Here is a 41,232-nt window from a genome sequence, read left to right as displayed (position 1 = left end):
AATCTCTTGCTTAATTTACAATTGGTTATCTGCATTTTCGTAGCCTAGCATAACTGCTAATCTACGTCAGCCCCAAAAATTATCGTACTTCATCATTATTTCTCCTTATCAACGAGTTGGTATCACAATATCACTTAAGAAAATTGAATGGAATGCCCTATCAATAAAAAGACTTAATAAAAATCTACCTTCCTGAAAATGTGTCCCCGTATCCATTGCCATTCTTATTATGATAAAGAATTGATTGAACCGTCGTAGGATGTTCCTTAAGGTATTGCCTCAATATATGCCGATTTTGGCGGAGTAATACCCTTTCTGTCGTTTTCAGACGGCCTTTTCACTTCAACAAGCGTTTCAACATACCTTCATACACTGCCGACAGCTTCGGAATATCTTCCAAACGTACGTTTTCGTTGATTTGGTGGATGGTCGCGTTGGACGGGCCTAATTCGATGAGTTCTTTGGCAATGGCTTTGATGAAACGCCCGTCCGAAGTACCGCCGGTAGTGGACAATTCGGCCTCAACGCCACAAATCTCAGCAATGGCTTCGCGTGCCACGTCGGTCAGTTTGCCCGCGTGGGTTAGGAAAGGTTGGCCTGAACAAGACCACTGCAAATCGTATTGCACACCGTGTTTGTCCAAAATGGCGTGGACGCGTTGTTTCAGTCCTTCTTCGGTGGACTCGGTAGAGAAACGGAAATTGAATTTGACGTTCAGCTCGCCCGGAATAACGTTGGTCGCGCCTGTACCACCGTTGATATTGGAAATTTGGAAACTGGTCGGCGGGAAGTATTCGTTGCCCTCGTCCCAAACTTCCTGCGTCAGCTCCAGCAAGGCCGGGGCAAAAGTATGCACGGGATTGATGGCCAAATGCGGATAGGCAATATGGCCTTGCTTGCCTTTGACGGTCAGATTGCCCGACAACGAACCACGCCGTCCGTTTTTCAACATATCGCCCAATTTATCCACGGCAGTCGGTTCGCCAACGATGCAGTAATCAATCAACTCGCCGCGCGCTTTCAACACATCGACGACTTTGGTCGTGCCGTCCAGCGCATCGCCCTCTTCGTCCGAAGTAATCAGGAGCGCAATGCTGCCTTGATGATCGGGATGTTCGGCAACGAAACGCTCACAGGCGGTAACGAAACAGGCAATGCTGGTTTTCATGTCCGCCGCACCACGGCCATACAGACGGCCTTCACGCTCGGTCGGTTCAAACGGTGGCGAATCCCATTTTTCAACAGGGCCTGTCGGCACGACGTCGGTATGTCCGGCAAAGCAGAACACCGGAGCCTGTGTACCGCGGCGCAACCAAACATTTTTGGTGTCGCCAAAATGAAGCTCTTCTACGGCAAAACCGATTTTTTGCAGGCGTTCGGCCAGCAGTTGTTGGCAATTTTGGTCATCCGGCGTAACGGACGGGCGGAAAATCAGCGCTTTGGCAAGCTCTAGGGATTGGGGTTCGGTCATATTTGTTCACTTTGAGAAACAGGCCGTCTGAAACGTTCTGAATATGATTTTCAGACGGACTTGAGTTTATTTGAAGATACTGAATGGGCAGTTTGTCTTTCTGCGTCCTGAGTTATTTTCCATGGCAAGCTTCATACAGCGGCAGTAAGTCTTCCACTGTTTCCACTATCCATTTCGCAACATCCTGCTTGCCCAAATCATCGCGTTCGATGTGTTTGCCGATGCAGAAGAAATCTTTATCGTCTCGAAGCTTTCTATCGCCGTCGCTTTGTTGGGCGACGGTGCGGTAGTCGTCATATTCGCTTTCCGCACCGTGCCACATATCGAATGAAGCGTATTTTTCGGTATCAAAATTATCCAGCCAGCGGTTGTAATCGGGCAACGCAATGGGGGAAATATCGGCTTTATAGCAGTGCCAATCCAAGCTGACGCTCAAACGGCGGCGGTTGAGCAAAATCGACAAAATTGCTGCGGAATTTTTATATTGTTCGTATTTGAAATAGGCAAAGAAATGGGCGCGAACCTGCCAGCCGTTACACCAGCGTTCGATATGCGGCGGCGCAAACGGCGCACCCAATTCGGTGGCAACCTGCTGGATCAGCTGCTGCCATACCTGCCAGTTTTCTTTATAGTCGGCTTTGATTTGCGGAATACTTTCAGGCTGGTATTTTTTAAGCTGGGAAAATTGGAAAAAGGGAATATTGAACAAATCGCAACTTTTTGGGGTCAGCATAATATATCCTTGAGACGATTGTTTCAGACGGCCTTATTTGCGGCGGCGTGCAGCCATAATTTCGCCGATTTCGGTCAGTTTTTCTTTGGGGATAAAGGTTTTGCCCATATCAAACAGCGGCTCTTCAATCGCCAGATGAACATCATATCCTGCGACAAAGCGTTTGAACGCTTCCGCATCGGGGACATAGGCGTTGTCTGCTTCGAGTTTGATGAATTCGGCGGATACTGCCGCCCAGTTGTTGTGCAGGCTGATATGTTGGCGCAAAAGCTCGTCAACGCTTTCTTGAGCTTGCGGCGCATATTGCAATAGAAGCGGGAAGAAATTTTCTTCTTCATCTTCATGGTGCAACGGCGCGGCAACATTAAAATACTGGGCAATCTGGCGGATGGTTTGCAAAACGATTTGATTGCAGCCGTTTTCGGCAATATAGTCCGACAACATGGCAACCTGGCTGCAGAAACGGCGCACTTTGCCATGACAGGCGTACAGCATTTCAATGGGTTCGGCAAAAGTAACGCTTTTGGTTTCAAACGGATTCATGGTTTTGAGGTTTTATTTTTAAATTAATGTTTCCAGATTATAACAAAACAGCCTGCGCAAGGCAGGCTGTCTGTTTTTAAGCTTAAAGCGGATTAGTCAACCAAAGTAACTTTACCGTTCATCAAAGCACCGTGACCTGGGAAGGTACAAGCGAATTTGTATTCGCCGCCGGCCAATTTAGCAGGATCCAGAGTCAAGGAAGATTCTTCGCCGCCGCCAACCAGTTTGGTGTGGGCAACAACGCGTGCGTCGTCAGGTTTAACGTAGTCAGTTGCAGCGGCACCGGCACCGTCTTTGAAAATACCGTCCATGTCTTCGGCTTTACCGATGACGATGTTGTGACCCATGCTTTCTTTAGGTTGGGTACCGGTGTGTTTCAAAGTGATGGTGAATTCTTTACAAGCTTTGCTTACTTGGATTTCTTTAGTGTTGAACTGCATAGCGTCGTTGGCTTCAACAGTAGTTGCGCAGTTGCCGGCAGCAGGAGCGGCGGCAGCATCGGCCGGAGCAGCTTCAGATGCAGGAGCGGCATCGGCAGGTGCAGTAGTTTCTGCAGGAGCAGCTTCAGAAGCAGCGGAAGCAGCAGGTGCTTCAGCAGGTTTTGCAGCTTCTTGAGAGCATGCAGCCAAGCCGATAACGGCAGCGGAAATCAGAGCCAGATAAGCTTTCATTGATGTATCTCCTAATGATGAGAGTCTTGTTAAGTTCTATTAATAGAACCCGCGCGAATATATTAACAAAGGCAAATGCCAAACTTAAACTTATTCACGCAGAGCGATAAGAAATTCAGGCGTTATTTTGCTACAAACTTCGCACGAAATCAAAGTTTCAGGCCAAGTTTACATCAGTTTACCTAAAAGAAAACAGTTACTGTTTAGGTCGTATTTCTTTAGTATTAGATGCTATCAGTCAAATGAAATAAGTTTTAACATTTATTAACCATAATCTCATTCGGCATGATTTTAGCGGCCGTGCTTGCGTACCAATTCTGCCAATGCCGCTGCCAATTCGGGATGCCTGCCTTCCAATTTGGCCGCAGCCGCATCGAAGCTGTCCAAAGCGGCCTCGCTCAATCGCAAGCTGTTGGTTTTCGGCTGGGACAGAGGTTTGGGGACCACCCTGACCGCCACTTCCCGTATTCCGTCGTGCAACGCTTGCAACTTGGGCAACATGGCAGGCAGGATCATTTTCAAACGCGAAGCAGCCATATTGTTGGCGGCCAGCAAAACCAATCTTCCATCTTCAACACAGGCCGTCTGAAAATGCGGATGCAGGTTGACCGGCAAAACCGTTTTGATTTTTGCATCCAATTTCCGCCATTGTTGCGATTGTTGCAACAAGCCCGCCAATAAGCGGTCGCGCTTGCCCAATTGTGCTAAATCCATATATTTCAGACGGCCTTTCAGTAAATTAACCAAACAATTACAATTGAAATACAGCAAAACCGCCTTTATTTCAAACAGCATTACCGCGTTATACAAGCGCTTGTGTTAAAATCCCAATTTCGCCCACTATTATATCAAGGCGCAGGAATTATTCATGCTGACAAACATTGCTAAGAAAATCTTCGGCAGCCGCAACGACCGCCTGCTGAAACAATATCGTAAATCCGTTTCTAAAATCAATGCACTCGAAGAACAGATGAAAGCGTTGAGCGACGCGGATTTACAGGCCAAAACCGCCGAGTTCAAACAACGCCTCGCTGACGGACAAACGCTAGATGATATTTTGGTTGAAGCCTTTGCCGTCTGCCGCGAGGCATCCCGCCGCGTATTGGGCATGCGCCACTTCGATGTACAGCTGATCGGCGGTATGGTCCTGCACCATGGCAAAATCGCCGAAATGCGTACCGGTGAAGGTAAAACTCTGGTGGCTACCCTTGCCGTTTACCTGAATGCATTGTCAGGAAAAGGCGTACACGTCGTTACCGTCAACGACTACCTTGCCTCCCGTGACGCAGGCATTATGGAGCCGTTGTACAATTTCTTAGGCTTGAGCGTCGGCGTGATCGTAGCCGATTTGCAACCTTTCGAACGCCAAACCGCTTACGGTGCCGACATTACTTACGGTACAAACAACGAATTCGGCTTCGACTACCTGCGCGACAATATGGTGACCGACCAATACGACAAAGTTCAGCGCGAATTGAACTTTGCCGTTGTCGACGAAGTGGACTCCATTTTGATCGACGAAGCGCGTACGCCGCTGATTATTTCCGGCCAGGCAGATGACAACATCCAGCTCTACCGCGTGATGGATGCCGTTCCGGCCCACCTTATCCGCCAAGAAACCGAAGAAGGCGAAGGCGATTACTGGGTAGATGAAAAAGCACACCAAGTTATTCTGAGCGAAGCCGGTCACGAACACGCCGAGCAAATCCTGACCCAAATGGGCTTATTACAGGAAAACGACTCGCTCTACTCTGCCGCCAATATTTCCCTGATGCACCACCTCATGGCGGCATTGCGTGCGCACACCCTGTTCCACAAAGACCAACACTACGTCATTCAAGACGGCGAAATCGTGATTGTGGACGAGTTCACAGGCCGTCTGATGGCCGGCCGCCGTTGGTCCGAAGGCTTGCACCAAGCCGTTGAAGCCAAAGAAGGCGTAGAAATCAAACGCGAAAACCAAACGCTTGCCTCCATTACCTTCCAAAACTACTTCCGCCTGTACAGCAAACTGTCCGGCATGACCGGTACGGCCGACACCGAAGCCTTCGAGTTCCAAAGCATTTACAACCTCGAAACCGTCATCATCCCGACCAACCGTCCGGTACAACGTAAAGACTTCAACGACCAAATCTTCCGCTCGGCCGAAGAAAAATTTGAAGCCGTTGTCAAAGACATCGCCGAATGTCACAAAAACGGCCAACCGGTTTTGGTCGGTACCACCAGCATCGAAAACTCCGAACTGGTTTCCCGTTTGTTACACGAAGCCGGTCTGCCGCATAACGTCCTCAACGCCAAAGAACACGAGCGCGAGGCATTGATTGTGGCCCAAGCCGGTAAAGTCGGCGCAATTACCGTTGCCACCAACATGGCCGGCCGCGGTACCGATATTGTCTTGGGCGGCAACCTCAAACATCAAATCGAAGCCATCCACGCCGATGAAACCCTGAGCGAACAGCAAAAACAAGCGCAAATTTCCGCCCTTGAAAGCGGTTGGCAAACCGAACACGACCAAGTTGTGGCCGCAGGCGGTTTGCACATTATCGGTACGGAACGCCACGAAAGCCGCCGTATCGACAACCAATTGCGCGGTCGTGCAGGCCGTCAGGGCGACCCCGGCTCCAGCCGTTTCTATCTGTCGTTTGAAGACCCATTGCTGCGCCTCTTCGCTCTCGACCGTGCCGCCGCCATCCTCAACCGTCTGGCACCCGAGCGCGGCGTTGCCATCGAACACGGCCTGCTGACCCGTCAAATCGAAGGCGCGCAACGTAAAGTCGAAGGTCGCAACTTCGATATGCGTAAACAGGTTTTGGAATACGATGACGTTGCCAACGACCAACGTAAAGTGATTTACCATCAACGCAACGAAATCCTGACGACTAAAGACGTCAGCGATTTGACTCGCGAAATCCGCGCCGACGTTATCAGCGACTTGGTTGATTACCACATTCCGCCTGACAGCATGGAAGAGCAATGGGACATTCCGGCACTTGAGCACCAACTTGCCGCTGATTTCCGCCTGCATGTCGATATTAAAGGCTGGTTGAAAGAAGACAGCACTTTGGACAACCAAGACATTAAAGAGCGCCTTATCAAACGCATCGAAGACGAATATGCTGAGAAAGTCGAATTGGTCGGCAAACAAGCCATGTCGGATTTCGAACGCAACGTTATGCTGCAAGTTATCGACAACCAATGGCGCGAACACCTCGCCGCCATGGACTACCTGCGCCAAGGCATCCATCTGCGCAGCTATGCTCAGAAAAATCCGAAACAAGAATACAAACGTGAAGCTTTCATCATGTTTGAAAACCTGTGGCGCAGCATCAAACAAAACATTGCCGCTTTGCTGACTGCTGTTCAAATCGAGCGCAACAGCGAATACGACCACACTGCTGCACAAAGCGTCAGCGATGTTCAAACCGTCCACTCCGATGCGCCTGATATGGAAGAATTACTCGGTCAATCGCAAACCGACTTGGTTACCGAAGCATTTGATCCTGACGGCACAGACTTCAGCCCTGAAGCACTTGCCCAAAACGGCCTGATTGTTCACCGCAACGATCCTTGCCCTTGCGGCAGCGGCCTGAAATACAAACAGTGCCACGGTAAATTGAACTAAGCAGTCATCTCAAAAGGCCGTCTGAACGGTGAAACGAGAATCTTTGATTTCGTTCTCACATCTGTTCAGACGGCCTGAGAATTATCCAAACAAGCAAAAAATTTCCAAACCCAATTTCAAAAGAGTATCCCTATGGCAGGCAACACCTTCGGACAAATCTTTACCGTTACCACTTTCGGCGAAAGCCACGGCGCAGGCTTGGGCTGCATCATTGATGGCTGCCCGCCCGGATTAGAATTGAGCGAAGCGGATATCCAATATGACCTTGACCGTCGCAAACCCGGCACCAGCCGCCACGTTACCCAGCGCCGCGAAGCCGACCAAGTCGAAATCCTCTCCGGCGTATTCGAAGGCAAAACCACCGGTACACCCATCGCCCTCCTGATCCGCAATACCGACCAACGCAGCAAAGACTATGGCAATATCGCCACCAGCTTCCGCCCTGGTCACGCCGATTACACCTACTGGCACAAATACGGTACACGCGACTATCGCGGCGGCGGTAGAAGTTCCGCCCGCGAAACCGCTGCCCGCGTTGCCGCCGGAGCAGTTGCAAAAAAATGGCTGAAAGAAAAATTCGGCACTGAAATTACCGCCTATGTTACCCAAGTAGGCGAAAAAAAAATCCAGTTTGAAGGCTACGAATATATTTCCCAAAATCCTTTTTTTGCCGCAAACCAAAGCCAAATTGAGGACTTGGAAAACTATATGGACAGCGTGCGCAAATCATTGGATTCTGTCGGCGCAAAACTTCATATCGAAGCAGCCAACGTCCCTGTCGGCTTAGGCGAACCAGTTTTTGACCGCCTCGATGCAGAAATTGCCTATGCCATGATGGGCATCAATGCCGTCAAAGGCATGGAAATCGGCGCAGGTTTTGATAGCGTAACTCAACGCGGCAGCGAGCACGGCGACGAGCTCACGCCTCAAGGCTTTCTATCCAACCACTCAGGCGGCATCTTGGGTGGCATCAGCACCGGACAAGACATTCATGTGAATATTGCCATTAAACCGACCAGTTCCATCGCCACACCGCGCCGCAGTATTGATATAGAGGGCAACCCTGTCGAACTTGCCACACACGGCCGCCACGACCCCTGCGTCGGATTACGCGCCGCTCCGATTGCAGAAGCCATGCTGGCATTGGTCTTGATCGACCACGCCTTACGCCATCGTGCACAAAATGCCGATGTACAGGTCAATACACCGGACATCACTAAATTGGAAAAATAACCGTTTATTTCTGAATATTCTCAGAAAAATTTAGCCAAATCACAGTCTTTATACTACAATAGCACCTTATTGCCGTATGACGAAAATACGGATTTATATTAGAGGAATACAACCGCAATGGCACAAGAAACCGCTTTGGGCGCTGCGCTGAAATCTGCCGTCCAAACTATGAGCAAGAAAAAACAGACAGACATGATTGCCGACCACATTTACGGCAAATATGATGTATTCAAACGATTCAAACCGTTGGCCGTCGGTATCGACCAAGACTTGGTTGCCGCCCTGCCCCAATACGACCCTGCACTGATTGCACGCGTACTGGCTAACCACTGCCGCCGTCCGCGCTATCTGAAAGCCCTGGCTCGCGGCGGCAAACGTTTTGACTTGAATAACCGCTTCAAAGGCGAAGTCAGCGCAGAAGAACAAACCATCGCCCAACAGCACCCAGCCGTTCAACAGGCATTGGCTGCACAAGCCGAACGTCAAGCCGCTAAGGCTACTACAGAAGCAGAAGTAGCTCCTACTCAAGCCGAGACCAACGAAGCTTCTGAATAATGTTCAGACGGCCTGATAAGGCTTGCACTAAATAAATAGAGCCCCAATTTAATACGACATCTTTAACGTCGATGAATTGGGGCTTTTTATTGCCTTAACCTTATAGTGGCTGATTAAAAATAGCCTTGTTTACCCCCACCAAGCCAAGTTTTGAAACCAAAATCTTTTCTAAGCTATTCCCAATAAGGTATTTCTTTATTACGCTGATTATTCTTGTATCAATTTAAACATTGAACAACATTATTTGTTCGACATTAAAGCAATCTAAAATCTACTCTTATGAACATAAGTAAAGGCCGTCTGAAATATCTTTCAGACGGCCTTTTTAAATCAAACAGTCAGTTAAAACACGGCTTGCAAAACCAAATAGCTGACAACAGACAAAACGGCAGCAGCAGGCAAGGTAATAACCCAAGCAAGGCCGATCGGTTTCATCAATTTCCAGTTGGCATTGCGGTTAACCAAGCCGATACCCAAAACTGCACCTACCAAGATATGGGTACTGGAAACAGGCAAGCCCATAAATGATGCGGCCATCACGACGGCGGCGGCAGAAAGCTCTGCTGAGAAGCCTGACGCGGGGTGCATTTCTGCTAAGCTGGTGCCTACGGTTTTAATCACTTCTTTACCGACAAACCATAAGCCGACGATCAAAGCGATACCGAAAGTCAACATGGCAATTGGCGGCACGGCGTTTTGAGAAGTAATGCTGTTGGTACGCAGCACATCCATAATCGCGGCAAACGGACCAATCGCATTGGCAATATCGTTTGCACCATGGCTGAATGCGAAACCGCAAGCAGTAAATACCTGCATCCATGAGAACATTTGGAAAGTCGATTTATCCAAATCTTTGCGTTTCAAACTTTTGGCGAATACAAACGTACCCATCCAAATAGCTGCGCCGATCATGAAAATGGTCAGGAAGCTGTTGACGTTGCTCATGCCCAAATGCAGATTTTTCAGACCTTTAAAAATCAACATGGCCGCAATCATCATGCCGCCGACAGAAGCAATAAACGGCACCCAGGAATGCAGTGCTTTGTAAGAATCTACTTCGCCCTTACGGCTGTCAAAGCGGTGCAGACCGCGATAATACTCAGACTGCAATTCTTCAGGATCAAAGTCCGGCTCATCATAAATTTGGGCATCGTGCGCCATTTTGGTGGCGTATTCGACTTTTTCAGATTCACTCAAGGCATCAAAAAACAGGCGGTGCTCTTCTTTATAGGCTTTCTTCTCCAACTTGATGCCTTTGAGCGTATTATCGGCCCAAGAGTTGTAGTCCAAAACGTTTTTCTTAATTCGTGAAAACAATAGATAGGAAACGATGCCACCTAATACCGGAGACAAAATCCAAGACAAGGCAATTTCGCCCAACTTGTCCCATTGAATCAGCGCAATGGAATCCACACCGTTCAATGCCGCCATACACAAGGCACTACCGACGATACCGCCGATAATGGCGTGTGTCGTAGAAACCGGCAGACCTTTGCGCGATGCAAAAAGCAGCCACAATGCCGCAGCCAAAAGCGCAGACATCATAATAAAAACAAACTGCATCGGATCCAGATGCATGCCATTCAAATCGACAATACCCTTACGGATGGTATCTGTTACCTCGCCGCCGGCAATCACTGCGCCGCTGACTTCAAATACTGCCGCAATCAGCAAAGCTTGCGGAATAGTCAATGTGCCGGAGCCGACACTTGTACCGAAAGAGTTAGCAATATCGTTACCACCCACATTAAACGCCATGAAGACGCCGAAAAAGGTAGCAAGGATAAACAGGCCGGAGTGGTTGTAGTGGGTATAACCCAGGCCCCAATAAATAAAATAGCCGACCATGCTCACAAGCATAGCGGCAAAAACCGTATTAATCAGCTTCAAGTTCGCACTCGACTGAGTTTGAGCCATGGAAAGTTTCCTTTTGGAAAACATGTTGAGTCACGTTATTTTAACCTCTTTGTAATCTTTCTTGCACCAACTATTTACATTAAATGCCGAAATTCCCGTAAAAACGTCAAAAGGCGTTAAAATGTCGCTTTACCTTCTCTTTCTGTAACCGAAATGCAACCCCAATACTATATCGGCATCATGTCCGGAACCAGCATGGACGGTGCCGATGCCGTACTGATTCAAATGCAGGGCAAGCAATGGCAACGAGCCGTTGCCCACAGCTTTCTACCCTATTCAGACGGCCTGCGCCAAGAATTGTTGGCACTACAAGACATAGGCGAAAATGAATTGCACAGAAGCAATATCCTGGCGCAAACACTCAGCCGCCTATACACCCAAACCGTCCAACAACTATTGGCAGAACAAAACCTGTCGGCCAAAGACATTGCCGCAATCGGCTGCCACGGACAAACCATCCGCCATGCGCCTGAATACGGTTACAGCATTCAACTGGTTAACCTCTCCCTGTTAGCTGAACTGACCGGCATTTTCACTGTCGGCGACTTTCGCAGCCGCGACCTTGCCTGCAACGGTCAAGGTGCACCCCTCGTCCCAGCCTTTCACGAAGCGCTGTTTCGAGATGCGAATGAAACCCGAGCCGTACTCAACATTGGAGGCATTTCCAATATCAGCATCCTCCCGCCCGACAGCCCTTCTTTCGGCTTCGATACCGGCCCCGGCAATATGCTGATGGATGCATGGATGCAACATATCTGGCAGCAGCCTTACGACAAAAACGGGGAAAAAGCCGCACAAGGCAAAATCCTCCCCGACCTGCTCGCTTCCCTGCTCGACCATCCTTATTTCAGCCGCCCTTATCCCAAAAGTACAGGCCGAGAGTTGTTTTCCCTAAGCTGGCTTCAAGGCCGTCTGAAAGGTAATGAAAAGCCGGAAGATGTGATACGCACATTGGTCTTTTATACCGCACAAACCATTTTTGACGCGACCAAACAAGCTGCTCCGGCGATTCATAATCTTTACATCTGCGGCGGCGGCATCCGCAATCCGGTTTTGATGCAAGACTTGGAAACCCTGTTTTCTCCCGACACCAAATTGCACAGCACAGCCAAGCTCCATCTTGACCCGCAATGGGTCGAAGCTGCCGCTTTTGCCTGGCTTGCAGCCTGTTGGTGCAATCAAGTTCCGAGCAATCCCTACCATGCAACCGGCGCACATTCACACCGAATTTTAGGCTCGGGACATTACGGTAACTAAAGTCGGATAAATAAGGGTAAGCGGATTAAATGGTTGATCTTACCTTTGCATGAGAGTGAGACAGACTAGCATCTCATCGGATTATCTGGTTGATGCTTCACCTACTGCTGGTGCATGTTTCCTTCGCTAATTCCAGCAAGAACCCCACACGCCTCAACTTCCCGGTCATCGTTGCAACTCGCTCTCAGTGAAACGAGTTGTTTCTCAAGCGCTTGCAGAGCGGTTATCTGCGACCGCACATGAGAGATGTGATCATCGAGCAAGGCGTTGACGGCGGTACAAGGCTGATGAGGGTCGTCCTGATAGCTCTGTAGTTCGTGAATCTCAGCCAGTGACAGGCCCAGGATTCTGCAGCGACGGATGAAAGCCAGCCCCTCACCATGCTTCTCGGTATAGACACGGTAACCGTTGTCCTGCCGATCAGGCGGCGGCAATAAGCCCTGCTGTTCATAGAAGCGGATCGTCTGTGTTTCGACCCCTACCAACTGCGCCAACTGACCAATGCGCATCAGCCTCCTCCCCAACGGATTCTTTACTCTATTGACCTTATAGTAGCTTTATAGTTTAAAATGGTACCACAACATTGTTCAAGTGGAGTCATATTATGAGCAAATCCTGTGGTGGCGCCTGTGGCGGTGATGCAACGTCCGCAGCGGATACCGATATACAGGCCTCCTCCGAGGCGACAGGGAGATGGGTCAGTGTTTATGCAGTGCCGAAGATGGACTGTCCATCAGAAGAACGAATGATTCGCCTAGCCCTGAACGGCTTTGAGGAGATTCGGGCGCTGTCCTTCGACTTGTCGAACCGCCGGCTGAAGGTCGTGCATGACGGCGAGATCGAGCCCGTCACCTCGAAACTGAAGACCTTGGGGCTAGGCGCCTCGCTTCAGGAAACCGTCGCTGCAAATCCAGAGACCATCAAGGCCGCCGAGTTTTCGGCAGCTTCTGCTAAGCAAGAATCCTGGACCCTGCGCTGGTTGCTCGGCATCAATGCACTTCTGTTCGTAGTGGAAATGACTGCCGGTCTGATCGCCCAGTCCACCGGCCTGATTGGAGAATCCCTGGACAATTTTTCCGATGCGGCGGTGTACGGGCTTGCCCTTTATGCGGTTGGACATAGCGTGAAAATGCAGGTACGTGCCGCGCATCTTGCTGGTGTACTGCAACTGATCTTGGCTGTGGGCGTGCTCGTAGAGGTGGTGAGACGCTTTGTATTCGGTAGTGAGCCTGAATCTCTGGTGATGATGGCTATCGCATTCGTCGCATTGATTGCCAATACCAGTTGTCTGCTGCTCATATCCAAACATCGGGAAGGCGGGGCGCACATGAAGGCAAGCTTGATATTCTCGGCCAACGACGTGGTGATCAACCTGGGGGGCATCACCGCCGGCGCCCTGGTCGCGTGGACCGGTTCCAATTATCCAGATCTGATTATCGGCACCATCACGGGGGTGATTGTACTTAACGGTGCCAGACGCATTTTGGCGTTGAAGGGTTAAATAATGCTCATTATTGGCAAAAAGCTCTCGCCGTATGCCCTATTGTCCATATCGGGCCTGCTGGCAGCGTCTGATCAGGCTGTAAAGTGGCTGGTGCAGCAATCAATGGCCTATGGCGAGTATGTTTCGGTGACCCCGTTCTTTAACTGGGTGCACCTATGGAACACCGGTGCCGCATTCAGTCTTTTTGCGAATGGTGGAGGCTGGCAGCGCTACTTTTTTATCGGAATCGCGGTAGTGGTCTCGATTTTTCTGATCAAGCTGATCCTTGAAAATCGTCATAAAGGAGAAGCCATCGCTTACAGTCTTATCCTCGGTGGCGCCATGGGCAACCTGATTGACCGGGTCTTTCGCGGCTATGTTGTGGATTCCTTTGATTTCTATTGGCGAGACTGGCATTGGCCGGCCTTCAACCTGGCTGATATTGCAATTGTCCTCGGTGCCTTACTTTTCGTTTCCAGCAGCTTGTTGGGTAAAAAAGCAAACACCAATGCCGAGTCGGATGGATCTGACTGACACCTACGCCTATACAACACCATGACCGAACTTCCCGACAACATCCTTCACCTGCCGCAATACCAAGTACTGGGCTGCAAATCAACCGACGACGAAATGCACTTCCAGGTGGACGTGCCCGATCCCATCGCCTGCGAGGAATGCGGCGTGCAGGGTGAGTTCGTACGGTTCGGCAAGCGTGACGTTCCCTATCGTGATCTGCCCATCCACGGCAAGCGGGTCACTCTCTGGGTGGTCCGCCGCCGATACACCTGCCGGGCCTGCAAGACAACATTCAGGCCCCAGCTACCGGAGATGGTGGACGGATTCCGTATGACACTGCGGCTGCATGAGTACGTGGAGAAGGAATCCTTCAACCACCCCTACACCTTTGTGGCGGCACAGACCGGCCTGGACGAGAAGACGGTGCGCGACATCTTCAACGCCCGCGCCGAGTTCTTGGGGCGCTGGCACCGCTTCGAGACGCCCCGCATCCTGGGCATTGACGAGCTATACCTGAACAAGCGCTACCGCTGCATTCTGACCAACATTGAGGAGCGAACCCTGCTCGACCTGCTGGCCACCCGCCGCCAGGACGTGGTGACCAACTACCTGATGAAGCTGAAAGACCGGCAGAAGGTCGAGATCGTCAGCATGGACATGTGGAACCCCTACCGGGCAGCGGTCAAGGCTGTACTGCCCCAGGCCCGTATCGTGGTCGATAAGTTCCATGTGGTGCGCATGGCCAACGATGCCCTAGAGAGAGTGCGCAAGGGCCTCAGAAAGGAGCTGAAACCGTCCCAGAGCCGGACTCTCAAGGGAGACCGGAAAATCCTGCTGAAACGCGCTCACGAAGTCTCAGACCGGGAGCGCCTCATCATGGAGACCTGGACAGGCGCGTTCCCGCAACTGCTGGCCGCCTACGAGCACAAGGAGCGCTTCTACGGCATCTGGGACGCCACCACACGGCTCCAGGCAGAAGCCGCCCTGGACGAGTGGATAGCCACCATCCCGAAGGGCCAAAAGGAAGTCTGGAGCGATCTGGTCAGGGCAGTGGGAAACTGGCGTGAAGAGACCATGACCTACTTCGAGATGGACATGCCCGTCACCAACGCTTACACGGAGTCCATCAACCGACTGGCCAAGGACAAGAACCGTGAAGGGCGCGGTTACTCCTTCGAGGTGATGCGGGCACGAATGCTCTACACCACGAAGCACAAGAAGAAGGCACCGACTGCGAAGGTCTCTCCTTTCTACAAGAAAACCATCGGTTACGGACTGCCGGACTTCGCAGAGGAACTCAACTACGGAGTCGATCTATCAACCATCTGAGGGTGGTATCAGATTGATGGGGTGAAGGTGCCCCATCAACCATTAAATCCGTATACCCATAAATAAAAAGGCCGTCTGGACATTTTCAGACGGCCTTTACTATATTAGCTTTTACTTATTCTTCTTCTGGCAAACGGTTGATTTTCACACGGGCAATCCGTTGTCCGTCTTTTTCAACCACTTCAAAACGCCAGCCGTGATAATCGATGAAATCGCCTACATCAGGAATACTTTGCAACTCTTCCATAATCAAGCCGGCAACGGTATGAAAGTCCGCATCTTCCTCTTGAGCAGGCAGATTTAACTGAGAAGCCAATTCCACATACTCCAATGCACCATCCACAGACAGTGTTTCATCCTGACTGGCTGGAGCAGCTTCTTCTTCCTCACGCTCAAACTCTTCGGGGAATTCACCGGCAATGGTTTCCAACAAATCTTTCATGGTTACCATACCTAACACCGCACCAAACTCATCCACCACCAACGCATAATCCGCGCTGCTTTGACGGAACAATTCAATCGCATTTAACGCCGTCGTACTGTCCGGCAAAATCAATGGCTGGCGCAAGGCCGTCTGAATATTGATTTCTCCCGATTCAAGCAGCTGGTTCAGCAAATCTTTTTTACTGATATAGCCCAAAGGCTCATCTACACCTGCCTTACCGACAACCAACAAACGGCTATACGGCGTATTTTTCAACTGCGCATTTTGTTCTTCCCGACTTTGGGAAATATCCAATTTCTCGATTTCCCGACGCGGAATCATCACGCCCATAATCGGACGCTCCGCCAAAGTCAGCACGCTGCGAATCATAGATTTTTCGTTTTCTTCAAAATGCTCGTCATCGCCGCCGTTATCGCCTGCTTTTGCCAAAATGCTTTCGCGGATACCCATCATACCCAACACATTTTCAGCGGTGCGTTTTCGCCAAGAAGTGCTGATGTAGTCATTTTTGCGGGCATTCTTTTGCGAAACCTGATTAAACAGTTCGATCAAAATCGAGAAGCCGATCGCCGCATACAAATAGCCTTTCGGAATATGGAAATGGAAGGCTTCCGCGATCAGGCTGAAACCAATCATCAACAAGAAACCCAGACACAACATCACAACGGTCGGATGCTTGTCCACAAAGGCAGTCAACGGTTTGCTGGCAGAAATCATCACAGTCATCGCCACAACAACCGCCCCCATTGCCACCACAATATGATCCACCATCGCCACTGCCGTAATAACAGAATCGATAGAGAAAACCGCATCCAAAATCAAAATTTGCGCCACAACACCCCAAAAAGAAGAATGCTTCTTCTGTCCTTCAGCAACCGCAAATTGATTGTGGCCTTCAAGGCGTTCGTGCAGCTCGGTAGTCGCTTTATAAAGCAGGAAAATACCACCGGCAAACATAATCATGTCTTTGCCGGAAATCTCCAGACCACCCAGCTCAAACAAAGGGCGTGTCAGTGTCATGATGTGTGCCATGAAGCCCAGCATAAAAATCCGAATAACGACAGCCAAACCCAAGCCCGTTATCCGCGCCCTATCCCGTTGCAACGGTTTGACCTTGTTTGCCAAAATTGCTACGAAAACAAGGTTATCAATACCTAAAACAACTTCCAAAACCAGAAGCGTGGCAAAGCCTATCCAAGTATGCGGCTCGGCCAACCAACTGAAATCCATAATGATTGCGTTCCTTTAAAATACAAAAAGGCAGCCGTTCCGCTTAAAACGGACAGACTGCCAAATTTCGGGCATAGATAAAGGGAAGAAGCGGTATAACAACTACTCTGCTCTGCGTCTTTCATGAAAAATTTATGCCCCGGCCAAAAATAATGGCAAACAGTTTATCAGTTTGGCGAAAGAAAGGCAAAGTCTGACAGCATATTTTCTTTTAAAAACAGCCTACCGCTGCCAATCAATCACTTTCTCCAGCTTTAACAAAAGGAATCGGTCGATGTATTTGTTGATCATAGTTTGTTCGGTTTGCTGAAAGAAGATTCTTATAAGGAATTCCCTAAATGCCTGGGTAAAAACTTAGTTTTTTTACTAAGGTCTCAAGCCGTCTGAAAATTGGGATTTTTTCAGACGGCACGGTTTATATAGACAATAATTTTCTTAGAAAATATAACGATTATATTCTTTCAGAAATTACGGATATACTTAATCTCCATACAGTTAAAGTAATTAATCTGCCATCTAAATAAGAATATTCTAATTGAAGAGCATCATCTTCAAAGCAAATATTTCCAGCTGTAAATGTATTGCCATCTAGCCTACCTGTTATCTTATATTGTGTACTATCACCTATTCTTTCAAAAGGAATAATAACAGATTCATCTGTATTAACCTCTTCCAATATAAACTCATCAATAATGAAATAGTCAAGTTCCACATTGTAAACTTTATTCACTTCAATAGCCATTGGACAACAATTAAGGAAACAATATAGATCGTTATTTTCTATAGAAAAATATGCAAATTCCTCAATTGTTTCATCCATTTTTTTAGCTTTGCTGAGTAAATCATTTTTAACCTTTCATAAATTATTTTACTTCATAAATTGTTTTATCTTTTGGATTGCTACGATTTATAGCTTTCCAAAACTCTTTTCCACTTTTCACATGGATGGTTGTGATGGCACTTTAATAATTTGTTCCTATAAAGGCTGATGAATTAAGTGTAATCATTTAATCAATTATCATCAAAATATCTTAAAATATTAACCAATAGATAAAATAAAAACCACCATACAAGATGGTGGTTTTCAAATCTGGCTCCCCGACCTGGGCTCGAACCAGGGACCTGCGGATTAACAGTCCGTCGCTCTACCGACTGAGCTATCGGGGAATTAAAGATGAAATTATATAGAAAATATCAGAAACCTGTCAAGCAACAATCTATATAAAAACAAAAATATTTTTATATCTTTTTAATTTATAAAACTTTTATAAGATTTCAGCAATTTGTTTGGCCGCACGTTTCGCATCCAACAAAATCAAGCCCAATTTACCGCTTTCTTTTGCCATCAATGCCAACACTGCATTTTCACCTGCTTGACTCAACAGAATATAGCCATTTTTACCTTTAACCATTACCTGATCCAACTCACCGCAAGCCAACTCATGTACGGAACGATTGCCCAATGCCAGAAGCGTTGCCGACATCGCACCTACACGATCTGCATTCAAGTGGGAAGGCAGCATGGTTGCGATCGGCAGGCCGTCCGTAGAAATAACTGCAGAAGCAGTGATATCAGCAGAGGTATTGTTCAAATCGCTTAATACAGAGATTAATAGTTGTTGCATAGTCGCTCCATTCTAAAATAAATATCGGTCAGGCAAAAATCAACGGCTGCCGTATCGGTGGTACAGCACTTTAACCAAAGTAACAAAAGCCTCTTTATTTAAGTCAGGCATTCCGCCAATTACCAAAATCAGCTTGGTCATGCCAATATACAGCGGGAAAAAGGTCAATTCACTTTGGCCTGAAGGATCACAAATACCCCATGCGCTATTATTGATATGCAGGTTATTGCGAATCAAAAGACGGTGATTGTCTTCCATTTTGGCCACTTCGCTCGCCAAAAGACCCAACTCTTCCGCAGCCTCGTGATGGAAATTGGCATTGGCAAAATACAAACCGTTTTCATCAGCCAATAAAGCTTTGCCAGAATTGGACAACTGTTCCAATAATGTAGGCAATTGCTCGTCAGTCAAATGGATATCGTCTGTGCTGATTTCTTCATCACCATACAAAAATTCTAAGCGTTGGAGGCGGTATAGCAGGTTCAAAGCGGTATTGATGTCGCTGGTATCCGCCCACGCCAAGATTTTTTCGCTGCTGATGGTTTCAGACGGCTCTGCACGCAACAGACCATACAATAAAGTTCTGCTGGCACTGGGCGTATCACTTGAAACAGCATAATACGCACCCGCCGGTGTAATCTTAGGATATAAATTTGCTTGTAAAGAGAGTGTCGCTTCCATCTTATACCTCTAATCCGGGGTCAATTGAGAACAACATGGCAGTAACCAATTGTTTTACATCGTCTTCTCGACGCGCATCAATCTCAAAAACCGGTACATTAAAATTATTCTGTGCTAAATATTTTTGATAAACATCCACGCTTGGTAAAGATCGGATATCCATCTTCGTTACCCCTACAACCAGAGGTGCTTTTTTCAGCAACTCCCGGAATGCATCCAAGAAGAATTGCAAGTCTTTCAATGGATTGCTTCTTGTATTATCCAAAAGAAGCACTAAGCCCATACTGCCTTGGCTCAGAATTTCCCACATGAAATTAAAACGCTCCTGACCAGGCGTACCATAAAGGTGAACCTTAGTTTCCTCATCCAAATGAATGACACCGTAGTCCATTGCTACAGTTGTGTACCCCTTGCGGACAAGTGTCATATCAGATGCAGATGCATCGGTTTGAACCGGCGGTTCATCAGATAAAGCTGAAATTGCAGTGGTTTTACCTACGCCGACAGGACCGGTAAAGATAATTTTATTTTCTTTCATGACGTGTCCTTTACGATTTGCCCAGCAACTTACGCATCAGGCGTTGCAACAGGCCACGAGGTTGTTCTTTAGACGGACCGGCAATTTTTTGAGCCTCTTTGCTCATTGCTGTTTCAGGTACGTCTTTGCTATTCACATCAATCTGTTCGTTCAACGAAGGCGCATTGTGCGCATCAGTTGCAAACTCTGTATCTGTCGCCAAAAAGCCTGTCATATATGTTGCCGATAAATAATTCAAAATATCAGGCATCTCCAAAGGCATGACTTTATAGAGAACATTCAGATTAACAGATGTTTTCGTCAGAAATGCCGACAGACGCATAGATTCCGGAACATGTGCCAAACGGGTTAAATTTGGCCAACGCTTGAGTGTAAAGACAGTTTGCGGCGTCATCGGATAAATCAGACGGCCTGATGCAGTCCAAATAGCCATTTGCCACAAGCATGACATAATGGTGACTTTGGCTTTTTCTTTCCATTGAGGATTATCAGGAACAGCCTTACACACGACAGCCAAGTTATCGTTCTTACACAATTTCTCCAACTCATTGGCACTAACTGTCAACAGTACTCGCTGGATACTAGGAAACACGATTAATATCGGCTTACCTTCATGCAGGACGGCAAGATCTTGGTGTCCTTGACTGGCAAATTTCAGCGCACCCAACAAGCCTTTATTTGGATTAAATCGGCGAATGGTTGCTTTTCTTGTGCCATCGGAATTTGATTGTCTTTTATTCTCTTCGGCCGCTTGTTGCTCAGACGGCTCAAAAACATTGCCGCCTTGAGCCAGGCTGCGCAAAACAGGAAACAAGGTATCAAATTTGACCGGCTTAGCCAAATAAGGAGTCGTTACTGTCGGCAACTCGGAAGAAAACATCGCCACAGGCACTTCCGGATAAGTTTTCTTCGACTCTTTCCAAGCTTCTACACCTGCCGGAGTATCGGTATCAACCAATACCAAATCCGGTTTTTCATCAGAATCAGGGGAAACGATGACGTAATTCGTCGTATTGTGCATTTTAAATGCCATACGGAATACCGCCTGCTGTTGCTCACCCATCTCCTGTAACATAACCCGTATGGTTTTAATTTTTGGTAAATGATTATTCATCACTCGTACTTTCTACGATTATCTTATTTTTTTGAATATTGGTTCATTCGTTGCAAGAGACGGCTCATTGCCAAGACAACCTCTTCAGGCAGGCTGACAACACGTTCACGCAACAAGCGCAGAAATTGTTCCAAACGTCCCCAATCTTCAACGCGTTCGTACAAATCAAACAAGATAATGTACAACTGCGATTCTTGAGGATACTGCAAAACAGCCTGTTCCAAAGTACCGATGGCCAAATCCAACTGACCGTAGGCCAACAAAGATTCCACTTCTTTCAGAGCTTCATCAGCAGGTGAAGAGCTGGCACTGATAACTGAAGAGTCTTTTTGAACCAACTCACGATATTTGGCTTTCATCTGCAAAGAACTTGGCTGAATATAACCGCGCTTTAAGCCAATCTCTTTAATTTGCTGTTCAGACGGCCCTTTTTCCAAATCATCAAAAATTTCGTGATAACCAAGGCTATAACCCCAGCCAAGCATACGTTCTTTTACTTGACGGCCATATTGACCCAAAGAGTGGTAAAGCTTCCACAGATGCTTGGCAAACTGCCCTACTTCTTCATTCTGATAATCCAGACGCAAGGCATCGATAATGAGACCAGCAGGCTTCGCAGAAGTTTGGATTGCTTTATTGTATTGATGCAAAGCAGTCTCGTAGCTGATCTTATCTTTCAGGATTTTTGCACTACGTTCCGGTTTGGCAAAACCAATAACCGCACCCATCTCTTCAGGGCTAATTTCACCAAAATCTTTCTTGCCTAATACGATAGGCGCACGTTTACCCATACCTGGAACGACAATGCGTTCGGCCGAATCGTTCTCAAAGGCAATATGCTCGTCGGAAGCAACTTCCAAACCGCTTTGTTCGCCAATTTGACGATCCACTTCCTGCATATTCCAACCGAGATGATGTTCGGCAAAAACGCGCAAGCGCAGATTGGTTGAATCTAAAGCCAAACCGGCTTTCAAGTATTCGGCTACGCTGTCTTCAGAAAGGGAAGCACTATGGCGCTCAAGCGTATCTGCCAGCATATCGATATTGCCGACGCGCAGATTCAAACCGATTAATTCATGAACCAGTTTTTCCGGTGCACCGTTTTCCAAGGTATTGAGATAACCGGCCAAAGACTCTGCAGCCTTGCTCTCATAACCGAATTGTTTATAAACCTGGTATTCGGTCAATGGATCGACTTCTTGTGCAGAAACAGAAGCCGTAGCATTGCTTGAGCCGCTTCCGCCCCATTCCCAATCTTGATTATCCGCATTGGAAACTGTCTGGTTGACTTTCTCAATCCAGTCGTTTCCATCCTCAGAGGAGGCTGTATGAGCGGCAGATTTATGGCCGCCTTTTGATGCATGTGCGCTTTGTTTGCCTGAATTGCCTCTTTGTTCACTACTTTGTTTATGACGAACAAAAAACAACACCAGCAAAAAAAGCACCAGCAAAAAAATAGTTAAAAGTTGATAGTTCAAGAACACCTCCCGGTCTTGTGCTGCAAACTGCATTTATTAACATCTGTTGCTTTACACGCAACTTCAACGTTATGAATTCCCCAAACGAATGATGATAACATGAATGCACTCATTTTTACATTAAAAACCCTACTCACATAAAGGACTTGATACCAATTTACAACTCAAACACACCGATGGATTCAACATGCGAGGTTTGTGCAAACATATTCATGATTCCTGCCGCCTTAAACTTATAGCCCTTATCCACCAAGACACCGGCATCCCGTGCAAATGTTGATGGATTGCATGAAACATATACTATCTTCTGAGGCAAAAACGGTTTGTGTAGTGATTTGACAACAGCATAAGCCCCGCTTCTCGGCGGATCGAGCAACATCTTGTCAAATTGCCCCCACGACTCAACAGTCTTTTCATCGGTATCGAACAAGTCTGCAACAGAAAACGTCATATTCTCGGCACAACGATTCAGGCGGGCATTTTCCCTTGCCCTATCTACCAAATAATCAGCGCCTTCAATACCGACAACCGATGCGCCACTTTTCGCCAGCGGCAAACTGAAATTGCCCAAACCGCAAAATAGATCGGCAATCCTCTCCCCTTTTTGAGGGTTTAAAAGTCTGACCGCCCTTGCCACCATCACTTCGTTCAATTGCGCATTAATCTGCGTAAAATCACCCGGTTTGTAAGGCATTTCCACGTCAAATTGAGCAAAATTATAGTTCAGAGCAGGCGCATTCTCGGGATAAAACGGCAAGGACTCGGCATGATCCTGCAGCCATATTTGCCATGCTTTTTCAGCACCCGACAATATCTTATCAAACCAATTACGCAATTCGCTTAATATTTGTCCAAACGGTTGATTTACGAAACGAATGTTGAGTACGGTCACATTTCTCCCGCAATAAAACTCAACAAATTTCACTTTTACACCGTCATCATGCAGTTTTTGCAGCAAATTTCGGACATCAGGCAATTTATTGGAAACATGTTTAGGCAAAATAGGACAATGGCGGATATTGACGACATCATGGCTTTTTTTAGCCTGAAAACCGAGTTTCAGACGGCCTTTTTTATCCACTGCAACACTTAAACGTGCCCTATCGCGATAATACCAGGAGAAACCATATAAAGGAGGCAAAATTATCTCCGGCTTGACCTTACCTATCCGTTCCAACTGCTCTTCCAAAATCCGTTGCTTTAATGCAACTTGCGCACCAAAGGAAACATGTTGGAGCGAACAGCCGCCACATGTATCAAAATAGCAACAAGCTGGTTCAACGCGTTCGGAAGAAGGTTTTAAAACCGTTTCGACCTGAGCTTCTGCAAACTGCTTTTTTTCTTTATGAATAGCAAACGTTACACGCTCTCCGGGCAGCGCACCGCCGATGAATACAGTCTTCCCATCGACTCTGGCAACACCCCTGCCCTCATAATCCAAAGAAAAAACTTCCGCCTCTTGATACCGTTCTTTCACACTCATACCGTTTCCGTCAGACAGCCTCTTACCGGCCGTCTGACTGTCTTCCAATACCGAAAGCGCATATTTTCTCACAAAAACACAGAGTTTCAGGTATCATGCGCCAAAAACTTTCATTTCAATCCCTACAAAAAAAGACGACATGAAAAAATTATTCCTTGGCCTGACAGCCGCTCTTCTGACCTCGGCCGCTGCTGCAAACACACTTATTCCAGACGTCTCTCCCGCCTCTTCCGGACAACACGTCGTTATCAATATTACGCAACAGCGTTTGTTCCTCTACGACAACGGCAAACTGAGCAAAATTTATCCTGTTGCCGTCGGCAAAGCCATGACCCAAACCACACTGGGCGAACACAAAATCGGCGCCAAAGCCTACAACCCGGTTTGGCATATCCCTAAATCCATCCAAAAAGAACGCAATGACGGCGTAAAAAGCGTACCGGCGGGCCCGAATAATCCGCTGGGTCCCGTATTTGTCCGTCTTGGCGACCCCAAATTAAGCCTGGGTATTCACGGCACCAATGCCCCTGCCAGCGTACCCGGCGTCCGCAGCCATGGTTGCGTGCGCATGAAATCGCCTGACGCATTGGAATTTGCCAAAACCATCGCAACAGGTGCTCCTGCCTCCGTTATCTACCAAATGGCAAGCCTGAACGAAGATGCCAACCAAAACTTGTGGCTGGCTGCCTATCGCGACCCGTACAACAAGAAAAACCTTGATACGGCTACCCTGAAAAAAAGCATTGCCGCTTGGGCAAAAGCGCACGGCAAAACTATTCCTGCAGCGCGTGTGGATGCAATCCTGAAAGGACGCACCGGCGCGGTAAACTGTCTGACCTGCGCCAAAGGCGTGAAACTCAAATCGCCTTTAAAATCTTTGGCATGGACCAGCGGCACGGATGCTTACAGCAAACCCAAAGTCATGCCGAAACCGGCTCCTGCTAAAGATGTGGTATTGCCTCAAGGCACTGAAATCGAAGTCGATGCTACCGACGATACAAACAAAGCAGCATCCGAACCGAAACAAAGCGTTCGTCCGACTCCGGTGAAACCGGCAAAACCTGCTGCCAAACCGGCAACCACTCCTGCCGAGACGCCTGCTTCCGCGCCTAAAGCCGCTTCGGAACCGGCTACTGCCCCGGCCTCTGCACCTGTAAAAGAGGTTCCGGCAAGCAGCGAACCGGAAGATTTGCTGTTCTAAGCAGAACAAAACACATAGCCAAAGGCCGTCTGAAACGAATTGTTCAGACGGCCTTTTCGTATTACTGGATATTGGAAATATAGGCCCCCTCTTAATTCAGACGGCCTTTTTGCTTTCCAAATATTCTGACAAGCCGCGTTCGCGCAAAATACAGCTCGGACATTCATGACAACCACCGACCACGCCGTTATAACAAGTATGCGTCTGCTCGCGAATATAATCCAACACACCCATTTCATCCGCCAATGCCCAAGTTTGCGCTTTGGTTAAATACATCAAGGGCGTGTGGATTTGAAAAGCGTAATCCATGGCCAGATTCAGCGTAACATTCATCGACTTGACGAACACATCGCGACAGTCCGGATAACCGGAAAAGTCGGTTTCGCACACGCCGGCAATGATATGGCGTATCCCCTGCCCTTTGGCGTAAATGGCGGCATAAAGCAAAAACAAAGCATTGCGCCCATCTACAAATGTATTGGGCAGGCCGTCTGAAGCCGTTTCAATCGCCGCCGTATCATCCATCAAGGCGTTATGCGTAATCTGTTGCATCAGGCTCAAATCGAGTACGGTCTGCTTCACGCCCAAATCTTGGGCAATCCAACGCGCGCGCTCCAATTCGATGGCGTGGCGTTGCCCATATTGAAAAGTGATGGCCTGCACATTTTCAAGGCCATAGGTTTGAATTGCCTGAATCAGGCAGGTCGTTGAATCCTGCCCGCCCGAAAAAATAACGAGGGCTTGCTGTTTTTCCATTGTAAATTCCTAGTTTTGTTAACGCGGGAGGTTTGCGAACCGCGTGATTTGAAGATTGACGGATTATAACGGATTTCGTCTATAATCACGGCTCTTCGTTTTCTTTTATTCGGCATAATGATGAGCATCTACGCCCTGAAACCAAAATTTCAAAACCTGTTGCGCCCCATTGTTAAGCGACTGTATCAAAAAGGCATTACTGCCAATCAGGTCACCCTGTTTGCCTGCACCGTTTCCATTTTGATCGGTTTGCTTTTAGCATTGTTTGCAGGTGTATCCACATTATTCTGGCTTTTGCCGATCTGGTTGTTTGTCCGTATGGCGCTGAATGCGATGGACGGTATGCTGGCACGGGAGTTCGGTCAGCAATCGGCATTGGGCGGCTATTTGAATGAAATTACCGACATTGTCGCCGATGCTGCTTTGTATCTGCCTTTTGCCTTTATCGCGCCCTTCGGCGGTGTGCAAATTGCCCTGTTTATTTGGCTGGCGGCAATGACCGAGTTTTGCGGCGTTTTGGGACAAGTTCATGGCAACGGCCGGCGTTATGACGGGCCATTCGGCAAAAGCGACCGCGCATTCTTTATCGGCGCATTGGCCGTATGGTATGCAATCGCCGGCAGCTTCCATTCGCTTTTCTATATCCTCATGTGGCTGGCCTGCGCGGCATTGGTTTATACCTGCTACAAACGTGTCATCAATGGCTTGAAGGCCGTCTGAAACTTGTCCACGTTCTTGGGTTAATCATCATTGATTAGATTATTTAAACCCATCAACTGTTTTACTGAAAACAAGAAGGCCGTCTGAAACCATAAACTATCGGTTTCAGACGGCCTTTTATCCCTCAGCCAAAATAACTTACTGTTTACCCAGCTGACTGTAATCTACCAACATATACTTGGCAGTAATTTTCTGCGAAGCATTACCTTCATCGCCCATCAGAATCATCTGCGGCTTGCCGTTAACGGTAATCGAATCAACGGCTTCAACATTGGTGATGTGTTGCAGATTAGGCAGAGAGATTTTTTGCGGTTCATCGGTCGGATTACCGCTCCAAGTCCACAGTTGTGAGAATTTCTGTCCATTCTCATCCTTCACTTCATTGGCGATAACGTAGGTTTTCAACACAGGATCATAGTTGAGGGAACGGATACCGCCGCCATCAATATCAATCACGGCCACTTCATCAAATTCAGGTTTGGCATTGCGCTCAAATACATCTTTCGGATTGCTGATAAATGCGACCAAAGCCATGTTATTGAACTCAGGATCACGGAATCCTAAAACAAGACGTTTTTTCATCGGATCAAACGCCATACCCTCAATATTGATTTCTTCAAAAGAAACTTCTGCCTTGGTTCGCTCGCGAATCAAATCATGTAGCTTGTGGTCGGTTTCCAAAACCTGCGTCAGATTGTCGTAGCTGGTCAGCCCCAACACATTGCCGTCTTGGATTTTAAAGCGCATCAGGTGTTCGCGGTCGGGCGAACGGTTGCCTTTACGGGTGCGTGAATGTGAAGTCAGCGCGTAGATAAAGCCTTCATCATCGCGCGCCAAAGCCTCCAAGTCGCTGAGACGGCGTTTGAAACCGGTAATCACGCGCGTATCCAATGCCTCGTCTTCCACAAACCTGCCGGTTTTATCAATGCTGACAATACTGAACGCATGGTTGGGTTCGTCTTCCGCAATCAGCAAATTACCGTCCGGAAGCTGTTGTACGGCGGAAGGCTCATACACACCGTTAAACATATTGATTCCCAGCGAACGCAGCTCTGCCGCATTGTTGGCCGGCGGTATCAGCAATGACGGCAATGTTTTCACGCCGATAAACGCCACCAGTGAAGCCAGCAAGCCCCAACGGAATACCGCGTAAGACAAATTGATGTATTTGAACTGTTTGTCCGCCAACAACCCAAGCCAATAAAGATGGTCGCTCATCTTTTCATAGATTTGTTTACGGTCGCCCATAATCTCCTGCATCATTTCCCAATATTGATCTTTTTGCAGTTTCACACGGTCTTCATAAATCAAAATATTGGGTTGGTTGCCGCCAAAAAATCGCGTTTCGGTACTGCTGAGACGGGTTTTCAAATCCCGCAGCTTAGAACGGCCGCGGATAAAATCCTTAAACCATGTCCGCGCCGCCTGCATTTTGCCGATACGTTCCGGCGAAGCAGAAAGCAATGCAAACACGATAGACGCGGCGGCAGTAATCATAAACGTACTGGCCGGAATCAAAAACTCAGGCGACGATGAAAAAATAAATGCGCCCGAAATCATCAGTGCAGACACGATAAAACCATTCAGCGAAATCATAATATTCGCTTTGGTTGCCGCCAGCGCCAACAATTCCATCTCCGAGCGTACGGCGTTGCGGAACATGGTTTCCACGCCCTTATTCGTACCCAACAAATCAGGCGCATTCAAATCTTCGGCTTTATTTTTTTTCTTTTTCGCCTTGTCTTTTTTGCGTTTGGCTTTCTTTTCACTTTTTTCAGACGGCATCTCAGGATGTTCAACTGCTTCCTGACCTTCTACCGCCTCCTGAATTTCTACCTCTTCAGCCGCAACACCAACTTCGTTTTCAACAGTATTGTTTCGATCGCGATCCCAAAAATCAACGTCCTGTTGGGAATCGGCAGCAGAGCCGTCGTTTAAAGATTTGCCTTGGTCGCCCATCTGCTTCTGCCGGCCATTTTCCTTCCAATCATTCAAATCCATATCATGACTCCCGACATCAAACACTTTGAATTAAATGGAAAATAAAAAACATATTTAGTTCATTTATTTTAGGTAATTTACATGCCGCTTACACTCTTTAAATACCTAAATAGCAAACTGCCGCAGAACCCCAAAGTCCTGCGACAACCCGCTTTGCATCAAAATATTAATAGTCGATGCGTTCTTTAATAATTTTCAAATCAGGATAAGACAAAACAATGTCGTACTCACGACCATCTTTAAAAGCCTCGATATCCAACACAGGCTGGCCTCGACGGCTATCGGCTTCAACATCGTGAACTTGATAGCCGCGTTGTTCCAACATTTTTACGGCTTTAGCACGGTTTTGCTCGAAGTTTTTGTCGCTGTAGATTTTTTGTTCGATGTAATCGCCGGCACCGGCAGTAGCAGCAGACAAAGCAACGATGGCGGTCAATAAGAATTTTTTCATGTTTGATTTCCTTTTCAAATGTGTATTCGGGTTTCGATGGATGTATTAAAACACAGTAAAATTAGCAGTTAATTAGTGCTTGGTTAAACGCAGTAAAGGCCGTCTGAAAACTGTTCAGACAGCCTTTAACCTTAATTATCAAATTTCAAACGTATTGCCCAAGTGTAAATCCGGAGAGTTAGAAACAATGAAAAGCCTGCAGCGAATATTCACCCAACAAACGGACAAATCATGAACAAATTTTGCGAAATCACCTTTTGCCAACAAATCGGCAGCAACAAACAGCACAACCAAGATGCCCTTTTTAACGGCGAACAAGTGTTTCAATATAAACTCAAAACCGCTGAAACACGTCTTGAAACCCGTCCACGCTTTATCATCGGGATAGCCGACGGCATTTCCAATAGCAATCGTCCCGAAAAAGCCAGCAAATCAGCCATGCACCTATTAAGCCATACAACCAAACTCAGCCGTCAAACCATCAATCATGTACAAACCGCTTTATCTAAAGAGTTGGCAGAGGATTATTTTGGTTCCTCAACCACTTTTGTTGCCGCCGAAATCGACCAAACCACCGGCAAAACCGAAATCATCAGCGTAGGCGACAGCCGCGCCTATTTGATTGATACACAAGGAAAATGGAAGCAACTGACCCAAGATCACTCGATACTCTCCGAATTGCTGGATGGTTTGTCGGATAACAAAGAAGAAGGGTTTGCCACCATATATGGCGGCGTTTCTTCTTATCTAGTAGCAGATTATTCCGATTTCCAAGACAAAATGTGCCATGTCGAGCTTACGCTTAAAGCAGGAGAAAGCCTGCTGCTTTGTTCAGACGGCCTAAGCGACGCTCTTTCAGAAGAAATAAGAGAAAAAATTTGGCAACAATATGATAACGATAAGTCCCGTCTGACTGTATTTCGTAAATTAATTGCGAAACAAAGAGTTTATGATGATATGTCGGTAGTAGTTTGCCGATTGTAGTCTATAATGTTTACCTATTTTTCATACTAAGGGGTATCTATATGAGCATAGAAAAAGCAGAAATACTCAAGATTGATGACATATTTAAATTAAATTTGAGTATCCCTAATTATCAAAGACCATACAAATGGACAATTAAAAATGTACAACAATTAATCGATGACCTGCTCCAAAATTTTAGAGAGGGGAAAAAAATATACCGCATCGGAACAATTGTTTTAAATAAGGATAAAGACTGTTCTGAAATATCTGAAATAGTAGATGGCCAACAGCGGCTTATTACACTCTCGTTATTGCTTCATAAACTGGGGAAGGATGTGTCTCTTTTAAAGGAAAAACCGAATCATAGCATCAGCAAAAATAATATTACAACGAACTATAATTTTCTTAAAAACTATAATTTCACAAATGAATTTAAGGATTACCTCCTTAACAGGTGTGAAATGGTTTGTATTGAATTAAATGACTTAGATGAGGCTTTTCAATTTTTTGATTCACAAAATGCCAGAGGCAAACCTTTAGAATCTTATGACCTCTTAAAAGCCTATCATTTAAGAGACATGAGGGATAAAGACGAGAAGGTCATTCACCAATGTGTCGAACGCTGGGAAAAATCTGCAATGTCTAACGATATAAATAATTTAGATAAAATTATCAACTATATCTTATTTAGACTTCGCCGCTGGCATTACAAAGAGAATGCAGAAATATTTACATCAGATGAATTAGATACATTTAAAGGCGTTCATGAAAAAGTTGATTATCCTTACTTACACGGAATATTAGCTACTCATACCATACAAAAATTATTACATGAAAATCCATTTTTATATCGATCGATATCAGAATTTCAGGCCACACAAGTGCTAATCAATGGAAAATATTTCTTTGATTATATTGAATATTATACAGCCATCTATGAAAAACTATTCAAAGAAAAGGATGGATTGTTAGATAAAATTCATTCTATTAATGGAATTGATTTAGAAAAAGGAGTAATGACTTTTTTAAACAATCATAAATACAGCTATCGAACTGGTGATAAATACATTAGAAATTTATTTGAATGTACCGTATTGTTCTACTTTGATAAATTTGGAGAAAGCCATTTTGAAGAATTTATAACAAAAGCTTTTCTATGGGCTTACCGTACTCGGGTAGAATATCAGCGCATCACCTTCACGACTATTGAGATTAAGAAGGCTCATGCTCCAGCCGGATTAATTTCTTATATTGAAAGATCCATTACTCCCGAACAAGTAATGAGTTTTATTCAACAAACCGGAAAAGTCAATTTTTCAGAACATGTAGACCCTAAAATAAAAGAGATTTTGGAAATTAAAGATGAAAACAAATAATGATTACGTAAAAACATTAACCATAAATGAATTATTGAATTCTTTATTGAATAAAGACAAATATATTATTCCTATTTATCAACGTAATTACGCATGGGGAGATGATGAGATCAGCCTTCTTATCCAAGACCTATGGAATGCATATGAAAAAAATAAGAATAATTATTATATTGGCAGCTTAGTCATTTATAAAAGAGGAAATAGAGATTTAGAAGTCATAGACGGACAACAACGATTGACCACACTGACTTTAATCATGCACTACTTAAAAATCATGCACTACTTAAAATCAGATACCTTTGTTAGAAATGTATACTTTGAGCATAGAAATGACTCCAACGATGCCTTAGAAAATCTTGACTCCGACTCTATACCTGATGTTTTTAAAAATGCTTTAAAATCAATAAAAAAATATTGGGAAACAGATAGGACAAAAGAAGAGAGAATGAGTTTGGCAGAGTTCTTACAAGAAAATGTCAAAATTATTAGAACCGAAGTACCCGAAGACACCGACCTCAATCATTACTTTGAAATTATGAATACGCGGGGAGAGCAATTAGAAAAACATGAGATTATCAAGGCTGCTTTAATGGAGGTTTTAGACACAGATAGTGAACGCTCTATTTTTGCCAAAATTTGGGATGCGTGTTCTGACATGAGCCGATATGTTGTAATGGGAATTAACCAGTCACTTAGAGAAAATATTTTTGGCAAGAATTGGGAAAATACTATTCCAAAAAAATTTAATGAAATTATTGAGAATATTGCTAATACAGAAAAAACTGAACATTCAGATAACGGCCCCGCAAATGAAGAACAATCAATTCTTCAATTAATAATAGACGATAAGGAGCATCCCCACCCTTCACAGGAAAAAGAAACCGAGCTGACAGATGGGCGTTTTAATTCTGTTATTGATTTCCCTAACTTCTTAATGCATATCTTGAAAATTTATCTAGAAAGCATTAACAAAGTTACCTTTAAAGAGATTTCTCTGGATGAAAAAGAACTTTTGCATGATTTTCACAATGAAGACTGGAACAAAGAAAAGATTGTAAATTTCATAGATACATTGCTATCTTGTCGGTATTTATTTGATAAATATATTATTAAATCAAATTCTTTACGCTCAGAAAATGAGCATTGGTCTTTATGGAAAATCATAAAAGAAGAATCAAAGAATTATTACTATAAAAATGTTTTTGGTATCGACAATGGCAATTCCACTGATACTGAAGAAACCAATGACAAAACTAAGAACGCAATAATGTTGCTTTCTATGTTTCATGTTTCTAATCCATCCCGAATATATAAAAACTGGCTATATGCTACATTGCGTTGGTTATTCGCGAATAAGAAAAGTATTACTCAAGAGACATATATTCATTTTCTTGAAAATCTTTGTGATAAATTTTATTTTGAAAATAACTGCAATGGAAACAGGGATTTTATGAAAATTATCTTAAATGATAATTATACCATCTCTTCAGTACATAAGACTTGGAATGATGGAGTAAACGTCCCAAATTTTGTATTTAATCGATTGGATTATCAATTATGGAAATATCCGGAAAAAGTAGAAGACTTTTCAGACAAGAAACAATCTATCTGGAAAAATTTTAGATTTAGTTTTAGAAGCTCGGTTGAGCACCATTACCCACAAAATCCCTCTCAAGATTCTCGCCTAGATAAATTAGATACAAATGTCTTAGATAATTTTGGCAATCTTTATTTGTTATCTCAAAGTAAAAATTCCCGTTTAAGTAATTTACCTCCAAATTTGAAACGGCAGTATTACGAAAAAGAGGTTACTTATGATAGTTTGAAACAAGCCATTATGATGAATTATCCAAACTGGACAGAAAGTGAGATAAAAGATCATGAGGAAAAAATGCTAAAAATCTTAAACAAACCACTGACTGACTCATCGTATCAACCATAATCGGCACTTAACACATCTCTTCGTCCGTCTATCGGATAGTCATTGCATTTATCCGATATGTCATGATACTGTTCAAAAAATATGACTATTAGGAGATTCTCATGTCCGAACAGCAAAAATTCTTTTCTACCCAAGACGGGACTTCGCTTTTCTACCGCTATCGCCCTGCTGCCGATGGTTCTTCCGATAAAGCCATTGTGCTGTTTCATCGTGGGCATGAGCATTCCGGTAGAATGATGTTTGTGGCGGATGAGCTGGGTTTTGATGATTTTTCCTATTTCGCTTGGGACGCGCGCGGTCATGGTTACAGCCCCGGTGAACGTGGCGATAGTCCGAGTATTGGCACTTCGGTTGCTGATGTAGATGATTTTATCCGACACATTCAAAGCGAATACGGCATCAAACCTGAAAACATTTGCGTGATTGCGCAAAGTGTCGGTGCGGTATTGGTTTCTACTTGGTTGCACGATTACGCACCGAAAATCCGTTGCGCCGTATTGGCTTCGCCTGCGTTCAAAGTCAAACTCTATGTTCCGTTTGCCCGTACCGGTTTGAAACTCATGCAAAAACGGCGTGGCAATTTCTTTGTCAACAGCTACGTCAAAGCCCACTATCTGACCCACAATGTCGAACGTCAAAAAAGCTACGACAATGATCCGCTGATTGCCCGCGCCATTTCCGTGCGTATTTTGCTGGGTTTATATGAAGCGGCCGAACGCGTCGTTGCCGATGCACAAGCGATTACTACGCCTGTACAACTGTTGATTTCAGGCAGCGATTGGGTCGTTCATCACAAACCGCAACATGATTTCTACAATCGTTTGGGCAGCCATATTAAAGAGCGCCATATCCTGCCCGGTTTCTACCACGATACTCTAGGCGAGCAAGACCGTGAAATTGCGTTTGTAGAAATGCGCCGTTTTATCCGCGAGCGTTTCAACCAACCTTTGCAACCAGTTGATTTAACCCAAGCCCATTTGCACAGCGACAGCCGCCGCGAAGCTGACGAACTGGCTACGCCTTTGCCTATTTGTTCGCCACGCGGCGCATTTTGGGCAATATATCGTGCCTCGCTCAAACTGGGGGCGAGCTGGAGTGAAGGCTTGAGAATCGGTCAAGAAACAGGTTTTGATTCGGGCAGCACGCTGGATTACGTCTACCGCAATCAACCGCAAGGCAGCAACGCTTTCGGTGTATGGGTGGACAAATACTATCTCAATGCCATCGGCTGGCGCGGCATCCGCCAACGCAAAGTCAATATCGGCAAAGCCATTCAGACGGCCTCAGCCAAACTGCGTGAAGCAGGGAAACCTGTACACGTTTTGGATATTGCATCCGGTCATGGCCGCTATGTATTGGATGCCCTGACTGCCGACACATTGCCTGATTCCGTACGCTTGCGCGATTACAGCCCGATTAATGTCGAAGCCGGACGCAAACTGATTGCCGAGCGCGGCTTGCAAAACACGGTAACCTTCAATGAAGTCAATGCTTACGACCGCGCCAATTATCACGATTTGCAGCCGCGTCCAACGTTGGGCATCGTCTCCGGCCTGCACGAATTGTTTGCCGACAACGATTTGATTTTGAACTCGCTCTACGGCTTCGGCGAGGCCATTGAAACCGGCGGCTACCTGATTTACACCGGCCAGCCTTGGCATCCGCAACTGGAAATGATTGCCCGCGCCCTGACCAGCCACAAAGCAGGCAGCCCAAACTGGGTAATGCGCCGCCGCAGTCAGCAGGAAATGGATCAGTTGGTTGAAAAAGCCGGTTTTGAAAAAATCCATCAATGGATAGACGAAGACGGTATTTTCACCGTGAGCTTGGCAGTGAAGAAATAAAAATAAAGGCCGTCTGAACAAATTTTTAACTTTCAGACGGCCTGGTATATAAGTTGAGCATTAATAACTCAACAAAAATAATATTAAAAGGGATTTTGGGTATAAACGTCAGCCCAATTAAATAATACTATGAAACACTTACTAATCGACTTTGAAAATATCCAACCGCAAAATCTGGATAAATTACCAACTGAAGATACTCATATTTGGTTATTTTTAGGCACACAACATAAATCATTACCCATTAGTTTAGTGGCATCATTGCTTCCATTTGGCGAACGTGTCCACCTTATTCACTTACAGAAATCAGGCAAAAACGCATTAGATTTTTATCTTTCTTATTATCTTGGAAAAATTATAGCTACAGATACAGATGCTCAAATTGGTATACTTTCTCGTGATGGTGGTTACGATATCTTAGTAGAACATATCTTAGAAAAGCAGGAGGCAAAAGGTGTTGTACGCTTAGCAAATATAGATGAAGTGCAGCACACAAAAATTAATACTACTCCTCCAACAAAACTACTAGAACCCCACCCTCAATCTGAAAACTCCCTCAAACAACCTCAGCCATTAGCACCTTATTTTCAAGCAGCCTTAACTGCTTTGCGTCAGCCCAATGCTTTTCTTCCAACTCGCTTACATAATTTGCAACAAAATCTGTGTAAATATATTTTACGCGAACAGTTTCAAGGCAAAACAGATGAAGAATGCGAAACAACAACTGCTCATATTATTAATAAACTTAAAACACAAAACTTAATTAGTGTTGATGAGCAAGGTATAGTGATTTATCACATCAGTGACAATGATCTATTACAGAAAATCCAACGTTATATTTTGAATATCAAACCCAAAACTTATACTGATTTTCAAGATGCCGTACAGAAACGTGCAGATGCTCTATCACTTACTATAAGTCAAGCTGATATTCAAGCCTTTGCACGCCATTTGCGCGAACAAAACCACATTCGCCAAAACAATGGAAAAATTGAATATGCTCCATTTTCCCATACTAATCCCATACCTCAAAAGAAAGTACTCCATTTGCCTGATGAAACCATGTGGAAAAAAGTAATTGCCGCACTGTCAGTTGAACCATCAAAACGCCCAGGTAAAGTCAGTACATTACGAAACACTATAAAAGCACATGCAAAATCTAACAATCATGAAACTGAAAAACTATTACAGCATCTACTGAATAGAAAAGTTCTTAGCATTGATGGTACGAATATCACTTATCTTAAATAGGCTCACGGAATCAAAATATTTAATTATTAACTAATACCCCCATGAAACCCTCCCTAAAAACTTCTCTGTTCAAGCTGATTTCAGTCGGTATCCTGTTTTACACCAGCTACGGCCTGTCCAACCATTACGCGGCATCGCTGAACTATGTGCCTGAAATCGCTTTTGCATGGGAGCGCAATATTCCGTTTTGGGCATGGACGATTGTGCCTTATTGGTCGCTGAACCTGATGTATGCCGCGGCATTTTTTCTTTGCCGTGATACACATGAACAAAACCGATATGTAGCGCACCTTGTAGCTGCCCAACTGATTGCAACTCTTTGCTTTGTACTGTTTCCGCTGCGTTTCGGGTGGCCTAAACCGCCTGCCGATGGACTGTCAGGCTGGCTGTTTGATTCATTGGCTGCATTTGATTTGCCGTACAACCAAGCGCCATCTTTGCATATTGCGTTGGCGATTATCGTGGGTGAGTTTTATTGGACACGCTTTCCAAAAATCCGCCTGCCGCTTTTCTTATGGCAAAGCCTGATTGCTTTGTCGGTATTGACGACTTATCAACATCATTTTATTGACGTGCCGACCGGAGCATTGCTCGGCTGGCTGGTGTTGTGGGCTTTTCCGCGTCAGATGGCTTCGCCGTTAAAAATGGGCTTGAGTCATGCACGCTCACAAAAGATTGCGCTGCTGTATTTACTTGGTGCGTGTTTGATGGTTTTACTAGCGCTGCTGGGTGGCGCGTGGCTGTGGTTGATATGGATTAGCATGTCTTTGTTGATGGTGGCTTTTGCCTATTTGACTGGAAATGCAAACGTATTCCAAAAACAGGCTAACGGTAAATTATCGGCAGCAGCGACGGTTTTACTATTGCCTTATCTGGTGGGCGTACGGCTAAACATGGCGTATTGGTTACGCGGTAAAGCGAAAACGGCACCAGTCCGCAATGATGTATGGATTGGCAGCGTTTTAGGGATTTCAAACCATCTGCCTGCCGTATTGGATGTATGCGCCGAATATCCCTGCCGTAGCTATCAGGGAGCATATCGCGCTCTGCCTTTACTGGATATGGTAACGCCGTCTGAAAACGATTTGGTTCAGACGGCCTTGATATTAGAAACCTTGCGCCAAAAACACGGCAAAGTGCTGGTATGTTGCGCTTTGGGTTATGGAAGAAGTGCAGCAGTGGTGCTGACGTGGCTGCTGGCCTATGGTGGCTGCAAAAACTTGGCGCAGGCGAAGACCGAACTCGAACAGGCTCGGCCGCAAATGGTATTATCGCCGGCCACTGCCCAAGCAGTCGAAGCTGCGGCCAACCGTTTAAAACAAGGATAATGATGGACAACTCAACCGATAGCCGTATTACTGCCCACCTACTCTCTACCGCACATTATGTTGCCGCCTGCAATGCCCTGCTGCTTGCCTTATCGGCAAAATATGGCGGCACATGGTTTGCAGTGCAACTTGTCTTGACAGCGGTTTTGCTGTACTGCCATATCCGCATTCACTTCGACCGCCGCGTGTTCCAAGACTTTGCTAATGACTGCTACTCGCCTGAAGACTTTGACCAATCCTTACAGCAAAACGGTTTGCGTCAAATTTCAGGCAACCGTACTTTGACCCAACGGATAAACGGCGCACTTTCCTTATGGCGCAAATGCTTATACCTGACCGCCGCACAATTTTTAATTTTGCTTATCCAAAGCATTTGATTATTTTGCTGATTTACTCAAATCGAATCCTTAGCGGTATCTCACCTCAAAAGGCAGAAACAATGAAAAACTTCCTCAAAAAACAACTTGCCTGGCTGACCGACCAAGCCTTGTGTCTGTCGGTCTCTTTTCTTACGGGCGTACGTCCTAAAAGTCCGCGCGAGCTGACATTCAATCAGCACCAAAAGGTTTATTACGCCAATCACGGCAGCCATGGCGATTTTGTGTTGGTGTGGATTTCCCTGCCCCGCCGCTGGCGCTTGTCCACCCGCCCTGTCGCCGGTTCGGATTACTGGCTGACGAGCAAACTCAAACGCTTCATCATTCAAAACGTTTTCAACGCTTTGCTGATTCCGCGCCATAGCGATAATCCGCAAGCGATTACCGAACAGATGAAAGACGCACTGAACGCAGGCGACTCCTTGATTATTTTTCCTGAAGGCACGCGTAATACTGACGACAACACCATCCTGCTGCCGTTCAAGTCCGGCATTTATCATCTGGCGAAAAGCAAACCCAATACCGAATTTGTGCCGATTTGGATAGACAACATCAGCCGCGTACTGCCCAAAGGCAAAATCCTGCCTATCCCGCTTTTGTGTGAAGTCCATATCGGACAGCCGCTCACCTTGCAGGAAAACGAAGACAAAGACAGCTTTTTAACACGCAGCCGTGAAGCGCTGCTGGCACTCAGGCCGTCTGAAAACGACCGCAGCGTGCTTCGCCAAAATGAATCTGAAGTTCAGCAAAACAAAGGAGGACAAGCATGAGCCTTTCTACGACTTCCCAACAAATCATTGTCGAACAAGCCGCCGCTCATCTGACTCCGCAAGCCGGCTATATTTTTGTCGGCGTGTTTGCCGTATTGTGTTTTGCCAGCATCATCGGACAATGGCTCAAGCGCAAAAACGGCGCAGATAATGCCACCATCGCCAACCTCAACGCCCGCATTTACGCATGGTGGCTGATGACGCTGGTGTTGCTGGGTGCGTTTTGGTTCGGCAAAATCGGGACGGTTGTACTGTTTTTCCTGATTTCATTTGCCGCACTGCGCGAATTTATGACCCTCGTCTATCGCCGCCGCAGCGACTATTACAGCATGGTGGTCTGCTTTTACCTGCTGCTGCCGGTGCAATACTATTTCGTCTATGACGGCTGGTACGGCATGTTCAGCATTTTTATTCCGGTTTACGGCTTTTTGATACTGCCGATTATTGCCAGCCTCAGCGGCCAAACCGCGCACTTTTTGGAACGTGCCGCCAAAACACAATGGATGGCGATGATTTGCATCTTCTGCCTGTCCCATGTTCCAGCGCTGATGTTTCTAGACTTGGACGGCTTCGATAACGGCAACAATATCCTGTTACTGATTTTTCTGATTGGCGTGGTGCAAGTATCGGATGTGTTGCAATACGTTTGGGGCAAACTGATCGGCGGTGCAAAAATCATGCCTTCGCTTTCGCCGTCAAAAACGATTTCCGGCACTGTCGGCGGTATTTTATCGGCCACGGCCATTGCCGCGTTGATGGCGCCGATTACGCCGTTCTCCCACGGCCAAGCAGCCGTTATCGGCTTTATCGTCTGCCTGATGGGCTTCTTTGGCGGCCTGGTTATGTCTGCCATCAAACGCGATTATGGTGTCAAAGACTGGGGCAATATGATACGCGGCCACGGCGGCATGCTTGACCGCGTGGATTCGATTTGCTTTGCCGCGCCCGTGTTCTTTCACATCACCCGTTATTTCTGGAACGGCTAAACTTCAGGCCGTCTGAAAGCTGTTTTTCAGACGGCCTCTAATATCCGAAACCGCCAATCCGCCGATTCGTTATACAATACGCAACTCTTGTTATTACATATACACAATATGAATAAACCCTCTCCAATCTTTCCCATTTTTCTTGCTACGCTTATCTTCGCCCTCATTGTTTGGTCAGGTATCAATCCCCATGACCGCGCGGTTTGGTACGCCGAAATCATCCCCGTAGCATCCGTATTCTTCCTTCTGGTTGCCACTTACCGCATTTTCCGCTTCAGCAACTTAGCCTACTTATTCATGAGCTTCTGGCTGATTATGCATTCAATCGGCGCATACTATACTTTTGCCGATGTGCCGTTTGAATCCATCAACCGCTTTGTCGAACCGATTTTGGGCGAAAACCGCAATCATTACGACCGCATTGCCCACTACATCATCGGCTTCTACGCCTATCCAATGGCTGAATGGCTACTGCGCCGCAAGCTGTGTAATCTGCCGCTGGCTTTGTTTTTCTCCCTGTTCTTCATCATGAGCGTGGCTGCCGCCTATGAAATCATCGAATGGCAATATGCCGTCATCGACGGCGGAGAGGCCGGACTGGAATTCTTGGGTTCTCAAGGCGATATTTGGGACGCGCAAAAAGACATGCTTGCCGATACTTTGGGCGCGTTAACCTCGCTGTTTATTTTTGTGTTTACCCGACCCGATAAACGTTTGGGTTTCTCTTAAATATATCCCTTTAAAGCAAAAGGCCGTCTGAAACCAGATTTTCAGACGGCCTTTTTTCATTTTTCTATCGCTATTATTGTAAAAATTAATAAATACGATAGTTAAAAACATAAGCCGATTTTGAAACAAAATCCGTCATCAAAATTTTTAAGCACATGAAATATATAAAAAACAACGTCTGTTAAGATTTTGTAAACAATATGCCTACGTCAACCTGAATTTTTCAATTTGATTTAAATCAGCATATCTTGTGTCATTAATCCATAAAATATCCGGAATTCTACAAAATATTGATTAACCCGATAGAGGTTATCATCAAGACGAGGAACACAAAATGCAGAAAATTCCAGAATTGGTCTGCCCCGCCGGCAACCTGCCTGCACTGAAAACCGCTGTGGACAACGGTGCGGACACGGTTTACATGGGTTTGAAAGATGCGACCAATGCACGAAACTTTCCGGGACTGAATTTCGATATGAAATCGGCGCGGGAAGGCGTAGCTTACGCCCATGCGCGCGGGCGCAATGTACTGATGGCCATCAATACATTCGCACAAGCGGGCCAAGTGGAGCGTTGGCACGCCGCTGTGGATACGGCGGCGGATTTGGGT

At 46.1% G+C, this 41,232-nt stretch carries 38 protein-coding genes, 1 tRNA gene and 1 riboswitch (1 of these 40 only partly in view); of the genes, 20 read left to right on the top strand and 19 right to left on the bottom strand.

The genetic code is table 11. The annotated features are described in order from the left end of the window. Window positions 1-337: 337 nt before the first annotated feature. The 5 genes from dapE to ACTHRY_RS02720 form a co-directional block, all read right to left on the bottom strand. Window positions 338-1,471, bottom strand: a complete 1,134-nt coding sequence (gene dapE, locus ACTHRY_RS02740) for a succinyl-diaminopimelate desuccinylase (protein WP_049323934.1) — start codon at window positions 1,469-1,471, stop codon at window positions 338-340. 112 nt (window positions 1,472-1,583) lie between these two features. Further along, window positions 1,584-2,204, bottom strand: coding sequence for a glucose-6-phosphate 1-dehydrogenase family protein (locus tag ACTHRY_RS02735; RefSeq protein ID WP_049323933.1), 621 nt, complete (start codon window positions 2,202-2,204; stop codon window positions 1,584-1,586). 33 nt (window positions 2,205-2,237) lie between these two features. After that, window positions 2,238-2,747, bottom strand: a complete 510-nt coding sequence (locus ACTHRY_RS02730; protein WP_049323932.1) for a hemerythrin domain-containing protein — start codon at window positions 2,745-2,747, stop codon at window positions 2,238-2,240. A 92-nt stretch (window positions 2,748-2,839) separates the two neighbouring features. Next, window positions 2,840-3,418, bottom strand: a complete 579-nt coding sequence (gene azu, locus ACTHRY_RS02725) for an azurin (protein ID WP_036493110.1) — start codon at window positions 3,416-3,418, stop codon at window positions 2,840-2,842. Between the two features lie 291 nt (window positions 3,419-3,709). Further along, complete coding sequence (locus ACTHRY_RS02720) at window positions 3,710-4,132, bottom strand: DciA family protein (protein ID WP_049323943.1); 423 nt, start codon at window positions 4,130-4,132, stop codon at window positions 3,710-3,712. A gap of 154 nt (window positions 4,133-4,286) precedes the next feature. On the opposite strand from ACTHRY_RS02720, the gene secA reads away from it, so the two are divergent. The 3 genes from secA to ACTHRY_RS02705 all read left to right on the top strand — a co-directional run bounded on the left by secA (window position 4,287) and on the right by ACTHRY_RS02705 (window position 8,828). Then, window positions 4,287-7,040 carry a preprotein translocase subunit SecA gene (gene secA / locus ACTHRY_RS02715; protein WP_049323931.1) on the top strand — a complete coding sequence of 918 codons (2,754 nt, stop codon included), beginning with the start codon at window positions 4,287-4,289 and terminating at the stop codon, window positions 7,038-7,040. A gap of 132 nt (window positions 7,041-7,172) precedes the next feature. Beyond that, window positions 7,173-8,273: a chorismate synthase gene (aroC, locus tag ACTHRY_RS02710; protein WP_440374008.1), complete on the top strand. Its 1,101-nt coding sequence runs from the start codon at window positions 7,173-7,175 to the stop codon at window positions 8,271-8,273. A 117-nt stretch (window positions 8,274-8,390) separates the two neighbouring features. Then, window positions 8,391-8,828 carry a ProQ/FINO family protein gene (locus ACTHRY_RS02705; protein WP_004519616.1) on the top strand — a complete coding sequence of 146 codons (438 nt, stop codon included), beginning with the start codon at window positions 8,391-8,393 and terminating at the stop codon, window positions 8,826-8,828. A gap of 342 nt (window positions 8,829-9,170) precedes the next feature. Here the strand turns inward: ACTHRY_RS02705 and ACTHRY_RS02700 are convergent, their stop codons facing one another. Then, window positions 9,171-10,745: an inorganic phosphate transporter gene (locus ACTHRY_RS02700; protein ID WP_039862088.1), complete on the bottom strand. Its 1,575-nt coding sequence runs from the start codon at window positions 10,743-10,745 to the stop codon at window positions 9,171-9,173. A gap of 153 nt (window positions 10,746-10,898) precedes the next feature. On the opposite strand from ACTHRY_RS02700, the gene ACTHRY_RS02695 reads away from it, so the two are divergent. Continuing rightward, window positions 10,899-12,002: an anhydro-N-acetylmuramic acid kinase gene (locus ACTHRY_RS02695; protein WP_004519614.1), complete on the top strand. Its 1,104-nt coding sequence runs from the start codon at window positions 10,899-10,901 to the stop codon at window positions 12,000-12,002. 101 nt (window positions 12,003-12,103) lie between these two features. Here ACTHRY_RS02695 and cadR read toward each other — a convergent pair whose 3' ends face one another. Further along, the gene (gene cadR / locus ACTHRY_RS02690) at window positions 12,104-12,511 is read right to left on the bottom strand and encodes a Cd(II)/Pb(II)-responsive transcriptional regulator (RefSeq protein WP_004364961.1); all 408 of its coding nucleotides are present in this window, start codon (window positions 12,509-12,511) and stop codon (window positions 12,104-12,106) included. A 95-nt stretch (window positions 12,512-12,606) separates the two neighbouring features. Between cadR and ACTHRY_RS02685 the strand changes: the two genes are divergently transcribed. From ACTHRY_RS02685 to ACTHRY_RS02675, 3 genes are read left to right on the top strand one after another with little or no spacing between them, the layout of a single operon-like run. After that, window positions 12,607-13,503 carry a cation transporter gene (locus ACTHRY_RS02685; protein ID WP_070588402.1) on the top strand — a complete coding sequence of 299 codons (897 nt, stop codon included), beginning with the start codon at window positions 12,607-12,609 and terminating at the stop codon, window positions 13,501-13,503. Window positions 13,504-13,506: 3 nt separating this feature from the next. Further along, a complete protein-coding gene (lspA, locus tag ACTHRY_RS02680) occupies window positions 13,507-14,019 on the top strand; it encodes a signal peptidase II (RefSeq protein ID WP_003821921.1) in 513 nt (170 codons plus the stop codon). Between the two features lie 21 nt (window positions 14,020-14,040). Continuing rightward, window positions 14,041-15,330: an ISL3-like element ISPpu12 family transposase gene (locus tag ACTHRY_RS02675; protein ID WP_049331821.1), complete on the top strand. Its 1,290-nt coding sequence runs from the start codon at window positions 14,041-14,043 to the stop codon at window positions 15,328-15,330. A gap of 115 nt (window positions 15,331-15,445) precedes the next feature. Here the strand turns inward: ACTHRY_RS02675 and ACTHRY_RS02670 are convergent, their stop codons facing one another. The 9 genes from ACTHRY_RS02670 to rlmD all read right to left on the bottom strand — a co-directional run bounded on the left by ACTHRY_RS02670 (window position 15,446) and on the right by rlmD (window position 23,924). Continuing rightward, complete coding sequence (locus ACTHRY_RS02670) at window positions 15,446-17,005, bottom strand: TerC family protein (RefSeq protein ID WP_440362230.1); 1,560 nt, start codon at window positions 17,003-17,005, stop codon at window positions 15,446-15,448. A 451-nt stretch (window positions 17,006-17,456) separates the two neighbouring features. Beyond that, window positions 17,457-17,825 carry a hypothetical protein gene (locus tag ACTHRY_RS02665; protein ID WP_004519611.1) on the bottom strand — a complete coding sequence of 123 codons (369 nt, stop codon included), beginning with the start codon at window positions 17,823-17,825 and terminating at the stop codon, window positions 17,457-17,459. A gap of 271 nt (window positions 17,826-18,096) precedes the next feature. Then, window positions 18,097-18,172: transfer RNA gene (locus tag ACTHRY_RS02660), tRNA-Asn, on the bottom strand. A gap of 98 nt (window positions 18,173-18,270) precedes the next feature. Further along, the gene (locus tag ACTHRY_RS02655; RefSeq protein WP_003679682.1) at window positions 18,271-18,630 is read right to left on the bottom strand and encodes a roadblock/LC7 domain-containing protein; all 360 of its coding nucleotides are present in this window, start codon (window positions 18,628-18,630) and stop codon (window positions 18,271-18,273) included. A gap of 39 nt (window positions 18,631-18,669) precedes the next feature. Continuing rightward, window positions 18,670-19,311: a hypothetical protein gene (locus ACTHRY_RS02650; protein ID WP_003679679.1), complete on the bottom strand. Its 642-nt coding sequence runs from the start codon at window positions 19,309-19,311 to the stop codon at window positions 18,670-18,672. A gap of 1 nt (window position 19,312) precedes the next feature. Then, window positions 19,313-19,849, bottom strand: a complete 537-nt coding sequence (locus tag ACTHRY_RS02645) for a GTP-binding protein (RefSeq protein ID WP_003748733.1) — start codon at window positions 19,847-19,849, stop codon at window positions 19,313-19,315. 10 nt (window positions 19,850-19,859) lie between these two features. Beyond that, window positions 19,860-20,963 carry a response regulator transcription factor gene (locus ACTHRY_RS02640; protein WP_004519610.1) on the bottom strand — a complete coding sequence of 368 codons (1,104 nt, stop codon included), beginning with the start codon at window positions 20,961-20,963 and terminating at the stop codon, window positions 19,860-19,862. Between the two features lie 23 nt (window positions 20,964-20,986). Then, complete coding sequence (locus ACTHRY_RS02635) at window positions 20,987-22,474, bottom strand: 23S rRNA methyltransferase (RefSeq protein ID WP_440374007.1); 1,488 nt, start codon at window positions 22,472-22,474, stop codon at window positions 20,987-20,989. Window positions 22,475-22,598: 124 nt separating this feature from the next. Next, window positions 22,599-23,924: a 23S rRNA (uracil(1939)-C(5))-methyltransferase RlmD gene (rlmD, locus tag ACTHRY_RS02630; protein WP_049359407.1), complete on the bottom strand. Its 1,326-nt coding sequence runs from the start codon at window positions 23,922-23,924 to the stop codon at window positions 22,599-22,601. Window positions 23,925-24,063: 139 nt separating this feature from the next. On the opposite strand from rlmD, the gene ACTHRY_RS02625 reads away from it, so the two are divergent. Further along, the gene (locus ACTHRY_RS02625) at window positions 24,064-25,125 is read left to right on the top strand and encodes a L,D-transpeptidase family protein (protein ID WP_440374006.1); all 1,062 of its coding nucleotides are present in this window, start codon (window positions 24,064-24,066) and stop codon (window positions 25,123-25,125) included. A 96-nt stretch (window positions 25,126-25,221) separates the two neighbouring features. On the opposite strand, the gene queC is transcribed toward ACTHRY_RS02625, so the two are convergent. Further along, on the bottom strand, window positions 25,222-25,881 hold the full coding sequence (queC, locus tag ACTHRY_RS02620; RefSeq protein ID WP_049323921.1) for a 7-cyano-7-deazaguanine synthase QueC: 660 nt from the start codon (window positions 25,879-25,881) through the stop codon (window positions 25,222-25,224). A 3-nt stretch (window positions 25,882-25,884) separates the two neighbouring features. Beyond that, a riboswitch (PreQ1 riboswitch) is annotated at window positions 25,885-25,930 on the bottom strand. A 71-nt stretch (window positions 25,931-26,001) separates the two neighbouring features. Between queC and ACTHRY_RS02615 the strand changes: the two genes are divergently transcribed. Beyond that, window positions 26,002-26,601: a CDP-alcohol phosphatidyltransferase family protein gene (locus tag ACTHRY_RS02615; RefSeq protein ID WP_049323920.1), complete on the top strand. Its 600-nt coding sequence runs from the start codon at window positions 26,002-26,004 to the stop codon at window positions 26,599-26,601. Window positions 26,602-26,739: 138 nt separating this feature from the next. Here the strand turns inward: ACTHRY_RS02615 and ACTHRY_RS02610 are convergent, their stop codons facing one another. Next, window positions 26,740-28,386, bottom strand: a complete 1,647-nt coding sequence (locus ACTHRY_RS02610) for a Pycsar system effector family protein (RefSeq protein ID WP_440374010.1) — start codon at window positions 28,384-28,386, stop codon at window positions 26,740-26,742. 382 nt (window positions 28,387-28,768) lie between these two features. Beyond that, window positions 28,769-29,053, bottom strand: coding sequence for a PepSY domain-containing protein (locus tag ACTHRY_RS02605; protein ID WP_049323918.1), 285 nt, complete (start codon window positions 29,051-29,053; stop codon window positions 28,769-28,771). Between the two features lie 231 nt (window positions 29,054-29,284). On the opposite strand from ACTHRY_RS02605, the gene ACTHRY_RS02600 reads away from it, so the two are divergent. The 11 genes from ACTHRY_RS02600 to ubiU all read left to right on the top strand — a co-directional run. Further along, window positions 29,285-30,037: a protein phosphatase 2C domain-containing protein gene (locus ACTHRY_RS02600; RefSeq protein ID WP_049323917.1), complete on the top strand. Its 753-nt coding sequence runs from the start codon at window positions 29,285-29,287 to the stop codon at window positions 30,035-30,037. Window positions 30,038-30,078: 41 nt separating this feature from the next. Further along, entirely contained in the window at window positions 30,079-31,395 is a 1,317-nt protein-coding gene (locus ACTHRY_RS02595; RefSeq protein WP_049323916.1) for a DUF7834 domain-containing protein, read from the top strand. After that, the gene (locus ACTHRY_RS02590; RefSeq protein WP_049323915.1) at window positions 31,382-33,337 is read left to right on the top strand and encodes a GmrSD restriction endonuclease domain-containing protein; all 1,956 of its coding nucleotides are present in this window, start codon (window positions 31,382-31,384) and stop codon (window positions 33,335-33,337) included. Before ACTHRY_RS02595 ends, ACTHRY_RS02590 begins: the two co-directional genes overlap by 14 nt. 101 nt (window positions 33,338-33,438) lie before the next feature. After that, entirely contained in the window at window positions 33,439-35,181 is a 1,743-nt protein-coding gene (locus ACTHRY_RS02585) for a bifunctional alpha/beta hydrolase/class I SAM-dependent methyltransferase (protein ID WP_049323914.1), read from the top strand. 129 nt (window positions 35,182-35,310) lie between these two features. Continuing rightward, the gene (locus tag ACTHRY_RS02580) at window positions 35,311-36,432 is read left to right on the top strand and encodes a PIN domain-containing protein (protein ID WP_049323913.1); all 1,122 of its coding nucleotides are present in this window, start codon (window positions 35,311-35,313) and stop codon (window positions 36,430-36,432) included. Between the two features lie 41 nt (window positions 36,433-36,473). Beyond that, window positions 36,474-37,760 carry a phosphatase PAP2/dual specificity phosphatase family protein gene (locus ACTHRY_RS02575; RefSeq protein WP_049323912.1) on the top strand — a complete coding sequence of 429 codons (1,287 nt, stop codon included), beginning with the start codon at window positions 36,474-36,476 and terminating at the stop codon, window positions 37,758-37,760. Window positions 37,761-37,762: 2 nt separating this feature from the next. Then, window positions 37,763-38,137, top strand: a complete 375-nt coding sequence (locus ACTHRY_RS02570; RefSeq protein ID WP_049323911.1) for a hypothetical protein — start codon at window positions 37,763-37,765, stop codon at window positions 38,135-38,137. A gap of 62 nt (window positions 38,138-38,199) precedes the next feature. Further along, a complete protein-coding gene (locus ACTHRY_RS02565; RefSeq protein ID WP_049323910.1) occupies window positions 38,200-38,907 on the top strand; it encodes a lysophospholipid acyltransferase family protein in 708 nt (235 codons plus the stop codon). Next, on the top strand, window positions 38,904-39,893 hold the full coding sequence (locus ACTHRY_RS02560) for a phosphatidate cytidylyltransferase (RefSeq protein WP_049323909.1): 990 nt from the start codon (window positions 38,904-38,906) through the stop codon (window positions 39,891-39,893). Before ACTHRY_RS02565 ends, ACTHRY_RS02560 begins: the two co-directional genes overlap by 4 nt. Before the next feature lie 108 nt (window positions 39,894-40,001). Continuing rightward, complete coding sequence (locus ACTHRY_RS02555) at window positions 40,002-40,622, top strand: DUF2238 domain-containing protein (RefSeq protein WP_049323908.1); 621 nt, start codon at window positions 40,002-40,004, stop codon at window positions 40,620-40,622. 334 nt (window positions 40,623-40,956) lie between these two features. Continuing rightward, window positions 40,957-41,232, top strand: the beginning of a protein-coding gene (gene ubiU, locus ACTHRY_RS02550; protein WP_003748766.1) for a ubiquinone anaerobic biosynthesis protein UbiU. It continues 732 nt past the right edge of the window; the window shows 276 of its 1,008 coding nt (coding positions 1-276); the start codon lies at window positions 40,957-40,959; its stop codon lies beyond the right edge, outside the window.

It is taken from the genome of Neisseria sp. P0004.S004 (assembly GCF_051963335.1).
Lineage (GTDB): Bacteria > Pseudomonadota > Gammaproteobacteria > Burkholderiales > Neisseriaceae > Neisseria.
This window is presented reverse-complemented; position numbering and strand designations above follow the sequence as displayed.

Bases quoted from the DNA above. Each gene is read 5' to 3' on its own strand.
- dapE (WP_049323934.1), bottom strand. From the start codon at position 1,471: ATGACCGAACCCCAATCCCTAGAGCTTGCCAAAGCGCTGATTTTCCGC.
- ACTHRY_RS02735 (WP_049323933.1), bottom strand. From the start codon at position 2,204: ATGCTGACCCCAAAAAGTTGCGATTTGTTCAATATTCCCTTTTTCCAA.
- ACTHRY_RS02730 (WP_049323932.1), bottom strand. From the start codon at position 2,747: ATGAATCCGTTTGAAACCAAAAGCGTTACTTTTGCCGAACCCATTGAA.
- azu (WP_036493110.1), bottom strand. From the start codon at position 3,418: ATGAAAGCTTATCTGGCTCTGATTTCCGCTGCCGTTATCGGCTTGGCT.
- ACTHRY_RS02720 (WP_049323943.1), bottom strand. From the start codon at position 4,132: ATGGATTTAGCACAATTGGGCAAGCGCGACCGCTTATTGGCGGGCTTG.
- secA (WP_049323931.1), top strand. From the start codon at position 4,287: ATGCTGACAAACATTGCTAAGAAAATCTTCGGCAGCCGCAACGACCGC.
- aroC (WP_440374008.1), top strand. From the start codon at position 7,173: ATGGCAGGCAACACCTTCGGACAAATCTTTACCGTTACCACTTTCGGC.
- ACTHRY_RS02705 (WP_004519616.1), top strand. From the start codon at position 8,391: ATGGCACAAGAAACCGCTTTGGGCGCTGCGCTGAAATCTGCCGTCCAA.
- ACTHRY_RS02700 (WP_039862088.1), bottom strand. From the start codon at position 10,745: ATGGCTCAAACTCAGTCGAGTGCGAACTTGAAGCTGATTAATACGGTT.
- ACTHRY_RS02695 (WP_004519614.1), top strand. From the start codon at position 10,899: ATGCAACCCCAATACTATATCGGCATCATGTCCGGAACCAGCATGGAC.
- cadR (WP_004364961.1), bottom strand. From the start codon at position 12,511: ATGCGCATTGGTCAGTTGGCGCAGTTGGTAGGGGTCGAAACACAGACG.
- ACTHRY_RS02685 (WP_070588402.1), top strand. From the start codon at position 12,607: ATGAGCAAATCCTGTGGTGGCGCCTGTGGCGGTGATGCAACGTCCGCA.
- lspA (WP_003821921.1), top strand. From the start codon at position 13,507: ATGCTCATTATTGGCAAAAAGCTCTCGCCGTATGCCCTATTGTCCATA.
- ACTHRY_RS02675 (WP_049331821.1), top strand. From the start codon at position 14,041: ATGACCGAACTTCCCGACAACATCCTTCACCTGCCGCAATACCAAGTA.
- ACTHRY_RS02670 (WP_440362230.1), bottom strand. From the start codon at position 17,005: ATGGATTTCAGTTGGTTGGCCGAGCCGCATACTTGGATAGGCTTTGCC.
- ACTHRY_RS02665 (WP_004519611.1), bottom strand. From the start codon at position 17,825: ATGGATGAAACAATTGAGGAATTTGCATATTTTTCTATAGAAAATAAC.
- ACTHRY_RS02655 (WP_003679682.1), bottom strand. From the start codon at position 18,630: ATGCAACAACTATTAATCTCTGTATTAAGCGATTTGAACAATACCTCT.
- ACTHRY_RS02650 (WP_003679679.1), bottom strand. From the start codon at position 19,311: ATGGAAGCGACACTCTCTTTACAAGCAAATTTATATCCTAAGATTACA.
- ACTHRY_RS02645 (WP_003748733.1), bottom strand. From the start codon at position 19,849: ATGAAAGAAAATAAAATTATCTTTACCGGTCCTGTCGGCGTAGGTAAA.
- ACTHRY_RS02640 (WP_004519610.1), bottom strand. From the start codon at position 20,963: ATGAATAATCATTTACCAAAAATTAAAACCATACGGGTTATGTTACAG.
- ACTHRY_RS02635 (WP_440374007.1), bottom strand. From the start codon at position 22,474: ATGCAGTTTGCAGCACAAGACCGGGAGGTGTTCTTGAACTATCAACTT.
- rlmD (WP_049359407.1), bottom strand. From the start codon at position 23,924: ATGAGTGTGAAAGAACGGTATCAAGAGGCGGAAGTTTTTTCTTTGGAT.
- ACTHRY_RS02625 (WP_440374006.1), top strand. From the start codon at position 24,064: ATGAAAAAATTATTCCTTGGCCTGACAGCCGCTCTTCTGACCTCGGCC.
- queC (WP_049323921.1), bottom strand. From the start codon at position 25,881: ATGGAAAAACAGCAAGCCCTCGTTATTTTTTCGGGCGGGCAGGATTCA.
- ACTHRY_RS02615 (WP_049323920.1), top strand. From the start codon at position 26,002: ATGAGCATCTACGCCCTGAAACCAAAATTTCAAAACCTGTTGCGCCCC.
- ACTHRY_RS02610 (WP_440374010.1), bottom strand. From the start codon at position 28,386: ATGCCGTCTGAAAAAAGTGAAAAGAAAGCCAAACGCAAAAAAGACAAG.
- ACTHRY_RS02605 (WP_049323918.1), bottom strand. From the start codon at position 29,053: ATGAAAAAATTCTTATTGACCGCCATCGTTGCTTTGTCTGCTGCTACT.
- ACTHRY_RS02600 (WP_049323917.1), top strand. From the start codon at position 29,285: ATGAACAAATTTTGCGAAATCACCTTTTGCCAACAAATCGGCAGCAAC.
- ACTHRY_RS02595 (WP_049323916.1), top strand. From the start codon at position 30,079: ATGAGCATAGAAAAAGCAGAAATACTCAAGATTGATGACATATTTAAA.
- ACTHRY_RS02590 (WP_049323915.1), top strand. From the start codon at position 31,382: ATGAAAACAAATAATGATTACGTAAAAACATTAACCATAAATGAATTA.
- ACTHRY_RS02585 (WP_049323914.1), top strand. From the start codon at position 33,439: ATGTCCGAACAGCAAAAATTCTTTTCTACCCAAGACGGGACTTCGCTT.
- ACTHRY_RS02580 (WP_049323913.1), top strand. From the start codon at position 35,311: ATGAAACACTTACTAATCGACTTTGAAAATATCCAACCGCAAAATCTG.
- ACTHRY_RS02575 (WP_049323912.1), top strand. From the start codon at position 36,474: ATGAAACCCTCCCTAAAAACTTCTCTGTTCAAGCTGATTTCAGTCGGT.
- ACTHRY_RS02570 (WP_049323911.1), top strand. From the start codon at position 37,763: ATGGACAACTCAACCGATAGCCGTATTACTGCCCACCTACTCTCTACC.
- ACTHRY_RS02565 (WP_049323910.1), top strand. From the start codon at position 38,200: ATGAAAAACTTCCTCAAAAAACAACTTGCCTGGCTGACCGACCAAGCC.
- ACTHRY_RS02560 (WP_049323909.1), top strand. From the start codon at position 38,904: ATGAGCCTTTCTACGACTTCCCAACAAATCATTGTCGAACAAGCCGCC.
- ACTHRY_RS02555 (WP_049323908.1), top strand. From the start codon at position 40,002: ATGAATAAACCCTCTCCAATCTTTCCCATTTTTCTTGCTACGCTTATC.